Raw genomic sequence first — 57,671 nt, forward strand, 5'->3', positions numbered from 1 at the left:
ACCGGTTTTCCTTGCGGATTACGGATCGAAAACAACAACCGGCCGCGGAAGCGATCGTACACGCCGCGATCCGAACGCGCCAGCACGCCGATTGCTTCGAGCACCTTCGGGTTGGCCTTGACGGCCAGTGCTCTACGGTAGATCCATTCGGGATCGAGCGGTGAAAAGCCCAGCCGAAAACGCCGCACGAATTCGTCGGGGATCTGCCTTTCGGCGAGATAGCGTCGGGCCGGTTCGGCTTCGGGGGATTCGAGAAGGCATTGGTGGTATTGCGCCTCGGCCCATGCGGCGGCGCGGTACATCAGCTGCTTTCGACTGACGGGCGCCTTTTCGCCGGGGTCGCCCGACTTGCGAGGTTTCAAATCGATTCCCGCCCGCTCGGCCAGAAGGGCAAGCGCCTCGGGGAACTCGACGTTCTCCATCCGCATCACGAAAGTGAAAATGTCGCCGCCGATGTCGCACACCCAGCAGCGGAAGGTTTGACGTTCGGGGTTTACTTGAAGGCTGGGGCGGTGGTCGTCGTGCCACGGACACAACCCGACGAAGTTCCGGCCCTGGCGGCGCAGGGGGAAGTAGCTCTCCACCAGGTCGACGATATTGACGGCCTGCCGGATTTGTTCCTTGGCGTCGGAATAGGGACCGAGCGGCATCGCGCGAGGCGACTCCCCGAAGGTGAGAGCGACATCCTTGTCTACAACAGTGGCGAGCACGGGCAAATCCTTTTGCCTTGCCGTCACGGCGTTCGGAATCAAGAGACGAGTCGTTCCGTCGAAGCTTCGTCGACTTCTTCCCGCGTCGTCATCCAAATTCTCGACTCGGGCGCCGAACTCCAAACGTCGAAGGCCCTTTCCGTGGGCTTCCGCCGTCGATGTTCGGCCGTTCGCTTCGTGTGACGGTGAAGCGATTATAGCGCGAAGCCGAAAAACGGTCAACGCGAGCCGAAAGGCACGGTTCGCCCTCGTCGCGGCACCCGTGCGCCGCACTGGGAGGGGTGGACTTTCCCGGGGCCTCGTTATGATGAAAAGAGACGATGACTCCCGACGCGGACGCTCGCGTCTCTTCCTCGCGGTAGTCCTCTCTCATTAACAAATCTCCCTCGAACGGGGGTGTTGCATGTCCGAAAGATCGCCCAAGGCGCCCCGTGCCTTCTTGCCGATGACGGCCGAGGAGGTCGCTGCGCGCGGATGGGATGCGGTCGATGTCGTCTTTGTCACCGGCGACGCATACGTCGATCATCCCAGCTTCGCCATGGCGCTGTTGGGGAGACTCTTGGAGGCCGAGGGATACCGCGTTGCCATCCTGGCGCAGCCCGATTGGCATTCGTGCGAACCTTGGCGGCAATTCGGACGACCGCGACTGTGTTTCGCCGTCAGCGCCGGAAACATGGACTCGATGGTCAATCGGTACACGGCGAACCGCAAGGTTCGAAATGCCGACGCGTATTCGCCCGGTGGGCGAATCGGTTTGCGGCCCGATCGGGCGACATTGGCTTACTGTCAGCGGGCGCGGGAGGCCTACGACGGCGTGCCCGTCATCGCCGGCGGCGTCGAGGCCAGCCTTCGCCGCATCGCCCATTACGATTATTGGAGCGACAAGGTCCGCCGCTCGATCTTACTCGATGCCAAAGCCGATTTGCTCGTCTATGGGAACGGCGAAAGGGCTCTGCTGGAAATCTTGCGTCGATTGCGCGACGGCGAACCGGTTCGAGCGATCCGGGATGTGCGGGGAACGGCCTACCGACTGGGCGCGAAAGAGACGCCCCCGCGCGAAAACGTCGTCGAGTTGCCTTCGTACGAACAAGTTCGTGACGATAAGCGGGCGTTCGCCGAGATGACCCGCGCGGCGCACGTCGAAACGAACCCGTACAACGCCCGCACGTTGATTCAACGGCACGGCAATGAATACGTGGTCGTCAATCCGCCCGCGTGGCCGTTGTCGCAAGACGAAATGGATCGCATCTACGACCTGTCGTTTACACGCCGTCCGCATCCGGCCTACGGCAAGGAGCAGATTCCCGCGTTGCAGGTCGTGCGGCATTCGATTCAGATCATGCGGGGATGTTTCGGCGGATGCACATTCTGTTCGATCACGGCGCACGAGGGCCGAATCATCCAAAGCCGAAGTCCGCAGTCGATCGTCCGTGAGGTCGAACAGTTGCGACGCGATCCGACGTTCCGGGGGACGATCAGCGACGTAGGCGGACCGACGGCGAACATGTACCGGATGAATTGCTCGCGGCCCGAGGTGCGGGCAAAATGCCGACGACTCAGTTGCGTTCATCCGACGATTTGCAAATTGCTCGATACCAACCACGGGCCGTTGATCGAGCTGTTGAAGACCGTCCGCAAGCAACCGGGCGTGAAAAAGGTGTTGGTGGCGTCGGGGATTCGCATGGACCTGGCACAGAAGAGTCCGGCGTACATGAGCCACCTCGTGCGGCATCATGTGGGCGGACATCTCAAGGTCGCCCCGGAACATTGTGATGCCGACGTGCTGCGGTTGATGAAGAAACCGACGATCGAAGATTTCGAGGCTTTCGCCCGCAAGTTCCAACGGCTTTCGAAGAAGGCGGGTAAAGAACAGTACCTGGTTCCCTATTTCATTGCCGGGTTTCCGGGCTGCGATTTGCAGTCGATGGTGCGCCTGGCCGAGTTTCTCAAGCGGACGGGCTATCGACCCGAGCAGGTGCAGGACTTTCTGCCCGGGCCGTTCGATATCGCTACGTGCATGTACTACACGGGCATCGATCCGATGACCGGTCGAGAAGTCTATGTGCCGCGTGGGGCGCGCGAGCGACGGCTCCAGCGGGCACTACTCCAATTCTGGATGCCGGAAAACGACCGCTATGTTCGTGAGGCTTTGCGGCTGGCGGGGCGTACCGACTTGATCGGCGACGGCCCGAACTGCCTCGTTCCCTCGAAGCCGCCTCGAAGTGTCCGGTCCCGTGCCGATCGTGCAACGGCAAAACCGTCGGGCGGTGGGAACGCGCGTCGCTCTGCAACGGTCGGCTATCGCCCCCATCGCCGAAAACCGCGGCGAAAATAGCCGTGCGATCTTGCAGAGACATTCTTTCACGGTGCCGCCTCTTTCGGCACGGTGATCGCCAGCACGATCGGGTGATCGGTCAGCGTCAAGGTGATCCGTTCGACCGCCGGAATTTCCGCGAGGGCATAGTCGCCGACCGTCGGATCGTACAACGATACGTCGCAGGTGTGCGCAAATTGCACTTCCACCGGATCCGATCCGTCTACGCGCTCGTTCCATACGACCAAAAAGAACGTGCCGTCGGAATGTTGCAAAAGCAAGTCATGCGTTGTGTCGGGCGGGTCGACCAGTCGATAACCCAAACTACCGATCGAAGGCGGGCGTTCGTGATCGTCCAGGATCGTCGTCAGGTTGTGCAGATATTCGGCAGCGAGTCGCGGCGTGTAGTCGGGCCGAAAGAAACCGAACGATTGGTTTCCGGCTTCGTCCGTACGGTCGCGCAAGATGTAGATCGCCGTGCGGCTCCATCCGCGGGCGAACTGGTCGAGATAGATCGTCAAATAATCGACGGCCTGACGCCGCTCGGTAATGCCGCGTTTTTCGTCGATCGTGCAGCCGGTTTCGGTCGTGACACGAGGCAGCGAGACGAGTTCTTCGACCGAATAGCCTCGAAACTTCTTCGCCCACGTCACGCCGTAGTTGCCGTACAGACCGTCGACGCGACATTCCGGGCCGGGATCCGCAGCGTTCCAAACTTTGTTGTCGGCAGGAAACGGCGAGTTCGGATGGTAAATGTAGTTGTGCACGTTGGCGAAATCGGCGAACCGCGTGCCGGACGGAAGTAAGGTATCGGCACCGGGGGGAATCTCCAAGAACTGAAGCCCCGCGTTGTCGGTTTGTGCGCCGGGTTCCGAGATGGACCAGACGGGGTATCGTCGCAGGACGGGATCGCGTTTGACGGCCGCGTACAGGTCGCGTTGCAGTTCGGCGACCGGTAGCCACGAGTCGCGTCCGCCGCCTCGTTTTCCGCGGTATGTGACGGCCCAATTGTTGGGTTCGTTGTTCCCCTCGAAGGCGAGCAAGGCATCGTGTTCGGCCAAGATGCGCCCGGCTTCGAGTAAGGCGGAAAGATTGCTGCCGCCGCTCCCCAACCCCAAACTCAGCTTGACGTTCGCCTCGTGATGCAACCGCAGATAGTTTTCGATCGTCGTGCGGCCTTGTGCGTCGAGATCTTCGACATGGGCGCGGACCCAGCGAAAGCCGCAGTGGCGCAACATCGTGACGGTTTTGTCGATCGGTTGGCCGCGGTTGGGAAAGGTCGTGCACACGCCGATCGAGTCAAGAAAATCGCCGGCCGGAACGGCCTTCACAGGCAAAACGGTCGTTTCTTGAGCTGCACAGGGCACTAGCAATGCCGTGCACACGACGGCCGCAGCCCACAAAGCCGGCGCCGGGGTGAATCGGTGGACGAACATGACGAAGACTCCGCTTCCTGTAATAGTGGTGGGGATGACATTGGGGGGAGGGGAGGCCGAACCGGCGCGCGGCCGATCGGGGGCGACGACCTACTAAAATAGTCGCTCGTGTCCGCATGTCGAGTTTCTGCGGCCGGATGCATCGCGATCGCCGATTTGGGGTTGCCCTGTTCGGCGATTTGCCGTTCAATGGAAGCGACGCGGTCGCGAATGCCGCAAGAGCAAACCGCTTTCTTGTGGATGCCGACGACGGCGGGAGGCCGTGCCGCGAGAGGGATCTCGCTGCCCGCCGAATCGACTCGCTTTTCGATTTCAGGGAACAAGGAGGTTCCGGTCTTCAGCAGATGCCTGCGCCGTGACGACGCCTGTCGTTGTCGCGGGCCTCTTGGACGCTTCGATTCAAGATTTGCGAAAACGTCCGATCGACCGGGATGATCTTGTTCGTGAAGCGAACGTTGTGCCCCGCCGCCGACCACGACCCGTCGAACAGGGGTGTTGCCCGCGGATACCCGCGCGAAACCGTCGGATAGGGAGACGGACCGATGGCGAAACACGGAATCATCTCGGTCGTGTTGGCAAGCGGAATGCTTTTCGGCGCGCAGGCCGTCGGAGGTGAGACCGTACTGCTCGATTTTTACGCCAATTGGTGCGGTCCCTGTCGGTCGATGATGCCGATCGTCGAACAACTCGAAGAACAGGGCTGGCCGGTCCGGCGGATCGACGTCGATCGAAATCCCGAACTCGCCTCACGATTCGGGGTGGATGCCTTGCCCACGTTCGTCATGATCGTCGACGGTCGCGAGTCCGATCGCGTGGTGGGAAGCACATCGCGCGAACGTTTGTTGTCGATGTTGCAGACGGCGAAACAGCCTTCGGCGCCGGAGCCGAGCGGTCCCGGAACGGTCGTTCCCTTGACGGCGGTTGCCGTGTCGGCCGAAACCGCGCCGCGCGCAGGGGCATCGTCGCGCGAGCCGACGGGGGCTGCCGGTGCGGTTCGGATTGCTCGAGGTACTCCGGAGGACCTACTGGCCGCCACCGTTCGCATTCATGTGCAGGATCCGAACGGACGCTCGCACGGCTCGGGCACGATCATCGACGCCCGCAGCGGCGAAGCCTTGATTGCGACGTGCGGTCACCTCTTTCGCGACAACGGAGGGCGAGGGGACATCACCGTCGATCTGTTCGGCCCCCGACCGGCAACCGGTCTTCCGGGCACGCTCATCGGTTATACGTACGATCAAACACACGATACGGCCTTGATCGCGGTGAAGATCGATTCGCCCGTCGTCGTTGCGCGGGTGGCGCCGCCGGGATACCAACCCAAAGTCGGCGATCCGGTTTTCAACGTGGGGTGCGACGACGGCGCACCGCCTACGGTCAAGACCGGGCGGGTGACGGCGATCGACAAGTACGCCGGTTTCGGTAACATCGAGGCCTCGGGGGCGCCCGTCGAGGGCCGCAGCGGCGGCGGATTGTTCTCGGCCGAGGGCTACCTGATCGGCATTTGTAACGCCGCCGACCCGTCGGAGAACGAAGGCCTGTACGCGTCGTTGGTCGAAATCTACCGCGAGCTGGACCAGGCATCGCTGGGGTTCGTTTATGCCGGTCCCGGTCCTGAGGCGGCCCGGCTCGCCGATGGGGGGACCGCGCATGGGGCGGATACCCCCGAAATCGCGAGCGCGCCGCTGGTGCCTCTTGCCGCCGGTAACGGCCCAAGCGGTTTCGAGACGGCGAGCAGTGCCGTGCCGCAGTTGCCGCGCCGGATGCCCCAAGGCTCCATCGCCGAAACCCCGTCATCGACCGCTTCGCAAGCGCAACCGGCCGCGGAACGAACGCCCGAAGAGGTCACGTTGGCGGGCGGTTTACCCCTGCCTTTGCCCCAATACGATGCGGTCCCGGCGTCGACCGGAGAGACCGTGCCTTTCGGAGCTCTCTCGAAAAATGCGGTGCGGCCGGTCGGGTACGTGCGAAACCCGGAGGGGCAATCGAACGCTTCGGCAGGCAGCTCGACGTTGACTGCCCGCGAACAGGCGGCCCTGGAAGAGATTCGACGCCGCCAGGCCGCCGGCTATGAGGTCATCTGTATCGTGCGGCCGAAGAGCGATCCGCAGGCCGAAAGCGATGTGATCGTGCTCGAGAACGTGTCTCAGGCGTTCGTGAATCAGCTTGTCTCGGGGCGTCCCGTACCTGCGGGCGCGACGGAGGCGACGGGTTCGTCCGAAAACCGCGTGGCCGATCGGCGAGGTTCTGCGGAAGTACCGGCGAAACGAGCCGGCGGTGCGACGCCGTCGAACGGCTTGCCTCCGATTCCCGCGGCGATCTTGCCCGTCGCACCGTGACGTGAGAAATGCTCAGGCGTCCGCAGTCGCTTCTGCCGCAACGGGTTCTGGCTCAGCCTCTTCATCGGTCGCTTTCGGCAACGGCGGATCGGCGGTCTCGTGCCCTTTTGGAGCCGATGGAGGGGCTTCCGGTTGATTCGACGGAGGGGGATTGCCGAGCAAGAGCTCGAACGCCTCGGATAGATTCGGCGGACCGTATCCGAGCCAAACAGCCAGACAAAATCCGGCTGCCAAGTGCAGCGAGGCAACGGCGGCTATTCCAACGGCGACCAGCATTCGTCCTTCCCGGGAAGCGCTCCGGCATTCCCGCCTGTGACCCAAAACAGCGCTCTCGGCTCGCTGTCGCTTAGCCCTTTCCTTGATGCAACTCGCGGGGCACGGGGTGAATGTTTCCTCCTTTTATCGGAAACACAACAGCCGACCGGACACCGTACGGAGAACCGTGCGGCCCATCGCCGTGATGGCCGGTCATTCCTGGGGGTAAGCGCGCAATATGCTCTACCCGAAGTATAGGTCGCCTCCTGCCTGGGCGCATGTCGTATGGCAGGTTTTCGTGGGTGTTGCCACCTTAGAGGGGTAGTTACACGTCGCTGATGATCTGGTCGTAGAAGTCGACGAATCGCTCGCGACCTTCGGGGGTGCTACGGGCCTCGATCGCACTGCGTGGGTGCTGGTTCAGTTGGCCGGTGATGTTGTACTGAACGTGCGGCCCCCAATCAACCTGTTTGCGAAGCGGTTCGATGTATTTTTCCAGGAAGTGTAAGATCGGGCGTAGCTTGAACTTGGGATTGCGCAAGAACCCGATGAGCAGCTCCATCGGGCAGTTGCCGGCGCCTCGGCCCAGCCCCCCCATCGTGGCGTCTACGCGGTTCGCCCCGTGGATGATCGCCTCGATCGTGTTGGCAAAGGCCAACTGCTGATTGTTGTGCGCGTGAATGCCCACCTCGCGGCCCGATTCTTTCATGTATCCGAGGTACTGGCGAACCAGCCGCTCGATCTGCTCGGCGTAGAGGGAACCGAAACTGTCGACCACGACGATCACGTGGGCGGGGGATTCCGCGAGCAGTTCGAGAACCTGTTCGATTTCGACCTCGGTGGCGCGGGAAACGGCCATCAGGTTGGCGGAGACCTCGTATCCCTTGTCGACCGCATCCTTGATCATATCGACCGCCTCGGCGACCTGATGGGCGTAGAAGGCCACCCGGATCATGTCAAGAATGCTGTCCTTCTTGGGCAGAATGTCCGTCCTCCAGTCCGACTTTCCAGCGTCGGCCATCGCCGTCAGCTTCACCGGCCGATCCTGATCGTCGCCCAGCACGCGACGCAAGTCGTCTTCGTCGCAGAATTTCCAATCACCGAACTTGTCGCGGGCGAAGATCTTCTTCGACGCCTTGTACCCGACTTCCATGTAGTCGATTCCTGCCTCGACACAGGTGTCGTAACACGCCCGTACGAACTCGTCGGAAAAATGGTGATCGTTGACCAATCCGCCGTCGCGGATCGTGCAATCGAGAACTTTCAGTTCGGGGCGATAGGTAATCCAAGGGGCGGTCACGTGTTTTTCCCTCGCGGCAGGATCGGACGAATTGGAGGATTCAGGAACCATCACGAACGACTTCCGTCGACAAATCGATCGGTCGAAATCGAATACGTTACGGCCCGATAAACACACAATCGGACCGGGACATGGTGCCGGCTTGATTTACCGAACACCGGAATGAAAGACCCGGGCGCCGAACGGCACTCCGCCATTCGGCGCACACCGAAAATGCAATTGTGGATCGGGCGGCGCGGGATGTCAACGCTGCGAGCACCCGCACACGAATGCACGCAGCCGTGGGAAAACGCCGCGCGGATGGGACATCCCGGACCGCGACGTGCCGCTTTGAGGGAAATTACGAAAATGACGCAAACCGAAACGGGTTTGTTGTCTTGTTGCGGCAGGAGAAAGTTTGCGGTAAGTGATTGTTCTGTCTATACTTAAACCCGCCCCCGACGAACCTCGACACGATACCCGACGGCACGGCGTATCGGTGGAGTCGTACCGACGCCGTGTGAGACGGACAGTTCCTCCCCGACGAAAACGTATCGCCTTGGTCACGCCGGGCGACGACTTCTGTTCATCAGTCTTTATTGCCATGTTTTGATGCCAAGGGGGTTTGCCATGCGCAAGCAGTCGATGGGTTCCAATCGTCGCGAGTTCTTGAAGAAGACGTCGACGGCGGCCGCAGCAGCGACCGTAGCCGCCTCGTTGCCGCGGTTTTGTCACGCCGCCGAAGACAACTTGATCCGCATTGCCTTGGTGGGCTGCGGCGGCCGTGGAACGGGAGCGGCGGCCAACGCGTTGTCTACCGCCGGTCCCGTGAAACTGATCGCGATGGCCGACGTGTTCGATGATCGACTGCAATCGAGCCTGAAGGCGTTGAAGAATCGATTCGGCGACGAAAAGGTCGATGTGCCGCCGGAACGCCAATACTTGGGCTTCGATGCCTATCGCAAGGCGATCGATACCATTGAAGAAGGGGATCTCGTCCTGTTGACGACGCCCCCGGCCTTCCGGCCGTTGCACTTGGAATACGCCGTGGAACGCGGTCGCAACGTGTTCATGGAGAAATCGTTCGCCGTCGATGCACCCGGCGTGCGGCGCGTGCTGGCTGCCGGAAAGAAGGCCGCCGAGAAGAACCTGAAGATCGCCGGCGGGCTGATGAGCCGCCACTATCTGCCGCTGGAACAAATCATCCAGAAGATTCACGACGGTGCGATCGGCGACGTTGTGACCTTGTGGGCCTATCGCGAACACGGACCGGTCGGTTTCCGGTCGCGGCGTGAGGGCGAAAGCGAATTGGCCCATCAGATCCGCAACTACAGTTGTTTCACCTGGGTCAACGGCAGCTTCCTGCTCGACTGGCTCATCCATAACCTCGACGTATGCTGCTGGGTGAAAGGCCAGTGGCCGGTTTCGGCGCAGGGACAAGGCGGTCGTCAGGTCCGCGACGTGCCGGACCAACTGTTCGATCATTACGCCGTCGAGTACCGGTTCGCCGACGGAACCAAGCTTTTTGCCCAAGGCCGCCACATGGCCAATTGCTGGGGCTTTTTCGGGGACGTCATTCACGGCACCAAAGGCTCGGCCGTGTTGGGTGAGGGGATCACCGATCCGAAGCTCTACTCTGCTTGGGAGCAGACGAAGGAAACCGAGATTTGGCGGTACACCGGCGAACCGTGCAATCATTATCAGCGCGAGCACGATTTGCTGTTCGATGCCATCCGGCAAGACAAGCCGTACAACGAGACCGAACGATGCGCCTACGCCGCGATGGTCGGCATCCTCGGTCGCATGGCCGCCGAGTCGGGGAAGGAAGTGACCTGGGAAATGGCCATGAACAGCGATTTGGTCTTGGCTCCCGAGTTGGATAACTGGAAGAGCCTTGACGACCCGGCCCCCGTCCAGGCGGATGAAAACGGTCGGTATCCGATCGCCATGCCGGGATTCACCAAGGCCTTCTAGGTCGGCACGATCCGTCCAACCTTGAAGAGTCGTACCGCGAACTCAGACGACGTCGCAGGCGTTCTCGCTTGCGGCGTCGCTCGTTTTCGTGAGGAGAGGGGACCTCTGGCGAGGGAATCGCGCGGCCGCGGCATTGGCACACGCATTTTGCGCGTGCGTATAATGCATCGATGCCAATGTAAAACGAAGAACGCGCGGGGCTCGAAATACGCTGCGAGGAGCGGCAGGATGAGTTTCTTCAAAATCCTGGTTGCCGAAATCCTGTATCGGAAGGTCCAGTTTGCCATGAGCTTGGTCGCGGTAGTCGTCGCGGCCGGGCTATTCGTTGCCGGACCGTTGCTGGTCGATGCCTATCGGATGCAAACGCAGGCCGAAATCGGGAAATGGAAGGCTCAGTTGGGGGATTTGGAAAAAGGCGTCGGGCAGCTTCGCCAAAACATTGAGGCTTTCGAAGCCAAAACCAAGGCCGAGATGGCCGAGCTCGAAGAGAAAACCCGCAAGACGATGCGCGACTTGGGGTTCAACCTCATGATCACCCATCGCGATACGAACATGGCCGACTTTTGGGCCGAGGATTTCGCCTCGCACGATATGCCCGAAGAGTACGTCGAGAAGCTGGCCAACGCCGAGCAGTTGACGCTCGTGCGTCACTTGGTGGCGACGTTGCAGGCGAAGATCACATGGAATAACCGCAAGGTGTTGCTGGTCGGTTATCGGAGGGAGGTGCCGCAGGCCCATTTGTCGCCGGTCCAGCCGATGGGAAAACAAATCGAACCGGGAACCGTGTGGCTGGGGAGCGAAATCGGCCACGGTTTGAAAGAGGGCGACGAAACGGAAGTCCTCGGACGAAAATTCGTCATCGCCAAGATCATGCCGGAAACTGGCAGTAAAGAGGACATCACCATCGCCATGAACCTCAAAGACGCCCAAGAGGTTCTCGACAAACCGGGGCGGATCAATCAGATCTTGGCATTGGGATGTCACTGTGCTGGGGGGGCGCTGCCGTTGATTCGTGCACAGCTCGAGGCCGTCTTGCCCGACACCCGCATCGTCGAATACAAGACGCTCGCGCTTGCCCGCGAAGAACAGCGAACGGCCGTGGAGCAAAAGCAGCAGGCATTGCTGGCCGAAATGAAACGCAACCTGGCCGAGCGGGAGGAGGTTCTGCGCCAGCGGCGGAAAGTCGTCGAAGACATGGAACGTTCCAGGATGCAAATCTTGGCGGTCATGCAAACGTTGTCGGAAACGGTCACCCCCTTGGTCGTCTTGGGATGCGTCGTGTGGCTGGGACTGTTGGCGATGGCCAACGTCAAACAGCGGCAAACCGAGATCGGCATTCTCCGGGCGATCGGCAAGACCTCCCGCACGATTGCGGGCTTGTTCTTGGGGAAAGCAACGCTAGTCGGCGTTCTCGGCGCGATCGTCGGTGCGCCGTTGGGCTATCTGGCCGCCCAATGGTTGGGCTCGCAGGCGTTTTCTCTGAGTAGTGAGCTCTTTTCCAGTCCCTGGGACCTGTTCGCTGCGGCGATCGTGGGGGCGCCGGTCCTCTCGGCGTTGGCGGCCTACTGGCCGATGTTGGCCGCCATCCGGCAAGATCCGGCCGTCGTGTTGCGCGAGCCGTGATTCGAAAGCCGTTTCTCCAGGCTCAAGCCGTTTCGGCGGCTTCGGTGGACGCTTCCGTCGGGTTGGTGACGGGAATCGCCGACCAAACGCGGGCGAGGACCGACCCGGTGAACATGCAGCCGAAGGTGTACAGGGCACATGGAATCGCGACTTGCGGCTGATCGGGAAAGAGTCCCAAGGCCAGGGTCGTGCCTAGTCCGGCATTTTGCATACCGACCTCGAGCGTCAGCGCCCGACGCATGCCCTGATCGAGACGCATCACGCCGCCTGCCAAGAAACCCGCGAGGTATCCCGCGCCGTTCAGGGTGAGCAACGCGGCCGCCAAGGTTCCGGTGACGGCTTGCATGTTCTGCCGATTGACGCCGACGACGACGGCGATGATCCACAGGATCGTCACGTTCGCAACGATCGCCCCCAATCGATCAGCCCATTTCTCCCAGAGTGGCCATATTCGACTTAGTACGTAGCCGGTGACGACGGGCGCGACGACCATCCAAGCCAGGTCAAAGGCCGTCTTGCCGACCGGGAACGTGGTCACCCGGCCGACGGTCAAGTACATGACCGCGGGAACGACGGCCGGCGAAAGCAGTGTGGCGCTGGTCGTCAGACCGACGGAATAGCTCACGTTGCCGCGAGCCAAGAGCGTCAAGACGTTCGAGGCCATCGCGCCGGGGACGCATCCGGCCATCAAAATGCCGATCAACCAAGGGCCTTCGAGTCCGAACGCCCGGCCGCACACGTAGGCCAAAAGCGGCATCGAAAGATATTGGGTCGTCGTGCCCCCGAGTATCCGCGGCCAGCGGCGGAGAACCCCTCGGACTTCCTCCGGCGGCAAAAGGGAGCCGATCGCCAGCATCGTCACGGCGATCCAGTAGGGCAGGGAGGTCTTTCCCTGAACGAACGGGTCGAACGTCGTCGTGCCGATCAGGTTCGGCCACACGAAAGCCGTCAGGCAAAGCAACACGAGCCAGACCAGAAGGCCTTTTTCGAGCACGCTGCGTAACCCGGTGAAAAATCGATCGATAAAGGGCTGAGTTGTCATGGTTGCATCGTGAAGGGCGATCGTGCCGGGCGATTCGCCCGGGAAAAGCAGTTCGAGCATCTATCGGTTGGGGAACACGTGCCGATCCGGGCGGCGCGTCGGGCACCCATTGTAACCAGACGAGAGACGACGCCAAAACACGACCGCCGAGAACCGAGAAACGTCCGCGACGTTCGATTCAGTCTTTGACGCAATGCGAAACTCTGGCATACTGGGAAAAACGCGCAAAGATTGCGATCGTCGAGGCGGGACGCGTCGGACGGTTCCGTCTTCCGCACGGTCGATTCACGGAGGAGCGGCAGATCGATGCGACTTTTCTTCTCGGTCGGGGAACCCAGCGGTGATCAGCACGCCGCCGAACTGATTCGCGCATTGCAATCGCGCGATCCCGAGATCATCACCGAAGGCTACGGCGGTCCGCGGATGGCCGAGGCCGGATGTCGCCTGCACGAAGACTTGACCGAGCGGGCGATCATGTGGTTTCGCCGGGCGCTGGGCGGATTGAGCTATTACGTGGGGCTGTATCGTCGGGCCGTCGAGCATTTCCGCCGAAATCGGCCGGACGGTGTCGTCCTCGTCGACTATCCCGGCTTCAATTGGTGGATGGCCAAGGCTGCGCATCGTGAAGGAATCCCGGTCTTCTATTTCGTGCCGCCGCAGATTTGGGCCTGGGGATGCGGCCGGGTCAAGAAAATGCGGCGCTATGTCGACCATGTGCTGTGCTGTTTGCCGTTCGAGCAGCCGTGGTTCGCCGAGCGGGGGTGTCGGGCCGTTTATGTGGGCCATCCCTTCTTCGACGAAGCCGCTCGGACCGAGGAAACGACCGATCGAGAAGACGTTTCGCTCCGCCGCGACGGGCGGCCGTTGGTCGTGCTGTTGCCCGGCTCGCGGGATCAGGAGGTCGATGCAAACATCGGCGACATGCTGCAAACGGCGGTGAAAACGGCCGCGAAAGTCGAACGCGTACGATTCGCCGTCGCCGCGTTCAAGCCGAGTCAGGCCGCACGCATCGAGGCCCGCGTGCAAGATGTGCCCGTGCCTGTGGAGGTCTACAGCGGCCGGACTCCCGAGCTCATTCGGGCGGCCGACTGTTGCTTGGCGGTTTCGGGATCGGTCTCATTGGAACTGCTATACCATGAGAAGCCGACGATCATCCTCTATCGCATCAGCCGACCGGCATTTTGGGTTCAGGAGCAGTTCCGTAAGGTCAAGTACATCACACTGGTCAATCTGTTGGCGGCGAAGGAGCTGTATCCGAGAGATCTGCGGTTGTACGAACGAGGACGCCCCGATTGTGCCGACGCCGTTTTTCCGGAATACTTGACCTGGCGAGACCGAAGCGACGACATGGCCGAACAACTCGCCGAATGGCTCCTCGATCCCGAAGCCAGAATGGCCGTCGTCGAGCGGTTGCGGGCGTTGAAGGCCCGCCTCGATTGGTACGGGGCAGCAGGAAGAGCCGCAGAATACATCCTTGAACATGCGGCAGTCGGCAACGCTGTGACCGGGAACGGTAAACCCCACTTTGTTTCGGAATCGGAAACGAAAGCCGTTACCCGAAGGTGACAAGCGTTCGCTCCTTGGAAACGACTGCTACCTTACGGCGCGAGACCGACGATACCGTGATAGGAAACGAACCTCCGGACACCGGCTACGACTTGTACTTTTCGATCGCAGGTGTGCCCGTGCGGGTGCATCCTTTTTTCTGGCTGGTTGCCGTGTTGTTGGGGATGAATGCCAGCGATTTGTTCGGTTTGCTGGCGTGGATCGCGGCGATGTTTCTGGCCGTGTTGGTCCACGAATTGGGCCACGCCTGGGCCATGCGCTGGTACGGTCATGCCCCCAGCATCATGTTGTACGGCCTAGGGGGCTTGACGCGGTTTGGTCCGCGGGTCGACACACGCGCACCGCGGCCCACCGTTGCCGGACGGGTGTTCATCTCGTTTGCCGGTCCCGCGGCGGGATTCACCTTCGCCGCCGTGGTGACGGCTGCCGCACTAGCCGCCGGATATCGTCCCGATGTCTTCTTGGGATTGCCTTACGGTGTCATGATCGTCGTGCAAGGGATTTCCTCGCCGTTCGTGCTCATGTTCGTCAACTACCTGTTGTTCGTGAACGTGGCCTGGGGGCTATTGAACCTGATGCCGATCATTCCGTTGGACGGTGGTCAGATTTTGCGCGAGCTGCTCGTGGCGTGGGATCCATGGAACGGCTTACGTAAGGCGTTTGCCGTCTCGACCGCAACGGCCGTCTGTTTGGCTGTCTTGTTCGTGCTGTCGGGGCAGTGGTTCATCGCGATCTTGTTCGGTTACTTGGCCTTCAGCGGCTTTCAGCAGAGCCGTTTCTAGGGTGGTTCGATACGATCAGACGTGCGCAGGGCCAACCGGCCGAATTTCGCGCGCAGAAGGATTGAAATTTCTTCAAGATAACTTAATATTTCGGCAGACATTCTTATGTGCGACATGCGTACTCTTGAAGTGTCGTGAGACGGACATCACGTGGTGGCCATCCCGGCAGAGGTTCAATGTTCCAAAGCGTCTGTCGGGTTGATCATAGCCGGTTGCCTAGCTAGGCGAGAGTGCAAGACGACGAGATCAGGTGGCCGTTTCTAAGCCCCGGCGGTGACGGTACCGGAAATCGAATCGTTTGGGACGGATTTCCCCCCGCATCGATCGATGGGGCGTTGGCTTCGAAGGTCGAAGCCGTCTCGTCGTTGATCCATTGGACGGAGGACGTGTCGTGGCTAAGAAGAAGGCAGCAAAAACGGCGAAGAAGGTAGCGAAAAAGGTAGCGAAGAAGACTACCAAGAAAGCTACCAAGAAAGCTACCAAGAAATGCGGCACGAAGAAGGCAACCAAGAAGTGCGGCACGAAGAAAGCCGCAAAGAAAACCGCCAAGAAAAAGACTGCCAAGAAGACTGCTAAGAAGACTGCTAAGAAGGAAACTGCTGAGTAGACAGCTGGCTAGTCCGGCGGTTGCGCTCGGTGAGCGACGGGATCCGTTCGCTGCCGCATCCGACACGCTTACAAGCAGACACGACGAGAAAGGACCGGTCGTCGACCGGTCCTAACTTTTTTGGTATTCGTTCCTCGCTTCAGACGCGTCGATAACAGGGAGCGCCGTTCGGTAGTTGCCGTTTCTTTCACGATTCGTCGATAAGGGCCGGTTTGCGGTCACTGCCGTCGCCGTATCGCGGTTCGTGAAGCGTGAACGTAGCCGCTCCGGCTGCCAAGATCACCAGAATCGCCAGCGAGAATACCGGCACAAACCCCCACTGATCGACGGCCCAACCGACCAGCGGCGAAAGAAACAGCGGTGCCAAAAGCGCCAATTGGACGGCCGCCAAGTACCGTGGATGGTGTTCCGGCGGTGCCAGTTCCAGCGCGTAATTGAAACCGACGCGGAGGCCCAGCGGCGGAATCCCCAGCGGTATGAACACGAGCCAGAACGCGCGGGCGGCGATCGAGCCGGGCAGCCAGGTCAAGAGAACGGCAAACATCGGTGCCGCTGCGGCGCCGAAGATCAACAGTCGCAACGTCAATCGGTTGCCTCGCCGGTCGGCCGTCGGCCCCACCAACGTGCTGAGCAGGCCTACGCTGATACTCTGAACGACGATCCAGACGACGCGATCGCTGCCGCCGAGTCCCCACGCTTGACGTGCCAGGGCTTGATAGTGGGGGATCAACACGAACGTCACGCTGAACAGCACGGTGACCAGCATCAATCGCCGCAAGGCCGCATCGCTCCGAACGGTTTGCCACAAGACGTCGACGGCCAGGCTTCGCGTAGCGGGCTCATGTCGGGACGGTGATTTCGGCTCGGCCAGGGCGGGAACGACGAATCCCGAGATCGCGAAGATGCCTGCGGCCGCGGCGAACACGGCCGTGTAATTCGGGCCTGCGGCGTCCAGCCAGCGAGGCAGAAAGATCAACGCGGCCGCCACCGCGGGAATCGTTCCCCAAAACGTCGACAACGTGAGCAGTTTGCCCCGCCGTTCGGCGTGAATCAGTTTTCCTTGGATCGTACCGAACAGCACGAGGTACAAACCGTTCAAAGCAGCGAACAAAAAGTAGAGTCCCAAGAAGATGATCGCCGCATAGGGGGTGCCCTCCGAGGCCTTCGGATGAAGCCAACCGGCAATCAAGAAAGGAAGGCCTAGGCTCACCGTGATGATTCCGAGAAGAAATTTCTTTCGCGGCAGGCGTTCCACGGCACCGGTGAAAAACAGGGGCACGACCCCTTGTCCCACGCGGCTGAGAATCGGCAGGAAGCCGCGAAACACGCCGGCATTCGCGCCCGCGATGAAATCCAGAAACCCGGGAACGATGACGCTTTCGGTCTTGAACAGCCAGGCGATGCGAAAGAGGATCTGGTGGACCGCCAGTAGCCCCAAGTTTCGCGTGGAATGTTCGGGCGTTGCAGTACCAGGCGACGATGCTTCGGCAGAAGGTGACGGTGTGCGGGACATGACTCCCAATATAGTCGATGCGTCCGCGTTCGACGACAACCGCATCGTGGGAACCCATTCCCACTTTCGGCCGGCCTCGCACTGGAAGAAGCGGTTTCTTGCCGTAACCAGGCTGCTCTTTCTCTACATCTGACAATCGTCCGCAGATCGTAAAACAGGATGCGCAACGGCTGCTAGATGCGTTCTCCGTCGTCGATGCCCCGCGCGGCCAACAACATCGAAAGGTAGCTGCGGCGCTCTTGGCGAGACAAGCCCAGCCGGGCGGCCAGATCGGCCAGGACGCGCTTGGCCTCGTCGAAACGTGTATCGTCGGTCACGATCTCGATCTCGGCGAAGCGGCCGACCTCGGCGACCTCGTCGAGCGAGATTTCGACGGGAAAACCGGCTGTTTCAAAGCGAAACTTGGCACGCCGTTTCTTTACCGAGGCGACGGGCCGGAATCCCAACCGCTCCAGCAATTCCCGCCATTGCGAGGCCGACTCGGCACCGTCGGCGAGGGGCAATTCCAGCTCGTGCCGGGTTTTTGTTTCGGCGTCGATTTTCGGCCCCTTGTACGTGATGCGGTTACGCTCGCCGATGCGGCGCAAACGCAAAGTCTCGTCCGTCCGGCGGAAGTCGCGGGCCGGGTGGGCGAAGTATAAATCTTCTTCTTCGCGAACCTCGTCGGGGGCGATCGCCGCCGAAGCTCTGCCGGTCGTTTCTGAGACCACCGCTGTGACCGCGGCTTCCAGGGCCGGCCAATCGTCGACGTAAAACTTTTGCTCGACTTCCAGTTGCATGAGCTGCCTGCTTCGAATCGGCGTGTTGAACGTGGCTTGGCCTTCGATCATGCGCGAGGATAACGCCCGAACTCGTATGCCGCGTCAAGCATGGCGACGATGTGGGACGGTTCCACGTCGGCCAAGATGTTGTGGACTTGTTGGAAGACGAACCCGCCGCCGGGGGCCAAGACGTCGATCTGCCCTCGCACGTGTTCGCGGATTTCTTCCGGCGTGCTTTGCGTGAGAATCCGGTGGGTGTCGCACCCGCCGCCCCAGAAGGTGATGCGATCACCGAAGCGTTTCTTGAGCTCGGCCGGGGCCATCCCCTTGCACGAGATTTGGACCGGATTGACGGCATCGAGGCCCGCGTCGATCAGATCGTCGAGCAGTTCGGCGATGCCGCCGCAGGAATGAAGCATGACTTTGACGTCCGCCAGTTCCTTCGCCCGTTGCCACAGTTTCGCGTGCCGGGGTTTGAACAACTCGCGGTACATCTTGGGAGAAATCTGCGGGCCGGACTGCATTCCGAGGTCGTCGCCGAAGACGATGATGTCGATCACATCGCCCACGGCTTCAAGGTACTTTTCGAGATTGTGGAGATGCAATTCCACGAGGGCATCGAGGACGCGCTCTGCCCGTTCCGGCTCGCCGGCCAGCACCATGTACGCGTAGTCGTTGCGGAACAAAAACTGCATACACTCGAGCAGGTTACCGCCGAAGAGGCCGAGGATCGCCCGGTCGGTCTTTTGCCGGAGGGCGACCGCCCCTTCACGCAACACGCGGTCGCCGTCGGGGCCCGAGACCAGCGGTCCCGGGGGGCTGGGCGCGCCGACCCAGATTGTTTCTGCAAGATCTTCGGCGATTCGGCTCAGGTCTTCCTCGTGTTCGACGTAGGGCCAGTAGCATTGCTCGAAGTAAATGGCACCGTCCGGCATGCGACCGATGACGCGCCCGGAAGGGGATCGCAACACCCATTGGCCTTCCGCCCGTTCGGGAGCACACCAGCGCGGCATTTGGCACGGCGTACCGTCGGGCAGCACCCAGTCGACCCAGTCGTCGTCCGACAAGGCGAATCCGCGGCCCAGTTCGATCGTATCGACGTGGAAGCGGTCCAATACGTCGTCGTCGATGATCGCCAGTTGTTGGACCGGGTCGTACACGCGGATCGGGCGTTCGGGTAAACCGAGGTGTTTGCGCAATTTGGCGTAGGCCATTGCCGCGATTCCCGACGACCGGTGGCCTCCCAGGTCGATCGGTACGCGGTCCGGTTCGCGATGTTCCAAGGCGGCCAGTACGCGTTCACGTCCCGTCATGGTGATCGTCTCCCTCGGATGTTCCTCGAAATCGCTCGGTTCATCGTCCTTGTGGGATCGGAAGCCCCATCAGTTGCATGAGCAGCTTGATGTCTTCCCAGGTATCTTTCTTGGCTTTTGGATTTCGCAGCAGATAGGCCGGATGGTACGTGCACACGACTTGAGCATCCTCGTATCGGTGCACCTTGCCGCGTAGTTTTCCGATACTCAGCGTGGTATCGAGCAAATGTCGAGCGGCGACGGAGCCCAGGCAGCAGATGTATTTCGGCTGAACGATTGCGAGTTGTGCGTCGAGCCACTGGCGGCAGTTGCGGGCCTCGTCGTCGGTCGGATTGCGGTTGCCCGGCGGCCGACAGCGAAGAATGTTGCAAATGTAGATGTCTTCGCGTTTCAAGCCCATTCCTTTTTGGATGATGTCGGTAAGAAGTCGCCCGGCACGTCCGACGAACGGTTCGCCTTGTTTGTCTTCGTCGGCACCCGGCGCTTCACCCAGAAACAGCAGCGAGGAATAGGGATTTCCCGTTCCGAACACCGTTTGCGTTCGGTTCCGGACCAACTCGGGGCATCGCTCGCACTTGGCGACCTCGGCAGCTACTTGCTGCAACAACGCTTCGCGATTTTCTTCGGCAGCGGCAGGCGTGTCGGTTGGTTTCGAGGCACGTTGCGGCGACATGGCGGAGGTATCCTCGGGGCGAGCGGGCTCGGATGAAGACTTCGGCGCCGGGGCGGCCGTTGCCTGCACATCGCGCTTGCCGGCGTCGATGTCTGCTGTGGGCGCAGGGCGAGGCAAATGTGTGATGCCGGCGAAATGGAGCGATGCCGCGTACTGTTCCACGGCACGCAACAACCGGCGTTGTGAGCGGTCCGCAGGCTCGGTCATGACGCAATGCTTTCGCTGTCGAATAGGTGCTTCAAAAACGAAAACGACGCGGCGTCAACGTAGCGGATCCAAGCCCAGCAAGCGGCGCAGTAATCCGATTTGCCCGGCGTGTACCATTTCGTGTTGTGCACAGAAGAGCAAGGCCCCCAGCTTCGTGTCGTAGACGGCGAACGGCTCGGGTACCGACTGCTCGAAATGTTCCGCCGGATAGGCTTCCAACTCCTGCATCGCTTGTTGGTGCACGGCATGCAGCACGCGTCGGATTTCCTCCGCTGTGGGATTGGCCGCCGGATCCGGATCGGGTTTCGAGTCTTTGCCGAATCGCTTCAACCAGTCGCCGGGAAGGATGTCCCGGTCTTCCGGTTCGGGGCCCCGCTGACGAAACATGCACAGCGCGTATTCGGCCACAGCCAAATGGGCCGCTTGCCACGCCACGTGGGTTTCCGCTCCGGCGGGCATTTCGCACCATCGATCTTCGGGAATCGAATCGAGCAGGGCGAGACTATATTGGCGGGCGAAGGCGATTTGCCGAATCGCCAAACGGGCATTCGTGTCCGTCTGCTGCACATCGGCGCCTACATGATCGAAGATCTTCATCGTGACGGTTTCCATTCGGTTGAAGAAAGGCAACGGTTCGTTCGGCACATCGAACAGGGATCGGGGGCGAGAATAGACACGCGACGCCGGTCCGGATCGGATGTGCGCTGCTGATGATTGTAGCCGTTACAGCGAGCCGACGCAGCCCTTTGCCGTCCGCCGATGCGGGAAGGTCGCCGACCTGCGCGAAACAGAAAAGCAACCCGCGTCTCGGCCGCAGACGCCGCCCGTTTTCAAAACGGCCAAACCCAAGGGGTGATGACAAGCGTGATGGCCATCACCAAGAGGCTCATCGGAATTCCGACGATGAGAAAGTCGCGAAAACGATAGTTGCCCGCCCCGTACACCATCAGGTTTGTTTGATATCCCAACGGTGTGGCAAACGACGCCGAAGCCGCAATCATGACGGCAATCAAGAACGGCAGCGGGCTTGCATTCAACTCGGAGGCGGTCGCCATGGCGAACGGGAACATCAGTGCCGCGGCCGCATTGTTGGTGACCAGCTCGGTCATGATGGCCGTCAGCACGTACACCAAGGCCAGGGCAAGGTGCGGATTGTCGGAGGCCAGCGACGTGACGGCTGACGAAACCGCATGGGCCGCTCCGGTCGCTTCGAGCGCCTTGCCCAGCCCGAACGCAGCGGCGATTGCCAAAAGCAGGCGAAAATCGATGTTGCGTCGCGCTTCTTCGAGCGTGCAGCAGCGGGTCAACAGCATCAACACGGCGGCCAGCACAGCCCCTTTGAACATCGTGATTTGTCCGAAATCGAGATGCCACGAACCCAACACGATGCCGATGTTGCCCACCGTTTGGCTGAGGGTGACCAGCACGACCATCGCACCCAAGATGGCAAAGGCGGTCACGGCTCGCTCGAAACGCGGCGGGTTCGAATCTTGGATGCGGGAGACGACATAAAAATCGTCGTTGTAGCGATGCTTTTCATAGAACGAGGGATGCGCTTCCAACAGGAGCGTATCGCCCGCTTGAAGAACGACGTCGCCGATCTTGCCCTCGACCCGTTCGCCCCGACGGGCGACCGCCAGAATGACGGCATCGTATCGGCTGCGGAAGCGACCGTCCCGGACGGTCAATCGTTTTTCGACCAGGGGGCATTTGCCGCTGACGGTCACTTCGATCAGGCACCGTTCCGAACGGGGGGCATCGAGCCGGAATACCTGGTGTGTGGCGGGGACCAGTCCGCGGATCCGCTGCAAGTCGCGAATGTCGCGGATATTGCCGGTAAACAGCAAATGGTCGTTGCCTCGCAAGGTGAAGTTCGGATCGGAAGGCACCGCCTGACCGTCGCGATAGACATCCGCCAGGTACACGCCCGACAGGTGCCGCAACCCGGCCTCGGCGATCGTCTTGCCGACGAGCGGACCGCCGGCTTCGACGAGCATTTCGATCGTGTATTCCCGCGGGTCACCGGCGATCGACTTGTTCTCGGCCCGCTCGGGAAGTAAGTAGCGATGCGTCAACAGCAGGAAAGCGATTCCCGCAATGGTGATCGGGACGCCGACCCATGCGATCTCGAACAGCGAAAAGCCGCGCGGCAGCGCCGCACCGCCGACGTGGGCGTCGGCCGCTTCGATCAGCAGCCCGTTGACCACCAGGTTCGTGCTGGTGCCGATGATTGTACACGTGCCGCCGAGAATGGCCGCGTAGCTGAGCGGGATCATCAGTTTCGAGACGGGAACTTGTCGCTTGCGGGCCCAGTCACGCACGGCCGGAATCAACATGGCTACCAGGGGGGTGTTGTTCACCAAGGCGCTGAAGAAGGCGGTAGGGATCATGATGCGTGCAAGGACGATCGGCAACTTGGCCGAGGCGCCCATGATCCGGTCGGCAATCCACACGACGGCCCCGGTTTCTTTGATGCCCGCCCCCACGATGAACAACACGGCAATCGTCATCATGCCTTCGTTGGAGAACCCGACCAAGGCTTGTGAAGCGTCGATCGTGCCCGTCACGAACAAGACGGCCAGCGCAGCAAGCAAGATCCTTTCCGGCGAGATGCGTGTCGCCAGAAGGGTGACAAACACCCCCAAAATGACGAGCAGTGCAAACAGGGCGGCAGGTTCCATGATGCCGTTTCGATCCGTGCGAAGTCGGCGTTAATGCCGGAAATAAACTGCGCTTACGGTCAAGCATAGTTTGCGGCTGAGAGGCCCGGTAGGGCAAACCGAGGAACATTGCGTTCACCCTCACCCATTGTGGTGGGTGGAAGGAGAATCGTCCCGGTGTTCGCCTATCATACCAGGCTTGCGGTCATATGTAAACTGAAGTTATTAACTTGCTAAAGAATGCGCGGGTGACTGCGGCCGGGTGAAAAATCGCGAAAGACGTCTTCTCGTTCTTTGCCGAGCCCGTTTTCTCCGTCGATTCGGCTCGCGACGGCACAATCGCCGAGTACAATCGAGCCGCCGGTGTGGGGCTGCCGGAAATGGGATCATACGGCTTGCCCGCCGAGTTTCCCCGGAGCACGATCAACCGATACGAATTCGCTGTCACACGAAGCGAGGGGAGAAAGAAGATGTTTGCGACCGCCTGTATGTTGATTGCCTTGACCACCGCTGCCGTGCCGGAGAAGGGGATCGATTTGATTCCGAAGCAACTGCCGAACGGCGAGTTGCCCGGCTGGAAATGGTTCTGTGAAGAAGCCGATTGCCCGATCGGCGATGTCTGGAAGCTTGAAGACGGTGTTTTACATTGCAAGGGAACGCCGCGGGGCTACCTGTATACCGAAAAGGATTACACCGATTTCATCCTCGAGTTGGAATGGCGCTGGCCGAAGGATCGGCCCGGCAACGGAGGGGTGTTGCTGCGCACGACCGGTCCGCACCAGATCTGGCCGCGATGCCTGGAGGCACAAATCAACGCCGACAATGCAGGCGACTTTTGGACAATCGGCGGTTATCAAGTGAAGGGAGAACATCTACGCCGAAAGACGGTCGAACATGCCGTCTTTGGAACGCTTGTGAACCTGGTCAAGGCCGCGCACGCCGAGAAGCCGGTCGGTGAATGGAATCACTATCGCATCGTCGCCGAGGGCGACACGGTCACCCTGTGGGTCAACGGCAAAAAAGTGAATTGCGCGACCGGTTGTGAAGTGCTGCCCGGCAAGATCTGCTTGACTGCCGAAGGCGATGAGATCGCCTTCCGCAACGTGCGATTGATTTCGCTCGAAAAGAAGACCGACTAGGCCTCCATCGCGGGTGAGGGCGTTTCACCGGCCGGGGACGCTGACGGCTTTCGTGAACGTTTCTCGCGGAAACCCGGGTGTTTCGACGGCAACGGTCGTTTCGACGCGAGTGCTGGGCGACTGCTGCGGGCATTCAATCCGGACGATTGCTTTTTCAAACGGTTTCAATGGACGCAACGGGGCCGTTCCCATCGGGACGGCCTCGCCTTTGCGCGAGACCGACAATTCGACGGCTGCACGCGGCGAGTCGATCTGGCCGAAGTTTTGGACTTCCACGTACGCCACGAGACGATCGCCTTCCCGTTCGAAGTGCGGCGCGAGGGGAGAGAGCAACGGTACCCGCTCGGTCTTCGTGGGAATGGCGGCCCATGCGTAGACGAGGTCGCCTCGGCGATCTTTCCCCAAGAGCTTTGCGGCAAAGTGTTCGTCGTTCAGGCCGGTATCGTCGGCGTGAAAGGTTAGGAGAACGCCGTCGTCGATAGGCTTCCAGGAGACCACGCGCGCACCGCCGCCGTAATTGACACGCTCCGACGCGCCGAACCGCAACGAATCGAAATCGAGGTCGCCGGCCGGACGAAAGCCCGGTTCGGCAAGGAGCTTGACGTGAATCGTGCGCGATGAAGCGTCGCCGGCAGAGGTTACGATGACCGCACGACGGGGGAGACGCATCGGCAGAACGATCGTTTTCGAGTTGTGTTCGTCGTTCGGTTGGTCGTCGGCCTTGGCCGTGTCGATGACGGCGAAGAAGGCGTGCGTGGGGCGGCCGTACTCGTCGAATAGGAACCGAAGACGTTCGAACTTGAACCAGTCCGAGACCGTCCCGTCTTCGTAGCGGGCGATTCCCGGCGTGTAGGCTTCGCCCGGTTCGGTTTTCCAATGGAAACCGTCCTTGGACCGCAGATAGTACGCGATACGGCCTTTCCAATCGTTCACAATGATGTGGTACTGGACCTCGTCTCGCCACAGGACGGGATCTTCGAAGATGCCTTCGACCTTGGGGTAGACCGGTTCGGCGCTCACGTTGTACCAATCTTCTTCGCCGTCGGGGCTCACCCAAATGTAGCCGCGACGCGAAACCGCAATGTACGATCCGTCACTTCGGCGCGCGAACGAGAAATTGACGTAGTTGGGGAAGACGTATCGCTGTCGCTTGTGAAAATCGTAGGTTCGGCGTTTCCAGGGGCCGTTGAGGTCGTCGGCGACGAAGTAGCGACCGTGAGTCGAGTAGACGACGTATTTGCCCGCCGCGCTGCGGTAAATCTCGGGGTTGTGCCCTTCGCCGAGTCGTTGCAGGACGGTGTACGGTCCGAACGGATCGTCGGCCGCGGCGTGGACGATTTCGGAATCGAAGTATCCGAAATGACCGTCGGGATGCGATTCGGGCCAACGCGACACGAACAAGTGATAGCGACCGTCATTGTCGCGGATGGGGCATCCGCCCCAGTATGACCAGCTCGGATCTTCGATTCCGTTGCGTATGTCGCGAGGTTTGACGTTGTCACCACCCCAGGTGCGGTCGGTCAACGTGTTGCGAACGGGCATCGGTTGGTACAAGTCTTTGAACTGACCGCCGAAGACGAGCCGGTCCCATTCCGGGGGCCGCGAACGTTCGACGACTTGAGCATCGACCGTCGGCGGCATCGCGGCGAGCACGATCGCAAACAATACGGCGGTCCCTCGCGGATGACCGAACGCCGAGAACAAAGCCGGCCCGAGTAGGCGAAAAGCGGTGTTGCGCATGGTCTCATTGAGCAACGAGTGCGGGATTCAATTCCGACGAATCATCTCACGAGAGGGATCGTGAAGTCGAAGCCGTCGAGATCGTATTGCAGATCGATCGTTCTCCAGACGGGCGTTCGCGTGGGCGCCTCGGGGTGAATGACGCGAACCGTCCGCAGGCCGCCGGGGAGCCCCTCGAGCACGTAACGTCCTTGGGCGTTCGTGGTCGTGAATCGCGTTCGACCCGTTTCGACGACGGCTTTCGGCAACGGTGTGCCGGTGGTATCGACAACACGCCCCGACAAAGTGAATGTGCCGGGCTTGCTCTTGCGCACGCTGTCGAACCAGCGGAAAACCCGATTCGCATACTCGGAATCGTACAACAGCCACTTGTCGGTATGCGGATGCGGAACGTCGTCGTTGGGGATGCCGGGGATGATCGATTCGATGGGCACCGACAGTAACGTGAATTCGCCGTACCCGCGGCGGCCGTTTTCGTCCAGATATTCGGCAATCGCCGCGAGGGAACCGTGTTGCGTGACGAGTTCGGCCCGTCCTCGCAATCGCCGTAGACGCTCGTCCGATTGCCGTCGCAGCGTTTCCAGCGACATCGCATCTTTCCAGAAGTTGCGCACACCGTCCAAGCCGTCGTGGGCGAAGAAGCCCAGCCATACGTCGGCGACTTCGTCGTCGTACAGCCCGAGGTAGTTTGTTGCGATCCCGCCGCGAGAAAATCCGCAAAGGAAGATTTCGGCCGGATTGCCGCCGTAGCGCTCACACACGCGGCGAATGTTTGTCAGCGCGTAGTCGATCGTCTCGCGTTCCGAGCCCCACCAGCGGATGACGGATCGATCGCCCTCCACATACGGCATGACCAGCCAGATCGCGCCGATGTGCGCGGCGATCGCGTAGCCCAGGTTGGCGTCCTTCACTTCGCCGGTCGAGCCCGAAAGCGGAAAGTAGTTGCCCGTGTACTCGACGACGACCGGATACGCCTCGCCCGGGCGGTGACCGGCCGGCAAGTACAACGAGTAGTAGACGTCGGTTCCCTCGTATTCCGGCGGCACGACCTTGACTCGTTTTCCGGGAGCGGGCGGGCCTTCTTCCAGCGGGGGGACATGCCGAACCGGTTCCGCACCGAAAGAAACGGCCGCCCACGCAACACCGACCACGAAGGCCGAAAGGCATCGCAGATGCACAGGTCGCATCATGAACGCTCCAGTACGAAATCGAAACGGTCGTCCGCTTCTTGATAGTGGGCGCAACGATCGGTCGCGCAACAATATCGAAAGATTGCAGGAAAACGGCGGTTGCTTTTTCCGGTTGCAGCAATAGGGCTCGGCCGAGAGGCTCCTGCGACGTGACAATGAAAAGCTCCGGCGGGCGGCTGATCGGCCGGACCGATTTCTCCAGGTCACTTCGGCCTTCCGGCGTCACCGTATACCTGAAGACCTTGCCGCCCGTTTTGACTTGCGACCGTTTCGCAACCTTCCTCGCGAAGCGGTAACCTTGGATCGTGGTGCAGAAACAGGTTTCTGCGCAACAAACCGACACCCGCGGTGCGGCTTTCAGTGCAGCGGTGCGCCGGGAAGCTTTTCTTGGACCGATCGATAGTAATCCCGCAGCTTCAAGCGTGAGGCGGCCGCCTCGTCCAAGATCGCCACCGTGTCGCGATGGAGCTGCAAAGCGCTGGCGGTGATCATGCTGGTGACCGGGCCTTCGATGGTCGCCGCGACGGCTTCGGCCTTGGCTTCGCCGGAGGCCAAGAAAATGATCTTTCGTGCTTCGAGCACCGTACCTACGCCCATCGTGATCGCGTAGGTCGGTTTTTCTTCGTCGGTGTCGAAAAACTCGTCCAGGGCGTCGAGCGTTTTCTGGGAGAGCGTCTTGATGCGGGTACGGGAACCGAGCGAGCTTCCCGGTTCGTTGAACCCGATGTGTCCGTCGGGGCCGACGCCCAAAATTTGCAGATCGATGCCGCCGCACTCGGTGATCCGCCGTTCGTACCACTCGCAAAATGCGCGATAGTTTGCCGTCGTGCCCGAAGGGATGTGGATGTTCTGCGGCAGGATGTTCACGAACTTGAAAAAGTGTTCGTGCATGAAATAGTGGTGGCTTTTCAAGTGATCCCGATCGAGCCCCACGAATTCGGCGAGGTTGAACGTCGTTACCCGCGAAAAATCGAGGTGTTCTTCGCGGTGCAGTCGCGCCAGCTCGGCGTACAGGCCCTTGTGCGTTTCGCCGGTTGCCAGGCCGAGGACGGCATCGGGCTTTTCGTTGAGCGTTTCGGCTACCAGTCGGGACGCCACACGGCTCATTGCATCGTAGTCGGGCGTGATGATGACTTCCATCGAAACGACTCCTGCTTTTGTTGGTGTTTCCCGCCGGATGGATCCGGTTTGCGTATCGTCGGCATTCGAGATATGCCGATTGTGAGGGGCTGCCTCGCGTGAATCAAGCGGCGTACGCGGGTTCGCCGGAAGAACACGGCAGAGTCAATCTCGGATCAGGCGTGCGAGCAAGGCCAAAACCGCCGTTTCGACCCGGAGGATGCGTGGGCCGAGATCGACCGTTCGACAGCCCGCTTCCACGGCGGCAAGAACTTCGGCGTCGGTGAATCCGCCTTCAGGGCCGATACAGATACCGATCGTCGTCGGCGACGAGGCACTTTCGTCACCCGCGCCGTTTGCGGCGGCTTCCGGCGTCGTCCGTGCCTCAGCCGGAAGTTCGAGGCGATCACGCGGATGCGCGATTAAGCACACCGCAGGCCGCAAGGGCGAGCGCAGCCACTCGCTCCACGTGACGGGCGAGGCGATCTGCATCAACCGCGTGCGTCCGCACTGTTTACTCGCCTCGATGACAAAACGTTCCAGTCGCTCGGTTTTCGGTTGGACGACGCTTCGCGCCGTGATCAGCGGCACGAAACAGGCGGCGCCCAATTCGACGGCCTTTTCGATCAGAAAATGTTCGCGGTCGCCCTTGGGGACCGCCGAGGCGACCACCACTCGACGCGATGCTTCGCGATCCACCGCCCGACGCCGTTCGACGGCAAGCGTGACGCGGCGTTTGTCGATCGCGGTGACGCGACAATCGAATTCGTTTCCCGACCCGTCGAACACGATGACCGCGTCGCCGACTTTCGCCCGCATCACCCTCGCGAGATGGTGCGCGTCACCGCCGGTCAATTCGGCAGTCGAAGCGTCGTCGGTGATTGGTTGCGGAATGAAATAGCGATCGGCCATCGGTCGACAACCGGCTTCCGGAATCGAAAAGTTGAATATGCGCAGTGTAGGCAGAAGGGGTAAGTCAGTGTGGCGTTGTCGGGTTTTCGGAATCAAGATTTCGGATCGATTCTACCGAAGACACAAATGAAACGGTACCGCTGCGCCCCCTCTGCGCGAGGCCTGTGGGAGCGCCGAAACATTCGGGAAGGAGTCGAGATGGCCGGGGACGGATTACCGAACTACCTCCAATACTGGGGGTTGAAAACGAGACCCTTTTCCACGTCGGTCGGTCCGAGCGGCTACTTTCCTGCGGCGACCGCCGAGGAATCGCTTGCGAGGATGGACTTCGTCGTCGAGCAAGGGCGGACGGCGGGCGTGCTCTTGGGGGCCTCGGGCGTGGGAAAGACGTTCTTGTTGGACGTGTTTGCCTACCAGCAGCGGGCGAAAGGGCGGCAGGTCGTCCGCCTCAATCTTCGCGGCGTGTGGCCGGAAGACTTTACCCCCCTTTTGGCTGATGCCGTAGCGGTCGACGTGTCGGATACCTCGGGTTGGCGATTGTGGGGGGCGGCCGTCAATCGCATTCGCGAGTGGCTCTATTGCCGGATTCCGGTCGTCTTTCTGATCGATGATGTCGGGGCGGCACGGCCCGGCGTCGAGGACTATCTTGTGCGCTTGGCGCGCGTCCGCGGCGGCGATTTTGCGGGACTGCATTTCATCTTCGCCGGACACGGGCCCGAGTTGGTCCGCCAATGCCGCTCTTTGCTCGATTTGGTCGACCTGCGCATCGAGCTGGAACCGTGGGAACCCGATGAGGCGGCGGCCTTCGTAGAACAGCGGTTGAGTGCAGCCGGGGCTTCGCCCGATCGCGTGATTTTTACCGCCGATGCCGTTCTCCACATGTGGGAGGTCGTGTGCGGCGTTCCGCGCTCCTTCGTGCGATTGGCCGATTTGTGCTTGTTGGCCGGGGCGGGCGAAGAACTGGAGAAAATCGACGCCGAAACCGTCGCCGGGGTCTTCCATGAGCTGTTCGGCTCGGCGATGACCTGCGTCGGCGCCGATGCCGACGAACCGGAGTGGGACATCACCTGGGAAGAGACCGCCGACTTCGATTGAAAACGTGCCGAATCTCTTTCGGCTTCAGCGTCGGAGAACAGGGCGGATTCTCGAAATCTCCCGGATTGCGCCGTTTCTCGCTTTCGATTTTGCCTTTTGGGGTGAATTGGTCGAAAAGGCCTTCCGGCGGAACTATAATCGCCGGGTATGCCGACCGAACACGATTCCCAATCTCGCTTTCACGTGGTTCATTTCGACGACCTGCCGGGCGTGTCTTGTCCGTGCGGAACGGCGCGGCGTGCGTTCGCCGACGTGAAGGACATTCCTTTGACGATCCATCGGACCGAGATCGTCGGCGCTGCCGAACCTCACTATCACAAGCGGCTTACCGAAACGTATTACGTGCTGGAATGTGATCCCGATGCCGCACTCGAGTTGGACGGCCGACGAATCCCCGTGCGTCCGGGGAGTTGCGTCGTCATTCCGCCGGGTGTCGTCCATCGGGCTCTCGGGACGATGACGATCCTGAATATCGTCTATCCCAAGTTCGATCCGGCCGACGAGTTTCCGGTTGAGAACGCGGAATCCGGAAACTAGGCCAAATTCTCGGCACGAGTCGAACCCTAGGCCCAGGCGTCGTCGGCGAGAGACAACGAGAATTGCGATCCTGGAGTAGCCGACATGAGTATCGAGCGGATATTTTCGACGGCGTCTCGGGGGCCCAAGGCCCTTCGGCATAATCGGGGCTTCGTGACGTTCTGCTGGGGCATTGCGGTTTCGTTGGGACTGCCGATTCTCGCGGCTTACGCCGGCGACTGGACGCAATTGGGCGGATCGCCTGAGCGGAACGCCGTGTCGACGGCGAGCGGCCTGCCCGTCGAATTCGAACCCGGCGATTTCGATGCCGATGGGAATCCTGTGCCCGATGCGCCGGGGAAGAATATCTTGTGGACGGCACGACTGGGAACAGAAACGTACGGAACGCCCGTCGTGGCGGGCGACAAAGTCTTCTGCGCGACGAACAACGGAGCGGGGTATCTAGAACGTGTGCCCGCAGAGGAAGACTGCGGATGCCTGATCGCCTTTCATCGTGATGACGGCCGATTCCTGTGGCAGTACACCGCGCCCGTGTTGGGCGATGAAAGTATCAATTGGCCGGAACAGGGGATTTGCAGTACCCCCTTGGTCGAGGGCGAGCGTCTTTGGATCGTGACGAATCGCTGCGAGGTCGTCTGTCTCGATACGGAAGGTTTTCGCGACGGTGAGAACGATGGGCCCGTCACCGACGAGGAATCGACCGACGAGAAGGAAGCCGACGTCGTATGGCGATTCGATATGCGCGCGGCGTGGAACGTGCATCCGTTATACATGACGGCGTCGTCGGTCACGGCGGTGGGCGATCTGCTGTTCGTATGCACGTCGAACGGAACGGACGAGAAGGGCGTGGTCGTTTCGCCCGAGGCACCGAGTTTTGCGGCCTTCGACAAGAACAGCGGTGAACCGGTGTGGACCTCGAACCTACCGGGGAAAAACATCTTGCAAGGGCAGTGGTCTTCGCCCGCGGCGGGTGTGCTGGGTGGTGTGCCGCAAGTGTTGTTCGCCGGCGGCGACGGTTGGGTTTACGCCTTTCGGGCCGACGCCCGCTCGAATCCGCCCGAGCTTCTTTGGAAGTTCGATGCCAACCCCAAAACCGCCCTCTACAAGAAAGGCGGTCTGGGGGACCGGAACTATCCGATTGCCGCACCGGTGATCGCGGGAGAGCGCGTGTATATCAGCACCGGCTGTGATCCGCAGTTGGGCGATGGGCAAGGTGATTTCTGGTGCATCGAACCGGGAACGCGCCGAGGCGACATCAGCGCCGAATTGGTCGTCGATGCAGAAGGCAAGCCCGTTCCGCCCGCACGCGAACGGGCCGTCGATCCCGAAGCGGGACAAAAAGTGATTCCGAACCCGAACTCGGCCGTCGTGTGGCATTATCGTGGTGAAGATGTCGACGGCAACGGCAAGATCGACTACGAGGAAGTGTTCCACCGCACGCTGGGGTCGCCGGTCGTTGTCGACGGATTGGTGATCGTCGGCGATTTTTCGGGGATCGTGCACTGTTTCGACGCCGAGACGGGAAAACACCTGTGGTATTACGACATGTTCGCCTCGGTATGGGCGTCGCCGCTGGCAGCCGACGGTAAGATCTACTTGCCCGACGAAGACGGCGACGTGGCCGTCTTTCGGATGACTCGCGAACCGGCGGACCCGCTTGCCGAGAACATGATGCTCGAAAGCATTTACGGTTCGCCTACGGCCGTCGACGGCGTGTTGTATATCGCGGCGCGTAATCATCTGTTTGCCGTCGCGGCAAAGGATGCACGCCCGTGAGCGAGCGCTGCTTGTGTGAAATACGGCCGCATCGTTCTCGTAAGGAGAAAAAGCCGATGAAACGCACCGCGATGTGGTTGCTGTGTACGGCGGTGATCGTGGGGGCGGTCGCTTCGGTGCGCGCCGAAAAGCCCGAAGGGGTGCTTCGGCTTCATCCCGAGAATTCGCGGTACTTCCTGTGGCGGGGTGAGCCGACCGTGTTGATCACCTCGGGCGAACACTACGGGGCGGTCCTCAATCTCGACTTCGATTACAAGCGTTACCTGGCGACGTTGTCGGCCGACGGTTTGAACCTGACACGCACGTTTTCAGGGACGTATCGCGAGGTCGCTTCGTCGTTCGGTATTACCGACAATCCGTTGGCGCCCAAGCCGTTACGGTACATTTGTCCTTGGGCCCGAAGCGACACGCCCGGCTACTACGACGGCGGCAACAAGTTCGATTTGAAGAAGTGGGATCCGGCGTATTTCGCGCGGCTGCACGATTTCATGCGCGAGGCCGCCCGGTGCGGAGTCGTCGTCGAATACAACCTGTTCTGCCCGATGTATCGCGACGAGCTGTGGCAAGCCTGTCCGATGAACATTGCGAACAATATCAACGGCGTCGGCGATGTGCCGCGGACGGAGGTCTACACGCTCGACCATGCCGATCTGTGGGCTGTGCAGGCGGCGTTCGTCGAGAAGGTCGTCACCGAACTGAAAGATTACGACAACCTGTACTACGAGGTCTGCAACGAGCCGTATTTCGGCGGTGTGCGCATCGAGTGGCGACATGCGGTGGCCGACAAAATCCGTGCCGTCGAAGACGAGCTTGGCGTGCGTCATCTGATTTCGATGAACATCGCCAACGGACGGGCCAAGGTCGAAAATCCGCATCCGGCCGTTTCGATCTTCAACTTCCACTATTGCGTGCCGCCCGACGTGGTGGCGTTGAACGCCCATTTGAAAGGCGTGATCGGCGAAAACGAAACCGGGTTCCGCGGTAAAGACGACCTGTTGTATCGTACGGAAGGTTGGGATTTCATCTTGGCGGGCGGCGGATTGTACAACAACCTCGACTATTCGTTCACACCGAAGACGCCCGACGGTACGCTGCGCGACTACCGGTCGCCCGGCGGCGGAAGTCCGGAATTACGAAACCAATTGGGCATCCTGAAACGGTTTGTCGAATCGTTCGATTTCATTCGCATGAAGCCCGACACCAAGACGATTCGCGACGTATCGCCCGCGCTTACGACGAGTTGTCTCTCGAATCCCGGCGAAGCGTATGCCGTCTACCTACACGTTCCGTTGCCGAACAAGCCGAAAGGCAGCTTGGAGGAATACCGGAAGGCGAATCTCCGTGCGTCGCTGACGATGAACGTGCCCGCGGGCGCGTATCGCGTGGAATGGTGGGACACGAAGACGGGCCGGGTCGTCCGCGATGTTGTGGAAACCGGTGACGGCGGGTTGCGCCTGCAATCGCCGCGGTTCGACGACGATATCGCACTGCGGGTGGTGCGGAGCCGCAAATGAATCGCCGGTGGTGCAGGCGACGTTTCGATAGCTGCGAGTCCTTTTTTTGATCCGGGGAACGGCAATGGATCGGCGCGAATTTTCCAAGCGGAGTTTGTTGCTCGGGCTGGGAGCGGCCGCGGGGCTGACCGGCAACGGTGTTCTCTGCGGGCAAGAGGCAGAGACAGGCGAATTCTACACCGAACCGCCGAAGAAACTGCCCGTCCGCAAGTGCGACGTGGTCGTGGCCGGCGGCGGAACGGCCGGTGTGGTCGCCGCCTTGGCTGCCGCGAGAACCGGCGCAAAGACCATCCTCGTCGAGCGCAAAGGCTATACCGGCGGCACCGTAACCGAAGGCGGTACGGCGTTGCATAGTTTCTTCAACTTGTGGAAGGCCTTTCCCGGTGTGAAAAAGCGGCAGGTCGTCCGCGGGATCCCGTCCGAAATCGTCGACGAGCTGATCAAGATCGGCGGATGCAGCGGTCATGCCGAAATGGAGCGCCGCTACGATTACGACTCGGTTTGTACGGCGATCGACACCGAGTTGTACAAGCTGATCACGATGCGGATGCTTGCGAAGGCGGGCGTCACGATGTACTTGAACACGTTCCTTGCCGGGGCGATCGTCAAGGACGGCCGCGTGCAGGGGGTGATCGTCGAGAGCCACGGGGGCCGCGAAGCGGTCATGGCTTCGGCCTTCGTCGATTGCACGGCGTACGGCGACCTGGCAGCCGCCGCAGGAGCCGACTACGAAGAGCCCAACGACTACGCCGTGTGCAACAGCTTCGGCATGGCGAACGTCGACATCGAGCGCTACTACAAGTTCCTCAAAGAAAACGAGGCCCTCGGCGAACTGGCTTGGGGTATGCGCGACGGTAAAGAAAATCAGATCGTCCGACTGAGCGGGCACACGACCAAGATGCCCGAGGAATTCGCCGCCGGAGCGCGGGAAATCGGCATGTCGACGGTGACGACGACCGTCCACGACAACTATTTCATGTTCATCAAGATCAACATGAAATTGCCGGCCAGTCCGACCGACCGCGACACCGTGTCGGAGGGTGAGTTGGCCTTGCGGGAGCGGCAATACCGGGCGATCCAACTCTTCCGCAAGTACATTCCCGGATGCGAAAACGCCTTCATCGCCCGCACCAGCCCGGGATTGAACATCCGCCGCGCGCGACATGTCATCTGCGATTACGACATCACGCATGAGGACGTCATCGAGGGGCGGCACTTCGAGGACGACGTTTTCGTGTACGGTTTCCACGACAGTGCGCCGCGCTACCAGGTGGCCAACGGCGGCACGTACGGGATTCCCTATCGGGCGTTGTGTGTGAAAGGCCTCGATAATTTGTTGGTGGCCGGAATGATGATCACCGGCGACCATCGGGCGCATATGTCGACACGCAATACGGTCAGTTGCATGGGCCAAGGCCAGGCGACGGGAACGGCCGCAGCATTGTGCGCCGCCGGACGGTGCGGCACACGCGAGCTGCCCTACGGGGTGCTACGTGACGCCTTGACCCGAGGCGGCGTCTATTTCGAAACGTGAGCGTGCATTGCGCGAGGTTCGCCGTGCAAGGATCGTGAGCCCGCGGCCGGCGGACAGTTACAGAAAAGTGACGCGCCGCCTCTTCATGGTATCGGGGCGGCGCTTTTTGTGCACGAAGAGATGAATCAAGCCGTTCGAGCGAAAACGCGAGATTGCCGATTGCGGCTTTTGGGGGAAATGCTTGACCATTTTTCGCGCACCGGTCGATAATACCGATACCCTCGACGTGTGATCCCCTATGTTGGTGGGGTGTCTGATGTGGATTCGCCGAAGATCCGGTTCGACGTTATGCCGCGGGTGGGTGTATCGCGCGGCCGTGCTGGCGTTGTGCCTGCACGTGTCGGCCGGGTGCCATTGGCATCATGCTCAGGAAATGCCCTCCGGCGAGCTCACGTCACACGAATCGGCAACCGCGGGCGCGGAATGGTCGCATGCCTGCTGCCCCTGCGAAAAAGACGCGACGACAAACGGCAACCGTTGTTGTTTGGGCCGGTGTCCGATCGTTCCGGTAAGTACGACAGCCGGTAATCCTGTTCTTTCCGCGGAAAGAGCCGTGGGGCAGCGAGTGCCGACCGCCATGCCCACGGCCGATCTTCTCACGGCAACGGGCCGATCTTTCTCTGTCGATGCAGCGAGGCCTCTCTTTTTGACCTGCTGCGTTTTGCGCTTGTAATCCGCGCAATCTGTGAATGCTGCGCGCCCTGAGGGTGTTGGGTGGTTTTGGGCTGCGCCGTCGATTGGGGAAGGACCGTACGCTGCTTGCGGCGGTTCGGCGTGGTGTGTTCGCGGTAGGCGGATCTTGGGAAATGAGGAATTTGGTATGGCTGACAGTTCAGACAGACGCGCGGCGAGCGGGGTCGAAAAAGCGACGGAAACCGCCCCTGGAAAACAGCGGCCGTCTGCAAAAGCGTGGTGGGTTGTCGCGGCGTTCATCCTCGGGGCCGTCGTCGGCGCTGCTGCCTGTGTGTGGACGACTTCGTCGGAAACGACGCTGTTTGCCGCCATCGCGGCTTCCGACCACACGGACGGGCCGGTCACCGGCCACGATGTCGATTTACAAGAGCATTCCCGCCGGCATGCAGAGGAAGCGGATCACGATCACGCCCCCGGTGAAGCGTGTAACGAAACGCACGAACACGAGGGCGAATCCGAACCGCACGGTGAGGAGTCGGCAACGATTCTGGAGCTGTCGGAACAGGCGCGTCGCAACATCGGTCTTCAGGTCGTGACGGTGGCACGGGGATTGTTCGTGAAACGCAAGTCGGTGCCGGCGGTGGTCGTCGAAGTGCCCGGCCGAAGTCGCACCGTCGTGTCGGCTCCGATTACCGGGATCATCGAACGCGTCGAACCGGTGGCGGGGCAGGGCGTCGCCCCGGGCGATCCCCTGTTCACGTTGCGATTGACGCACGAGGACTTGGTCGAAAAACAGAGTCGATTTCTCGAGTCGCTCGAGGCGGCCGACGTCGTCCGGCGAGAAATTGCGCGTCTCGAACAGGTGACCCAAAGCGGGGTGGTCGCGGGCAAACAGTTGCTCGAGCGCAAGTACGAACTCGAAAAACTCGAAGCCTCGTTGCATGCCGCGCGCGAAGCCCTTTTGCTGCACGGTCTTTCGGCTTCACAAATCGACGAGATCGCCCGCTCCCGTCGATTGTTGCAGCGCATCATGATCGTCGCTCCACCTTTACAGCACGACGAAGCTTCCTCGCACGAGGCCGTGTGGCAAATCGCCGACTTGGCCGTGCAGCCGGGCGTGCAAGTCGAGGCCGGGGCCGTTCTCTGCGAGCTTGTCGATAGCTGCCGTTTGTGGATCGAGGGGCAAGCGTTCGAGACCGACACCGCTTTACTCCAAACGATCATGCAGGAACAGCGGCCGGTGGATGCGGCGCTTCCCGGCGATGTGCAAGGAACGCTTTCGGGGCTACACGTATTGGCGATCGACAACGAGATCGACGAACAAACGCGCGCCCTGCGGTTCTACGTCGAGGCAGAGAACGAGGTGATCTCTCAACGGCGGGACGACCAAGGACGCCGGTTCGTCGTGTGGCGGTTGCGGCCGGGACAACGAGGCGAGCTGTTGTTGCCCGCCGAATACTTGCCCGATGTGCTGATCCTGCCCGGCGATGCCGTGATCGAAGAAGGGCTCGAGCAATATGTGTACCGGGAACATGAAGGCCATTTCGAGCGGGTCTCGGTGCACTTGTTGCAGCGAGATCGAGAGTTTGCCGCGATCGACGACGACGGCAGCATCGCCGTGGGAGATCGTGTCGCCGCCGCGGGAGCATTCCAGATTCACCAAGCGATCAAGAATCGAAACGGCCCCGTGATCGATCCCCACGCAGGCCACAATCATTGAGGCGGGTTTTTCGAGTCGACGAGACGACAACCACGGAACGCGAACACATGCTGGCTGCGCTGTTCAATCGAATTATTCGCTTGTCGTTGGAGAATCGTGTCGGCACCGCCGTGGCCGCGATTCTGCTGGTGATTCTCGGCGTCCGCGAAACGTATCGATTGCCGATCGACGTCTTTCCCGATTTGAACCGGCCCCGCGTGGTGGTCATGGTGGAGGCCCCCGGCCTGGCGCCGGAAGAGGTCGAGACGCTCATCACGTTTCCCATCGAGACGGCGCTCAACGGGGCGACGGGTGTGCAGGCCGTCCGCACGTCTTCCGCTTCGGGGTTGGCGGTGATCTATGTCGAGTTCGATTGGGGAACCGACATTTTCAATGATCGCCAGATCGTCGCCGAGCGGTTGGCCCTCGTCTCGGATCGCTTGCCCGAGGGCGTTCGCCCGCAACTGGCGCCCATCGCGTCGATCATGGGACAGATCATGATCATCGCCATGTGGAGCGAGGACGGCAGCACCTCGCCGATGGAATTGCGGACACTGGCCGATTGGGTCGTGCGCCAGCGACTTCGGACGATCTCGGGCGTTTCCCAAATCTTCGTGATGGGCGGCGACCGCAAACAGTTCCAGGTGTTGGTCGATCCCGACGCCCTCGTGCGATTCGGCGTGACGTTGCACGAGGTCGAGACGGCACTCCGCGAAAGTAACGCAAACGTCGGTGGCGGATACCTCGACGAGCAAGGGCCGAACGAATTGATCGTCCGCGGTATCGGACGCCTGAAGACGATCGACGATGTGCGCGACATCGTCGTCACGTCGCGCGGAGGGCGTCCTGTCGTCGTCGGCGACGTCGCCCGCGTGATCGAGGGGCCGCAAACCAAACGCGGCGACAGCGCGGCATATGCCCGCGGCGAAAACGGCTTCAGCGGCGGGAGGGCCGTCCTGCTGACGATCAACAAGCAGCCGGGGGCCGATACACGTCGCGTGACGATGGAAATCATGCAGGAGCTCGAAAAGCTGCAAGCTTCCATGCCGGCCGACATTCGGTTTCACCCCGAAATGTACCAGCAGAAGCAGTTCATCGACCTGGCGATCCGCAACGTGATGGAGGCATTGCGCGACGGGGCGATCCTCGTGCTGGTGATCTTGTTCCTGTTTTTGCTGGACTTGCGGACGACCTTCATCACCTTGACGGCGATTCCCTTGTCGATCTTGGCGACGGCACTGGTGTTCGCCGCGTTCGGATTCTCGATCAACACGATGACGCTCGGCGGTTTGGCCGTGGCCGTCGGCGAACTGGTCGACGATGCGATCGTCGGCGTGGAAAACGTGTACCGGCGATTGAAAGAGAACCGCCGTGCCGGTTCCCCGAAATCGTCGCTGCGGATCGTGTTCGAAGCCAACGCCGAAATCCGCGGATCGATCGTCTTCGGCACGTTCATCGTCACGTTGGCATTTGTTCCCGTGTTTGTCTTGGGGGGCTTGGAAGGACGCTTGTTTTTGCCGTTGGGGACGGCGTACATCGTGTCGTTGGCGGCGTCGCTCGTCGTCTCCCTGACGATCACACCGGTCTTGTCGTATTGGTTGCTGGCGACGCGTTGGGGATGGCCGGTCGCCGCGGCCGGAATTGCGACGGCCGTCGGGATCGGCGGCGGCATGTGGTGGCTGCCTCGATGGTTCGAACGATTGGGATTCGATCGTGCCGCCGAACGGTGGTCGCAAGGCGGCGGGTGGACGGTGGGGATCGGTGCGTTTGCGACGGGGTGCGTTGCGTTCCTGTTGTTGCTTTCGGCGGAACGTTTGTTGCAAGGCGATCGCGACGGTTTTCTCCTCCGGTTGCTCAAGGGCGGAGCCGGTCTTGCAATCCGCTTCAGCACACGTCGACCGCGGACGGTACTGGCTGCGGCCGTGGTGATCCTCGTGCCTGCGACGGCCCTGTTGATGCGGATGGAAAGGGACTTTTTGCCGCCGTTCGACGAGGGGGCCGTGCAGATCAATGTGTTGTTGCCGCCCGGTACGTCGCTGGCCACTTCGCAACGCGTGGCTGCCGACGTCGAACGGCGACTCATGCAAATCGACGACATCCAAGCGTTCGTGCGAAAGACCGGCCGGGCGGAACTCGACGAGCACGCCGTGCCGGTGAGTCGCTCGGAATTCATCGCCACGTTGAATCCGCATTCCGGACGCAGTCGTGAGGAAGTCTTGGGCGAAATCCGCGAGGCGCTGCACGAAATCCCGGGCATCGTCGTGAGCGTGGAACAGCCGCTGGCACACCTCATCTCGCACATGCTTTCGGGCGTCCAGGCCCAGGTGGCGATCAAGATTTACGGCGACGATCTCGAGACCCTGCGGCAAATCGCCGAGGAAGTGCGTCGAGAAGTATCGACCGTGCCGGGAGTCGTCGACTTGCAAAAAGAGCAGCAAATCGACATTCCGCAATTACGGATCGAAATCGACGGTGCCCGGCTGAAACAGTACGGCTTGCGGCGGGCCGATGTGTACGAATTGGTCGAAACCGCCCTGCAAGGAAAAGTCGTCTCCGAGATTCTGTCGGGACGGCGGTCGTTCGATTTGATGGTGCGATTGGATGACCCCTACCGGGAAGACATCGAGCGTATCAAGCGTCTGCCGCTGACGCTCCCCGGCGGCGGGCAAATCGCCCTGGAAGCGGTGGCCGAGGTGTACGAGAGTTCCGGCCCGAATACGATCAACCGGGAAAAAGTGCGACGGCGGATCGCCGTCCAATGTAATACCGCCGGCCGCGGATTGGTCGATGTCGTGGAAGACATCCGCCGGCGTCTCGACCCGATCGAGCACGACTTGCCGGTCGGGTACATGATCGAATACGGCGGTCAATTCGAAAGCCAGGCATCGGCGGCGCAAAGCATGGCGATCGCATCGGGATTGGCCCTGCTCGGCATGTTCATGGTGTTGTATACGCTGTTCCGGTCGGCAAATCTTGCCTTCCAAGTGCTGGCGGCCCTGCCCGCGGCGTTCATCGGATCGCTCGTACTGCTTACCTTGACCCATCAAACGCTCAGCGTGGCCGCGATGGTCGGGTTCATTTCGCTTTGCGGGATCGCGTCGCGGAACGGGATCCTGCTGATCGATCACTATTTGCACCTGGTCGCTTACGAAGGCAAGGACTGGACCCCGCAAATGATCGAGCGGGCGGGAAAAGAGCGCGTAGCCCCGGTCTTCATGACGGCCCTGACTTCGGGCATGGGATTGTTTCCCCTGATGTTGGCGGCGGGCGAGCCCGGGAAAGAGATACTCTATCCGGTGGCCACGGTCATCATCGGCGGGCTGATCTCCAGTACCGTCTTGGAATTCTTCGTACGTCCGGCGTTGTTCCAGTGGTTGGGAATTCCCGCAGCAAAACGCGTTCTCGCGGGACGTAGAGACGACGTTTTCGGAGACGAGAAAGCCGCACCCGGAGAGAGCGTGAAGATGAAGGATATGGGAGAGGAAGGTTGAGTGCGAGAAATGCAGCAAGCGAGGTGTGTTTAGGGCTTGTGGCGGTTTTGTGGGCGCACCTGTGCCTCGGTGACGAAGGATGATACGAGGGTGGTTGCCCTCTCGGGTGGTGTTCAGGGAGAAATTGTGATGTGTCGTCGGCTGATGACCGGCCTCTTGCTGGCTGGGAGCGTGTGGCTAGCGTCGAGCGCGGCGTCGGCACAAGAGGTTCCGGCGACGGCGGCGCCGCAAGACGGTGTCGTGGTGGTTTACGATGCCCCGACGACGCAGGCTGCCGAACAACCGGAACAGGCGGATGCCGTTCTTCGCATTGCCGAGTTGCACCGCCGGGCGCTCCAGAACAATCCGACACTCGTTCAGGCCACGCGCAAGATTGCCGCATTGCGAGCGCGGGCGTATCAAGCCGGGCTGCCGCCGAATCCGCAAGTCGGTTACTCGGCGGAAGAGATCGGTGACGAAGGCGGGGCCGGCCTTCAAGGGGCGGTTTTCTCGCAACAGCTACTTACCGGCGGAAAGCTCTCCGCCCGCAAGCGGGTTTACTTGAAGGCGGTCGAACAGGCCGTGCAAGAGTACGAGCTGCAACGGCGTCGCGTCGAAAACGACGTCGATCTGGCAGCGGTCGATGTTCTCGTCGCCCGCGAAAATACCCGCATTGCCGAACACCTTGCTTCGCTGGCGCGGCAGGCCGCGGAAGCTGCCGAACAACTTTACGCAGCCCAGGAGGTTGGTCGGACCGACGTCATTCAGACGCAAATCGAGCTGGAACAGGCCGAGGCGGTCGTCGATCGTGCCCGCTTCGACGAAGCGGCGGCGTGGCGTCGTCTGGCGGCACTGATCGGCGAGCCCGATTTGTCGCCTCAACCGTTGGAAGACCGGCTCGACGACCTCGTTCCGGAACTGGACTGGGAGTCCGTCCGCGCGACCTTGTGGCAGCAAAGCCCCGAGATCGCACGTGCGGCGGCGCGTATCGAGCAGGCTCGGGCGCGATTGGCTGCTGAATGCGCCGAGCGTGCGCCGGATATCGACGTCGAGTTGGGCGTCCACTACAACGATGCAAGCGACGATACCGTTGCCTCGGTGGGCTTCGGGATGCCGCTGAAGGTTTTCGACCGAAACACCGGGAACATCCGTGCGGCGGAACACGAGTTGGCTGCCGCGCAACAAGAACTCCGCCGCGTCGAACTCGAGCTTCAGGCACGCCTGGCCGATGCCTTCCGTGAATACGAACAGGCCAAGGCCGACTACCGTCGCTACCGGGATCGGATTCTTCCCAACGCAGAACAGGCACTCGCCATGATTCGCGAAGGATACCGACAAGGCGAACTCGGATTGCTCGACTTGCTCAACGCCCAACGAACCTACTTCCAGGCCCAAAAGGCCGCTGAGAACGCCTTGGGCAAGCTCTGGAAGTCGGCAATCAGCATTCGGGGACTGCTTGTCGTCGGGGCGCTCGAACCGATCGAAGAGTGGGGTTCGCCGTAACGTTGATCGCATCGCGAGTCGCAAGCGTCCTCTTCGATGTACGTGAGATCGCAACGGCATTCGGCGAGTCGATGTTCCCGAAAGACGGCCGGGAACGATTCGATTCGCCGTTTTTTCGTCGATCGTGTGAAATCGTCGAAAACCGTGGAATCGGTGCTGATGACGACGGTTAGGCGATTGTGCCGAACGTTGACTTCGACCGGTGGTTCGGGCGGTGCGAACACGACTTGCACTTGGGCAACCCTGTTCGGGGGAAACGAAATCGTTGAAATCCGACGTCCGGGGGATTAGCATCGGGTCGGACCGCCGAGCAAAGCGTCTTGTCATTGCAAATCATGGAAGATCGGGGGGGCGTAGAAGACCGGTCGGTAGCGGTGAGCATGCAGAGTATGTTCGGCGCCGACGAAGCGGGGGCGTGCCTCGGGATCGCGTGTCGATTCGTTTCGGGCATGGAGAATTGCCATGAGATGCTTGTGCGCCTTCGTTGTGTCGTTGACGGTGGTTTGTTGCGCGGCGCGGGCCGACGATCTGAGTCGGGCGGTTCGTGACAGCGGTGTTCAAGGCGGCGTCGTCGTTCATTTGCATTGCGGCGACGGGGTAAACACCGCTTCGCTGCGAGTGGATGATCGCTTCTTGGTACACGGGCTCGACACCGACCGGACGAAAGTCGCTGCCGCCCGCGACTCGTTGCAGAAACAAGGTCTGTACGGGCCGGTGACCGTCGATTGGTTCGACGGGGTACATTTGCCCTATGCCGACGACATGGTCAACCTGATCGTGGCCGATTCGCTGGGTGACGTTTCCCGCGAGGAGGCGATGCGGGTATTGACGCCGTTGGGCGTGTTGATGGTCGGCGGGCGTAAGGTCGTCAAACCGTGGCCCGACGATATCGACGACTGGCCGCAATATTTGAACAACGCCGACAACAATGCCGTTGCCCGCGATCGAAAAGCGGGACCGCCGCGCCGGTTGCAATGGACCGACATGCCGGTTTGGTGTCGTTCGCATATGGGCGCACCGACGTTGGCAAGCGTGGTAACCGGCGGAGGACGTTTGTTTTCGATCGAAGATGCGGCACCTCCCGACAATCCCTTTCTGCCCGCACAGTTCCAAATCGTATGCCGCGATGCATTCAACGGAAAACGCCTGTGGACGCGGCCGATTCCCCGCTGGGAATCGATCACCATGTATATCAAGTGCCAGCCGGTGCAGCAGCAGCGTCGGATGGCCGTCGTCGGTGACGAGCTTTACGTCACGTTGGAATTGGAAGGACCGCTGTCGGTGCTGGATGCCGCAACCGGCCGGCTGTTGAAAACGTACGATGAGCCGAAGCCCGTCCAAGAAGTGGTCTACGCCGACGGCATCTTGTATCTCGACGTCGGTGAACGGTTTCCGAGTGCCGCGTACAACATCGTGAAGCTCAAGGGCAAGCCGTTCGTGCCCGGTGTGATTCCCGACGGACCGTTTTACGGCGCCGGTTTTCCCGATGGTTATGCACCGGAGATTCGCGACAAGGAAAAACCGGTCAGCCGGATCGTCGCTTTGGATCCCGCCGACGGCAAGCAGTTGTGGCAGACGGAACCGCTTGTCAAGTATACGGCTGCCTCGTTTTGTGTGCGGGACGGTCGGGCGGTTTACCAGACCTCCCAGGGGCTGTTTTGTGTCGATGCAAAGACCGGCGAGCCTCTCTGGAGCGTGCGCAAACCGATCGCGAACCCGGTCGGTCACGATTCGCTCACGCCGGGCACTTTACCCAATACGGTGTTGATCGCCGACGAAAAGGTGTTCTCCGTCGAAGGGAAGCCGGGAGCCGGTGTCGCTTCGTATGCCGACAACACGTTGCGGGTCTACTCGCTCGACGACGGAAAGCTCCTGTGGGAAGCCCCGGCTCGGAGCAACTACGAATCGTCTTCCGACGTCTTCTTCGTGGACGGCACGGTTTGGGTCGGTGGAGAGCATCCCACGCAATACGACGCCGACACCGGTAGGCTTCTCAAGCGAATCGTCCAAAAGATGACCGGGCCGATGGGCCACGATCGCTGTTATCGGAACTTCAGCACCGAACGCTATTTCGTCAACAGCAAAACCGGCGGTGCCGATTTCCTCGACCTCGAAACGGGCAACGAACTGCCCAACCATTGGACCCGCGGCGGATGCGGAACAGGTGTGTTGCCCGCCAACGGGCTCGTTTACTCCACACCGTTTTCCTGCCAGTGCAGCATGGGGGCGATGATTCAAGGCATGAACGCCTACGCCTCCTTGTCCGAGATTGAACGGTCGGATCAGCCGATTCCCGTCGTGCGCAAGCCGCGGCTGGAGAAGGGCCCGGCCTACGGGGATGTCGTCGAGGCAACCTCGGCGCGATCGGACGATTGGCCGACCTATCGGCACGACGGTTTCCGAAGCGGAATCACCGACGTCGAGCTCACAGCGGAGCTCGAGCCGCAATGGGCGACGAAACTGCCGTCCCGGCCGAGTGCGATCACCGTCGCCGCCGGTAAGGTGTTTGTCGCGAGCGTCGATACCGACACCCTGTTCGCTCTCGACGCCGCCGACGGTAGCATCCTGTGGCGTTTTACCGCCGGCGGACGTATCGATTCACCGCCCACGTACCATCGGGGTATGGTGTTGTTCGGCAGTCGCGACGGCTGGGTCTATAGCGTGCGGGCTGCCGACGGCAAATTGTGTTGGCGATTCAAAGATCTGCCCGACCGATTGATCGGCGCGTACAGCCGATTGGAATCGGCGTGGCCGGTGCCGGGAAGTGTGGTCGTCGTGAACGACACACTCTATTTTGCCGCAGGACGCAGCTCTTACCTCGATGGCGGAATTTTCCTGTATGCGTTGGATCCGGTCACCGGCGAACTACGCAACAGCCGGCAATACTACGGCCCCTTCGATTCCGAAACGGGTTTCCCCGTCGGCGGCGATGCCGGCTTCAAGAACGACGTGATGGTAACCGACGGTACGAAGCTCTATTTGCGACACAAGGCGTTCGATCTCGAATTGAACGAGACAGCCCCCGATCCGCACATCGTGCCCACCAGCAACTTCCTCGACGGGCAACCGCAGCATCGCACGGCGTGGTGCTTTGCCGGGGGAATCGTCAGGCGAAACGCCGGCGATATCCTGTTGGCCGACGGAAACGTGTGCTACGAAGTACTCGGGTTTCCGATTTACGCGAATCACTCGTACTTCGATCCTCGGGTGAACGGTTACTTGTTGCGGGCGTCGCAGACGGTAACGGCCTCGGGAAAAGGGACCGGCAGCCGTGCCGACGCGAACAAGGGAAACGCCGGTCGCGCAAAGGCGATCCGACAATTCCGATCGACCGTCTTGCCGCAAAGCAGCACCGTGTGGGAAGCGCACATCCCCATCACCGGCAAGGCGATGGCGGCGACACAGACGCTCATTTTCACGGCCGGTGAGCCGATGAAGTTCCGCGATCATTCGGCGGCGACGTATGCCGCCGCGTACGCGGGCGAGTTCGGCAGCCGGTTGATCGCCGTGTCGGCAGCCGACGGTAAGCCCGCCGGTGAGTATGCCTTCGATGCCGATGTTGTGTGGGACGGACTGGCGATCGCCGAAGGCCGTCTGTTCATCGCCCTGAAAGACGGCACGGTTCGCTGCCTCGGACCGCGGTAAACAGTCGGGCGGTCAGGGAAACGCCTCGGTTGTGCGAATGCTGGGGGGGGCGGTTTCAGCCTTGCGGCAGGTTCCGACCGCTTTTGTCTTTCGCGCGGTGTCGAAGAAACAGTTCGTGCAACTTGGCGACGATATCGGGATGCTCGGCCGCGACGTTTCGCGATTCCTTGGGATCGTCGGCCAGGTTGTACAGTTCCCACATTTCGACGGTCGGTTGTTTGCGTGTATAGCAAACGATCTTCCAATCGCCGGATCGTAACGCCCACTTGTCGGGCGGGGTACGATGCAGCAGGTAGATCGGCCGCTCCGGTAGCACGTCGGCCTTACCGAAAACGATCGGCGAGAGATCGACGCCGTCGAACCCGGGTTGGTCGCTCGGTGAGGGCAGTTCCGCGTCGGCGATCGAGGCGATCGTCGGAAGCCAATCGACGATGTGCACCGGGGTGTCGACCTCGCGAGGCGGAATTTTCCCCGGCCAATTGATGAAGCCGGGGACCCGGACGCCGCCTTCGTACACGTCACCCTTCACCCCGCGAAACGGGATCGGTTGGTTGAAATCGGTCAGCCTCAAATCGTCGGGATAGGCGTTGCCGTTCCATGAATGCTGGGGACCGTTGTCGGACGAGAAAAAGATGACCGTGTTCTCCCGTTGGCCGGTTTCGTCGAGAGCCCGGACGACCCGCCCGATCGCATCGTCGAGGTGATGGACGACCGCCAGCAGCAATCGGCGTTCGGGATCTTTTTCTTGCTGAATTTTTCCGGCCGGATCGTGGAACCAGGGAATGGCGTCTTCGTTCAGCCAGCGATCGGGATGTTCCGGATCACGTTGCGTGGGGGTATCGACGAACGGCCCTCGTTCGTCCAAAGGGGTATGCGGTGCGAAAAACGGCAGGTACAGGAAGAAGGGTTTGGCGTGTCGTTGTTTGATGATCCGCACGGCCTCGGCGGCAAGCAAATCGGTCACGTGCGTTCCGTTTTCGTAGCCGGGAATGATCTTCAGGTCGCGGTGCCAGGTGATTTCGAAGGGATTGCCCGGCCGGTAGCGATGATCGTAAGCGCCGACCGCCCCCGCCAAGGCTCCGTAGGAATGGTCGAAACCGTAGTGGTTCGGGCCGTACTCCAATGCCGAGCCCATGTGCCATTTACCGACCAGGTAGGTTTCGTATCCGCACGACTTCAACAGCGACGCGAGCGTGACCGTCCCGTAGGGAAAAACCGGGTCGTTCGTGGCTTGGAGGCCCGTGATGCCGAATCGGCCGGGAAAACGGCCGGTAAACAGCGCCACGCGCGTCGGTGTGCATTGCGGCATCACGTAATGCTGTCGAAATCGCACGCCTTCAGCCGCCAGACGATCGAGGTTTGGTGTATACACTTTTGGGTTGTGATAACCGATGTCGCCCCACCCCTGGTCGTCGCTCAGGATGACAAGGATGTTTGGGCGGTCTGCGGCGTTCGCGAGGCTCAGGGCGCCTGTGGTTGCCAAGAAGGCCGACACGAAACATATCCACTTCACGACACGACTCCTCGTCTGCGGCTTGGAAAAATCGCTGGGAATTCGACGGCACCGCGCGGGTGGTGTGCTCGATTGTGAATGCCCTTGTCGGCGATTGCAACGATTCGCTCGGTGTTCCGCGCAGACGGGAACGCGTCGAGGTGAAAAGGCGAGCGGTGCAGGAGAATCGGCCGAGATGCCGTGCTGACCCCCTAGGCAAGAAACACGAGCGGCCCGGCGCTTTGCCGGGCCGACGAAGTGCCCTGGAGAGGAGTCGAACCTCTATGGGGTTGCCCCCACATGGTCCTGAGCCATGCGCGTCTGCCAATTCCGCCACCAGGGCAATCAAGACATCGATCGGAAAGGCCCCCCGAAAGCCGGGATTACCTTCCCACGACACCTTCAATTATTTAACAAACCCGCGGCCGATTGCAACCCCGGGCACCGCGCCCGGCGTTCTCGTTTCCAGGGTGAGATAACCGCGGGAAAAGAGTTGCCCCCTCGACCGTCGGGCGGACGAAGGGGCTTTGCCGTACAGGATGCGGTTTTGCGAACCGAGGTTCGCTGGAATTAGGGCGACGCACCCATCGGCGTCCATCGGCTCCCCGATGCCGCCGACGTCGCCGGCCCATCGGTCGCGACGGCCTGATAACCGACCGGTTGCACTTGCCCGTCGGCGATCGACGGATTGCGGGCGGTCATCCGCCCCAACGTCGCCAAGGCCTCGGTATCTGCCGGAAGGTCCGGTGTATCTTCGACGTACACTTCGTTCAGGTCGACGTCGGTCACGTGTTTGGCCTGGGGATCGCCGTCGGGCATGGGGCTGGGCGAGGCTTCTTCACCGGTTGCATCGGATCGGGGAACCGGTTGCATGGGCACGTCTTCGGGCAGGAAGACGTCGTCGCCTGCTTCGGTCGGCTCGGCGCCCGTCGCCGCCCCGACATGCTGCGGATAGGTCCCCCGGCTGAAGACCGGCGGATTCGTGATGCCGTAGTCGAAGTAGTGGCCGGCGTCGCGAGCTTTCGCACGGCGGAGGGCGTCGAAGTAGGCCTTTTGCGGCCACGGCCCTTCGGTCAGGTAGACGCCGTTGTACTCAAGCAACGTGCCCTTGCGGTAATGCAACTGGCTGATCGCGAACATGTACTTCGTGATTGCCTGGAAGTACTCGATTTCGGCCTGGGCCCGGCGTTGTTGGGCATTCAACAGCAAGTCGAGCGTCGCCGTTCCCGCATCGTACATGGCGCTGACGGCCTTGACTTCGGCATACGCCGCCACGGCCCGGTTGTAGTTCGTTTCTGCGATCTTGTAGTACTCGTCGATCTCGCGCAGAACCCATGCGATTTGGTGCGAGATTTCGAGTTCTTGTTCTTGGAGGATGGCGCGTTCGCGGGCGAGCTTCAATTGGGCGTTGCGAACGGCGGCCATCTCTTTGCGGAAGCCAAGCGGGATCGTCAAATCCAAGCCCAACTGCCAGTTTTCGTACTTGCCCGAAGTGAGCGAGCCGTAGGCGTTGGAGGTCGCATTGCTCGAATCGAGCAGGTCGTCGCCGATACCTTCCCAACGGTACGAACCGAAGGCATCCAATCGCGGCAACAGGAAGTTTTTCGCCGCGACCAGTTCCAGTTCGGCTTTCTTGATGCGCCATTTTTCCTTCCGCAAAGCCGGATTGCGGACCATCGCCTCGGCGTGGACTTCGTGGAAGTCGAACTCGACGCGGGCACGGGAAGGTTCGTCGCTGGGGCGGATCAACCGACCGTCCGTCGCCGCCAGTCCCATCAGGTAGCGCAGGTTGTTTTCGGCTTTGTACAGGTTCGACAGGGCCTGCTCGACTGCGGCTCGAAAGGCCAAGTACTGTTCGCGGGCCTGGGCTTCCTCTTGGGCGCTGCCGCCGCGACCGCCGACCTCGTACTTCGCCCGTACTTGACGCCACGTCTGCAACGCGGCGTCCCGCGCGGTCAGGGCCGTATTCAGTTGTCGATAAGCCAAATACAGGGTCCAGTAGGCCTGTTCGACCTGGAGGAGTTGCGACGAGACCGACTGTTCGAACTCGGTCAATCGTTGGTCGCCTTCGATGCGGGCGAGCAGCACGCCGTTGTAGAAGCCGGGAATCGATTGCGGACCGGCGATGCGGTTGAAAGTCACGCCCGCCCCTTGCAGCAACGGTTGCCGGAACCCGGCTTGCAGATTTGTCGACCAGTCACTGGGCCATTGGCGACTGGCACCGGCGTTGTTCCATTCATAATCGACCGAGTGCGACAACGACCAGGTTCCACCGGTAGCGTATGTCTTCGACACGCTCGTCTGGAACGATCCCAGGTCTTGGCGAAATGCCGAGGGGCGGAAGAGGGTCACGAAGCCGGCCACGTTTTGGGGGATGTCGTTCTGTTGCCAGAACACCTGTGTGTTCCACGAGGCGTCGAATGCAGCGAGGACGCCTTCGACACCAAAACGAGGGTCACTCTCTTGAATCGCCGGATCGTACACCGAGCCCGCGCCGGCGGGGTTGAGCGTGATCGACGTCTCGGGGATGCGCGGGACACCCACATCGGGCTGGGCCAGGCTGCGGAAGACCTTGCTGTTTTCCAACGCGATGCGAACGGCCTCTTCCAACGAGAGGTCCCAGTACTCTTTGACCTCGTTGTTTTCGACCGTCAGCGGAGGCAATGCCTGATCGACCTCGGCGAGGGTTTCCGACTCGACATCGGGATAGTCGATCTCGGTTGCCTTGTCGACGTAATGGGAGAGGTCTCCGTCTTCATGGAGATAGAAGGGCATCTGCGGCCGGCATCCCAATAATGCCGTCGCCGCCAAGGCCACAATTCCCATCCAGTGCCGCCGATCGCGTTGCCACATCGTTCTCGACTCTCTCACGGGTACTTCGGTGGAGGGGTGTTTCTCGCGAATGTTCGGTTTCTCGGCGCAGGACACAATCCGAGAAATCCTTACCACCGGTATCGGCTGCGCAATCGTTAAACTTTGACAAAACGGCGCGCGCAGGTGTGCTTTTCGGGTGCCGGTTGTAAATTGGGAAGAATGAGAAGGCAGGGAGAGATGTTTACCGCTCGATCGTGTCGCGGTTGGGGCGCTCGGCCGCGTCGGGGATCACCCGAAGCCGAAATTCCACCGAAGGGGGCTCGGCCGAGGGCGTCGAATCGCGCGTTACATGCGCTTGCGGCAGGGTTTCGATGGGAAGCGGCAGATCGGTATCCGCTTCCGCCGTTTGAACGTTCGCGCGTTCCGGTGCGGCGGGAAGGGCGATCGCACTGAGATAATTGGAAAACGACTGTCGCGTTTCGTCACTGATGCCTTCCAGGCTGGTGGCCAAGCGGAGCATCGCCCCCGGTTTCTCACGGGCGGCTCGGTTCAGCCAGTTCAGGAAGCCGACCGTCTGGGTGTAGTTCGTTTCGGCCATTCCTGCCACCAGGGGGTATAGTGCTTTGGCGAGCAGGGCGACCCCCTTTCGTTCGACCTGCATGAAGACCTCGAGACGGCACATGACCAGCGATCGGCCTTCGGCATCGCGGATATAGCTGGAATTCAACAGCAGAAGCGTGCGGCCGCGGACAGGCTTCGGGAGCAAGGCGCCGTCATATGCCCCTTCGGTGTAAATAACGTGGAGACCGGGACTTCGGTACATGAAGCGGGCGACGGCCGTCGTCCCTTGGTGGTCGTTGATGTGAAAGACCGAGTCCTCGTCGACGGCTACTTCCAGTTGCGTGATGCCCAAAATTTGCCATACGGCCACGATGACGTCGGGGTGTTCCACCAAAAAGCGGTAGAATTCGGGGCTGCATTCGATCGTTCGGATCGGCATTTGGTGGTAGATCGTGACGTTCGACAAAACGGCCAACACATCGGCTCGATCGGTTTCATTCATCATCCGAAGCGGAAGACGATCGATCGCTTGCTGCGCGGCTTGTGCGGGCGAGATTCGGCCCGGGGTATCTTCCAACGCCACGACGGGGCCGGGAGGGGCATGCTGCGGTTGTTGTGCGAAACCGATCGTCGGCAAGAGCAGCCCATAGACAACCAGGAAGACCAGGGAGGTTGCGCAAAACGACGAGCCTGCGGTGCCTCGTGCAGTAGGTATCCGACCCGGAGGGATGAATAGATTGTGGGGGGGATGCCGAAACAAATGCACGTCTTGCGAACCCCCGATCGGTTGGGTTTCTATACCAATGGGGACGGACTGTCCACGCCGCACGTCGAACCGGTTCTTCCGGTAGTGTCAATTATTTCGGCGATCGAGCCCGTCGTGGGACAGAAAAAGGCGAGCGCGGCCGGCGATTGGGAAAACACCCTACCTACGCCTAGGGGGCAACCCGTGTTGCCCGCATGTCGAGAATTGCCCAGCTTGTCTTGAGGTTCTACCGACAAGTCGCCAGAATACCGCCCCGGTTTCCGTTCCGACCGGGTTTGTGAGGAACTTTTTGGCTTCACGCGGTAGTGCCGTCTCCGACATGGATCGCCGTCGACGACAAATCGAATCGAGACGCCCTCGCGGGGGGGAGGTTCGTCGGGTCGGCGCGGGAACATCCCGCCGACGAACGTGGCACGAATGGTTGGGGTGGCCGCACCTGCGCCGGGCGCTGGTCCGCACGGGCATTCTTTTGACGACGGCGGGGTGGATCCTCGTCGGGGCCTACGTGGGACGTTCTCTCCCGGATCGCTATTTCGCCGACCGATGGGAGTCGCAATTACCGACCGCTTCCGAGACCGAGGCCGTCTTGCTGTTGGAACGCCTCGATCGGTTGGGCGAGGAAGGCCTGCCGGCATTGGTCCGCGCAGCGGGGGATTCTCGCTGGCATGTTGCGTCGACCGCCCAACGACTGATCCGCAAGCGCCTTGAAGAAGCCAGGATACGCGGCGGCGAAGCGGCATCGGTTTTCGTCGTGCAGTTGGGCCGGGCGTTGCGGGAAGCCTATCCCCGATTTGCGCCCGAGCAACGACCGGCCGCCCGGCGGTTGGCCGAAGAATTGCTCGATTGGCCCGTCGATCGCCGATATGCCGATCCGGTCGGCTTGACGGCGGATTGTCGAGCCGTGCTGTTCGACATCGACGCGCAATTGGCGTTGCAGGCCGGCAGCGATCGTCTGGTGGCGGTGCCTCGCATCGTGGAACAGATGCGGCCCGTCGAGAAGTCGTTCACGGAGGAACGCCGCCTGACAACGGCCGAGATGCAATCGGCCGTGGCGAGCGAGCTCGGTGCCGAAACGCCGAACCCGCTGCCGGATCACGGTGAGAATCCTCTTCGTCCTCTGGAGCCGTCGGAACCGGCGGCCGCGCCGGTCCAGGTGCCTTCCGAAATCGCGCGAGTGCCGGGCGACTTGGCGCCGGACCGACTCGACAAACGTGAGCCGAGGATGTCGGTGTCGACACCGGTAGAACCGAAACGCCTGCCGACGACCGCCGCGAGCGAACCGCTCGACGGCGGCGAGCCGAAAACGGTCGGCGGTGCCGAATACGAGGGTGATCCCGATTCGCTGCGCTATTGGATGGAACGCCTGTCGTACGAAGATGCCGCGACGAGTCGGCTCGCTGAAGAGCAGTTGCGCGCGCGAGGCTTTCGGCCGGTCGAGATCGAAATCGCCCGACAGATGTATCATCCTTCGCCCCAAGTCCGAAAGGCATTGGTCCGCAAGCTGGTTGCGCCTCCGCCGGGAATCGACGCAACGACCGTGTTGCAGGAGTTGGCCCAGGATTCCGATCCGACCGTTCGGCGAGAGGCCTTGGTGTTGCTTGCGACCTCGCAAGATCCACGGCTCGTGCGGTTTGTCGTTCAAACGGCGCGGGGTGATTCCGATCCGGACGTCCGCCGGATCGCCGAACAGCTCGGCGAGACGAGAGGTAAACGGTATCGCTAACTGTTACTCCAAGAGTGCCGCCTTGAGCCGGCGCACGGCGGTCTCGGGATCGTCGGCTTGGGTCACCGCTCCCGAAACGGCGACCCGCCCCAAGCCGGCATTCAAGACTTCGCCGATGTTGTCGAACGTAATGCCGCCGATGGCGAACGCCGGGAGGCGGATTTCCCGGGCGACTTGGGCGACGAACGCGAGGCCGGGAAATTCGGCAAAACGCTTGGTGGTGGACGGAAAGGTCGGGCCCACACCGATGTAGTTGGCACCGTCGAGAACCGCTTGTCTCGCTTGCTCGATGTTGTGCGTGGAGACGCCGACCAACCGATCGGCGCCGACGATTTTTCTCGCTTCGCGAACCGGCAGTTCCTCTTGCCCCACGTGAACGCCGTCGGCTTCGACGGCGACGGCCAGATCGGGCCGATCGTTCATGATGAACAACGGGCCGCCGGGCGGTAGTTCTTCGCGCACGATGCGCCCGCGACGGAACAATTCGCGGTCGTCCAGCCGTTTTTCGCGGAGTTGAACGATGTCGGCACCTCCGTTACGGAGGGCGCGGACCAACCGGCGGAGATCCTCGTCGCTCGTGCCGGCATCGATCAGCACGTACAGGCGAGCCTGTACCAATCGCCGCACGGCACGCCGGGTATTGCAAACGGCCTGTTGAAGACTATAGCTGCGGTATCGCAAGGCCTCGAACGCCGCAGAGACTTCCGGCAGAAGCACTTTGCTCCATTCTTCCAGCGATCGCAATGCTTCGGCGGTTCGTGAAAAATTCGCCGCCAGGACGGCGTCGATCGATCCGCGTTCCCGCTCGGTGGCAAGGCTCAACGTGGTGCCCACGTCGCCGGAGGTATCGCGAAAAGCCAGTCGCTGCTCGGGGGCAAATCGGCTTGCCGCCGAGACGAAATCGTGCCGCCATGACTTGAGCCGTTCGGTCAAATGGCGATCGTCGAGGACGAAACGAACATAATCTTCGATCACCCGCACGCCCTCGATGCAACGATTGATCGAGGCATCGATCAGCCGGTAGATACCCGCCGTTTCGTGCGCGGATTCCGATATGAGGGTACGGTCCGGGGAAACGAAGGGAGCTTCCCGATCCGTCGTTCCGCCGGATAAAACGGGCGGCGAACGCGGCTCGACGCGATCGTTCGTATCGGAGGATTCCGGTGTTTTGGAATCTTTCGTCGGCGGCTTCGAGACGGGAGCAGTTTTTTGCAGGCGCGTTCCCGACGGTTCGGCGATATCACGGTCGCGGCCGGAATCGTCGTCGAAGTCGAGCGGCGCGCGGCTCACGCCGTAACGTTTCATGACGGTGTCGAGAATGACCGTCGGTTTCAAACCTCGGTCCCGCAGCCACTGGCCTACGTCGTGATCCGCGACGGCCAAGCCGAACAAGAGGTGTTCGGTCGAGAGGATCCGCGGCCAATCGCCCCAGTCGATTTCACTGTCGATCGCCAGGAAAGATTCCACCAGTTGCGGTGAACACGCGCACTGCGAGGCATCGGTTGCTGTGCGCGCAGGCGCGAGATCGGGCCACCGGCGGCGGACGCTCGCCTCGTCGATCCCCAACGAAGTCAGAATCATCGCGGCGCGGCATTCCGGTTCGGCCAGCAGCCCCAACAAGACGGCCTCGGGCGTAATGCCCGCCGGGTAGGTCGCCGAAACCCATTGCGACGCGATCATGACGGCACGCTTGGCGGCGGGCGTGAATTCGCGATCGATCGTCGTCATGGGAAAAGCCACCTCGATCCGGCCTTCGGCCACGCGTTCTCCAAGGTCGCCGAACCGGCCTCGGATACACGGATAACCGTTGCGATTTGCCTATTTCATCGCTTGGTTTCCTATTTTACAGTCGGGCGGCCGAGCGCTTCGAGTCCCCGTCCCGAAGTTTCCCCTCCGGGCGAACGGGATGCGCGCCGATTATGCCGCCGGTGCGGAATGGACGCCTCTCCGGCTGGGCGTCTCTCGACGTGATCAGCGCGAACCGAGGTCTTCGATCATTGCCGCCAAGGCCTTGCGGCGTGCCAAGATCGGCCGCGGATCGGTGGTGAAATGCGTCATGTCGGTGGTGATTTCCGGTGGAACTTCAAGCAGCGTTTCGTAGCGTCGGCGTTGTTCCTCGGGCAAGTCCTTGCCTTTCTGCCGTAGCAAGGCACGAGCCAGGTACAGCATTTCATAGTCTTCGATCCCCTCACGCAGCATCTCCCAGCGGATGCTCGACACGGGCTCGTCGAGGATCGGGCTTTCGGAGGTCCCGTCGGCGGCGGCAAGAGGCGGATACAAGAATCGGCCGTCGCCGTTTCCCCAGTGGCGTTTGACTCCCTTGGGTGTTGAGTAGCCGCTTACGTAGCCCATCGGATCGAGATACGGGTTCTGCGGATGCGCCGGGTCGGGAAACGCGGCGCTCGACGTCCAGTAGTTGCTCGACCACACGAGGATGCCTTCCACCTTGTATTTCCACGTTTGCCACAACCATACCCGCAGCTCGACGGCGGGATGGTCGATGAACAGCGTGCAGTACGGGGCCTTGGGGCCGGTGCAAACGTACCACCAGAACGATTCGCCTTCACGCCGTCGTGATTCTGCGACTTCGAAATCGTAGTTGGGGGTGACGGGGCACCAAATGTCGACGGCGCCGTACAACTCCGGCTCGGGTTGTTCGGTCAACATGCGGGCTAGTCCCGGACCGTATTTCGCGAGTCTTTCCATCCCATTGCGCACGAACGCGTAATCCTTGGGATCGGGCTCGTCGAACCAGTAGGCGTAGGCCATGTCGAGCCAGCCTTTTTCCCGCAAGTGCGAGGTCAATTGCCCCAAGTAACTTTGAAACATCGCCTGGTATTCGGGCGTGCCTTCGGCGTATCCGGCGATGGAAGGTTCCCAGCGTTGGTGGAAGGTGCCTCCGCCCATGCCGGTAAGCGGCAACCGAAAGTGGGTGAAGCGATACCGCGCGATCGCGCGTTCCATCGCGGGATCGAATCGCGAGAAATCGAGTTCGGCACGCGGCGGTTTCGATTTGGGGTCGAATGTGACGCCGTAATGATCCAACGGAACCGGATCGTACGGACTGATGCGGTGCTCGGCGAAGCTGCGGAAATAAGCATCGAGTACCTGCCGCTTCTCGGCCTCGGTCTTCAGGCCGTGATACCGGACGATGTTGCCCAGGTTCAACCCGAACGCGGTGGCCAAGTGGTTCCGCTCGGGAAGGGCGAACGCCCACACGCGCAACCGAATCGGCACGACCGCCGAAAAATCTTCCGCCCGCAGGGTAATCCGGCCTGCGTATTCTCCCGGGACGGTTTGCGGTGGGACGTGGACCAGGATCCACAACGGCTGATTGGATTGGGGGGCCAGATCGACCGGAGCGTCGAGCGGAGGTAAGGCGTCGGGCCACCATCCGCGAATGCCCGTTTCGTCGGTCGGCGTATGGACGAAGTGGTAATACACCCGCAGAACATCGATCGCCTCGGCACCGATGCGACGGCCGTCGGGACCGATCAGGTCCGAAACTTCCACCGTCAAGCCGCGAATCGTCCGTCGGGGCGTGACGACCAGTTGTGCAGCCTCGTGATCGCCGCGGGCGGCTTCGAGTTCGACGGCCGCGTGCACGCCGGTCGTAGAGTCCCGGCCGTCGAGTTCTTGCGGTGCGGGACGCGAGCGGGCGACCTTCCAGGGCGATTCGCACCACCACAGGTAAGCCGCTTCGCTTTCGGCGAGCGGGTATCCGTAGTCCGTCCGAAACAGTTCGTGATGCGTCC

40 protein-coding genes and 1 tRNA gene (2 of these 41 running past the window's edge) are annotated in these 57,671 nt (G+C 61.2%); 19 read left to right on the forward strand and 22 right to left on the reverse strand.

Annotated features, from left to right (window positions below):
* Positions 1-710 carry the 5' end (the start) of a DNA primase gene (gene dnaG / locus ACYQ2I_RS04755; protein WP_460165851.1) on the reverse strand. It extends 1,198 nt beyond the left edge of the window, so only the first 710 of its 1,908 coding nucleotides appear in the window; it begins with the start codon at positions 708-710; its stop codon lies beyond the left edge, outside the window.
* Positions 711-1,113: 403 nt separating this feature from the next.
* On the opposite strand from dnaG, the gene ACYQ2I_RS04760 reads away from it, so the two are divergent.
* Positions 1,114-3,045: a YgiQ family radical SAM protein gene (locus ACYQ2I_RS04760; RefSeq protein ID WP_460165852.1), complete on the forward strand. Its 1,932-nt coding sequence runs from the start codon at positions 1,114-1,116 to the stop codon at positions 3,043-3,045.
* A 26-nt stretch (positions 3,046-3,071) separates the two neighbouring features.
* Here ACYQ2I_RS04760 and ACYQ2I_RS04765 read toward each other — a convergent pair whose 3' ends face one another.
* Positions 3,072-4,460 carry a hypothetical protein gene (locus ACYQ2I_RS04765; RefSeq protein WP_460165853.1) on the reverse strand — a complete coding sequence of 463 codons (1,389 nt, stop codon included), beginning with the start codon at positions 4,458-4,460 and terminating at the stop codon, positions 3,072-3,074.
* A 337-nt stretch (positions 4,461-4,797) separates the two neighbouring features.
* A complete protein-coding gene (locus ACYQ2I_RS04770) occupies positions 4,798-5,022 on the reverse strand; it encodes a hypothetical protein (protein ID WP_460165854.1) in 225 nt (74 codons plus the stop codon).
* On the opposite strand from ACYQ2I_RS04770, the gene ACYQ2I_RS04775 reads away from it, so the two are divergent.
* The gene (locus ACYQ2I_RS04775) at positions 5,003-6,799 is read left to right on the forward strand and encodes a thioredoxin domain-containing protein (RefSeq protein WP_460165855.1); all 1,797 of its coding nucleotides are present in this window, start codon (positions 5,003-5,005) and stop codon (positions 6,797-6,799) included. The genes ACYQ2I_RS04770 and ACYQ2I_RS04775 overlap by 20 nt on opposite strands.
* A gap of 12 nt (positions 6,800-6,811) precedes the next feature.
* Here the strand turns inward: ACYQ2I_RS04775 and ACYQ2I_RS04780 are convergent, their stop codons facing one another.
* Entirely contained in the window at positions 6,812-7,075 is a 264-nt protein-coding gene (locus ACYQ2I_RS04780; RefSeq protein ID WP_460165856.1) for a hypothetical protein, read from the reverse strand.
* Between the two features lie 304 nt (positions 7,076-7,379).
* A complete protein-coding gene (locus tag ACYQ2I_RS04785; RefSeq protein ID WP_460165857.1) occupies positions 7,380-8,405 on the reverse strand; it encodes an aldolase catalytic domain-containing protein in 1,026 nt (341 codons plus the stop codon).
* Positions 8,406-8,963: 558 nt separating this feature from the next.
* Here ACYQ2I_RS04785 and ACYQ2I_RS04790 point away from each other — a divergent pair.
* The gene (locus tag ACYQ2I_RS04790) at positions 8,964-10,307 is read left to right on the forward strand and encodes a Gfo/Idh/MocA family protein (RefSeq protein ID WP_460165858.1); all 1,344 of its coding nucleotides are present in this window, start codon (positions 8,964-8,966) and stop codon (positions 10,305-10,307) included.
* Between the two features lie 228 nt (positions 10,308-10,535).
* Positions 10,536-11,930, forward strand: a complete 1,395-nt coding sequence (locus ACYQ2I_RS04795; RefSeq protein WP_460165859.1) for an ABC transporter permease — start codon at positions 10,536-10,538, stop codon at positions 11,928-11,930.
* A gap of 22 nt (positions 11,931-11,952) precedes the next feature.
* Here ACYQ2I_RS04795 and ACYQ2I_RS04800 read toward each other — a convergent pair whose 3' ends face one another.
* On the reverse strand, positions 11,953-12,972 hold the full coding sequence (locus ACYQ2I_RS04800) for a bile acid:sodium symporter family protein (RefSeq protein WP_460165860.1): 1,020 nt from the start codon (positions 12,970-12,972) through the stop codon (positions 11,953-11,955).
* A gap of 306 nt (positions 12,973-13,278) precedes the next feature.
* On the opposite strand from ACYQ2I_RS04800, the gene ACYQ2I_RS04805 reads away from it, so the two are divergent.
* From ACYQ2I_RS04805 to ACYQ2I_RS04815, 3 genes are all read left to right on the forward strand, one after another.
* Entirely contained in the window at positions 13,279-14,538 is a 1,260-nt protein-coding gene (locus tag ACYQ2I_RS04805) for a lipid-A-disaccharide synthase (protein ID WP_460165861.1), read from the forward strand.
* A 14-nt stretch (positions 14,539-14,552) separates the two neighbouring features.
* A complete protein-coding gene (locus ACYQ2I_RS04810; RefSeq protein WP_460165862.1) occupies positions 14,553-15,320 on the forward strand; it encodes a site-2 protease family protein in 768 nt (255 codons plus the stop codon).
* Between the two features lie 391 nt (positions 15,321-15,711).
* A complete protein-coding gene (locus ACYQ2I_RS04815) occupies positions 15,712-15,927 on the forward strand; it encodes a hypothetical protein (protein ID WP_460165863.1) in 216 nt (71 codons plus the stop codon).
* A gap of 187 nt (positions 15,928-16,114) precedes the next feature.
* On the opposite strand, the gene ACYQ2I_RS04820 is transcribed toward ACYQ2I_RS04815, so the two are convergent.
* Positions 16,115-17,440: an MFS transporter gene (locus tag ACYQ2I_RS04820; protein ID WP_460165864.1), complete on the reverse strand. Its 1,326-nt coding sequence runs from the start codon at positions 17,438-17,440 to the stop codon at positions 16,115-16,117.
* On the opposite strand from ACYQ2I_RS04820, the gene ACYQ2I_RS04825 reads away from it, so the two are divergent.
* Positions 17,439-17,573, forward strand: a complete 135-nt coding sequence (locus ACYQ2I_RS04825) for a hypothetical protein (protein ID WP_460165865.1) — start codon at positions 17,439-17,441, stop codon at positions 17,571-17,573. The genes ACYQ2I_RS04820 and ACYQ2I_RS04825 overlap by 2 nt on opposite strands.
* Before the next feature lie 40 nt (positions 17,574-17,613).
* On the opposite strand, the gene cyaB is transcribed toward ACYQ2I_RS04825, so the two are convergent.
* The 5 genes from cyaB to ACYQ2I_RS04850 form a co-directional block, all read right to left on the reverse strand.
* Entirely contained in the window at positions 17,614-18,270 is a 657-nt protein-coding gene (cyaB, locus tag ACYQ2I_RS04830) for a class IV adenylate cyclase (RefSeq protein ID WP_460165866.1), read from the reverse strand.
* Positions 18,267-19,514, reverse strand: a complete 1,248-nt coding sequence (locus tag ACYQ2I_RS04835) for a uroporphyrinogen decarboxylase family protein (protein ID WP_460165867.1) — start codon at positions 19,512-19,514, stop codon at positions 18,267-18,269. The genes cyaB and ACYQ2I_RS04835 overlap by 4 nt, the downstream gene beginning before the upstream one ends.
* Before the next feature lie 40 nt (positions 19,515-19,554).
* Positions 19,555-20,394, reverse strand: a complete 840-nt coding sequence (locus tag ACYQ2I_RS04840) for a uracil-DNA glycosylase (protein ID WP_460165868.1) — start codon at positions 20,392-20,394, stop codon at positions 19,555-19,557.
* A 54-nt stretch (positions 20,395-20,448) separates the two neighbouring features.
* On the reverse strand, positions 20,449-20,991 hold the full coding sequence (locus tag ACYQ2I_RS04845) for a DinB family protein (protein WP_460165869.1): 543 nt from the start codon (positions 20,989-20,991) through the stop codon (positions 20,449-20,451).
* A gap of 233 nt (positions 20,992-21,224) precedes the next feature.
* Complete coding sequence (locus tag ACYQ2I_RS04850; protein WP_460165870.1) at positions 21,225-23,075, reverse strand: SLC13 family permease; 1,851 nt, start codon at positions 23,073-23,075, stop codon at positions 21,225-21,227.
* Positions 23,076-23,524: 449 nt separating this feature from the next.
* Here ACYQ2I_RS04850 and ACYQ2I_RS04855 point away from each other — a divergent pair, with 449 nt between their 5' ends.
* Positions 23,525-24,193 (forward strand): 3-keto-disaccharide hydrolase, encoded by a 669-nt coding sequence (locus ACYQ2I_RS04855; protein ID WP_460165871.1) that lies wholly within the window; start codon positions 23,525-23,527, stop codon positions 24,191-24,193.
* A 24-nt stretch (positions 24,194-24,217) separates the two neighbouring features.
* Here ACYQ2I_RS04855 and ACYQ2I_RS04860 read toward each other — a convergent pair whose 3' ends face one another.
* The 4 genes from ACYQ2I_RS04860 to ACYQ2I_RS04875 form a co-directional block, all read right to left on the reverse strand.
* Positions 24,218-25,933, reverse strand: coding sequence for a glycoside hydrolase family protein (locus ACYQ2I_RS04860; RefSeq protein ID WP_460165872.1), 1,716 nt, complete (start codon positions 25,931-25,933; stop codon positions 24,218-24,220).
* A 41-nt stretch (positions 25,934-25,974) separates the two neighbouring features.
* Positions 25,975-27,123 carry a carboxypeptidase regulatory-like domain-containing protein gene (locus ACYQ2I_RS04865; protein WP_460165873.1) on the reverse strand — a complete coding sequence of 383 codons (1,149 nt, stop codon included), beginning with the start codon at positions 27,121-27,123 and terminating at the stop codon, positions 25,975-25,977.
* Between the two features lie 357 nt (positions 27,124-27,480).
* Complete coding sequence (nagB, locus tag ACYQ2I_RS04870) at positions 27,481-28,263, reverse strand: glucosamine-6-phosphate deaminase (RefSeq protein WP_460165874.1); 783 nt, start codon at positions 28,261-28,263, stop codon at positions 27,481-27,483.
* Positions 28,264-28,407: 144 nt separating this feature from the next.
* The gene (locus ACYQ2I_RS04875; RefSeq protein WP_460165875.1) at positions 28,408-29,154 is read right to left on the reverse strand and encodes a 16S rRNA (uracil(1498)-N(3))-methyltransferase; all 747 of its coding nucleotides are present in this window, start codon (positions 29,152-29,154) and stop codon (positions 28,408-28,410) included.
* Positions 29,155-29,280: 126 nt separating this feature from the next.
* Between ACYQ2I_RS04875 and ACYQ2I_RS04880 the strand changes: the two genes are divergently transcribed.
* From ACYQ2I_RS04880 to ACYQ2I_RS04920, 9 genes are all read left to right on the forward strand, one after another.
* On the forward strand, positions 29,281-30,249 hold the full coding sequence (locus ACYQ2I_RS04880; protein ID WP_460165876.1) for an ExeA family protein: 969 nt from the start codon (positions 29,281-29,283) through the stop codon (positions 30,247-30,249).
* Between the two features lie 147 nt (positions 30,250-30,396).
* A complete protein-coding gene (locus ACYQ2I_RS04885) occupies positions 30,397-30,786 on the forward strand; it encodes a cupin domain-containing protein (RefSeq protein ID WP_460165877.1) in 390 nt (129 codons plus the stop codon).
* A gap of 84 nt (positions 30,787-30,870) precedes the next feature.
* A complete protein-coding gene (locus ACYQ2I_RS04890) occupies positions 30,871-32,562 on the forward strand; it encodes an outer membrane protein assembly factor BamB family protein (protein WP_460165878.1) in 1,692 nt (563 codons plus the stop codon).
* Between the two features lie 56 nt (positions 32,563-32,618).
* Positions 32,619-34,076, forward strand: a complete 1,458-nt coding sequence (locus ACYQ2I_RS04895; RefSeq protein ID WP_460165879.1) for a glycoside hydrolase family protein — start codon at positions 32,619-32,621, stop codon at positions 34,074-34,076.
* A gap of 64 nt (positions 34,077-34,140) precedes the next feature.
* Complete coding sequence (locus ACYQ2I_RS04900) at positions 34,141-35,610, forward strand: FAD-dependent oxidoreductase (protein WP_460165880.1); 1,470 nt, start codon at positions 34,141-34,143, stop codon at positions 35,608-35,610.
* A gap of 820 nt (positions 35,611-36,430) precedes the next feature.
* Positions 36,431-37,963 carry an efflux RND transporter periplasmic adaptor subunit gene (locus tag ACYQ2I_RS04905; RefSeq protein ID WP_460165881.1) on the forward strand — a complete coding sequence of 511 codons (1,533 nt, stop codon included), beginning with the start codon at positions 36,431-36,433 and terminating at the stop codon, positions 37,961-37,963.
* Between the two features lie 59 nt (positions 37,964-38,022).
* A complete protein-coding gene (locus ACYQ2I_RS04910) occupies positions 38,023-41,433 on the forward strand; it encodes an efflux RND transporter permease subunit (protein WP_460168399.1) in 3,411 nt (1,136 codons plus the stop codon).
* A 129-nt stretch (positions 41,434-41,562) separates the two neighbouring features.
* A complete protein-coding gene (locus tag ACYQ2I_RS04915; protein ID WP_460165882.1) occupies positions 41,563-42,915 on the forward strand; it encodes a TolC family protein in 1,353 nt (450 codons plus the stop codon).
* 462 nt (positions 42,916-43,377) lie between these two features.
* Positions 43,378-46,560 (forward strand): outer membrane protein assembly factor BamB family protein, encoded by a 3,183-nt coding sequence (locus tag ACYQ2I_RS04920; RefSeq protein ID WP_460165883.1) that lies wholly within the window; start codon positions 43,378-43,380, stop codon positions 46,558-46,560.
* Positions 46,561-46,615: 55 nt separating this feature from the next.
* Here the strand turns inward: ACYQ2I_RS04920 and ACYQ2I_RS04925 are convergent, their stop codons facing one another.
* From ACYQ2I_RS04925 to ACYQ2I_RS04940, 4 genes are all read right to left on the reverse strand, one after another.
* On the reverse strand, positions 46,616-48,073 hold the full coding sequence (locus ACYQ2I_RS04925) for a sulfatase family protein (protein WP_460165884.1): 1,458 nt from the start codon (positions 48,071-48,073) through the stop codon (positions 46,616-46,618).
* A gap of 238 nt (positions 48,074-48,311) precedes the next feature.
* Positions 48,312-48,395, reverse strand: a tRNA-Leu gene (locus tag ACYQ2I_RS04930).
* A 227-nt stretch (positions 48,396-48,622) separates the two neighbouring features.
* Complete coding sequence (locus ACYQ2I_RS04935; protein ID WP_460165885.1) at positions 48,623-50,905, reverse strand: TolC family protein; 2,283 nt, start codon at positions 50,903-50,905, stop codon at positions 48,623-48,625.
* Between the two features lie 202 nt (positions 50,906-51,107).
* Positions 51,108-52,064 carry a hypothetical protein gene (locus tag ACYQ2I_RS04940; RefSeq protein WP_460165886.1) on the reverse strand — a complete coding sequence of 319 codons (957 nt, stop codon included), beginning with the start codon at positions 52,062-52,064 and terminating at the stop codon, positions 51,108-51,110.
* 550 nt (positions 52,065-52,614) lie between these two features.
* On the opposite strand from ACYQ2I_RS04940, the gene ACYQ2I_RS04945 reads away from it, so the two are divergent.
* On the forward strand, positions 52,615-53,916 hold the full coding sequence (locus ACYQ2I_RS04945; RefSeq protein WP_460165887.1) for a HEAT repeat domain-containing protein: 1,302 nt from the start codon (positions 52,615-52,617) through the stop codon (positions 53,914-53,916).
* Positions 53,917-53,919: 3 nt separating this feature from the next.
* Here the strand turns inward: ACYQ2I_RS04945 and ACYQ2I_RS04950 are convergent, their stop codons facing one another.
* Positions 53,920-55,644 carry a thiamine phosphate synthase gene (locus tag ACYQ2I_RS04950; protein WP_460165888.1) on the reverse strand — a complete coding sequence of 575 codons (1,725 nt, stop codon included), beginning with the start codon at positions 55,642-55,644 and terminating at the stop codon, positions 53,920-53,922.
* A 243-nt stretch (positions 55,645-55,887) separates the two neighbouring features.
* A protein-coding gene (locus tag ACYQ2I_RS04955; protein ID WP_460165889.1) for a DUF4091 domain-containing protein crosses the window boundary here: on the reverse strand, positions 55,888-57,671 show its 3' portion. The gene runs 3,451 nt beyond the window's last position; 1,784 of the gene's 5,235 nt are visible here — the last part of the coding sequence; its start codon lies off the right edge, out of view; it ends in the stop codon at positions 55,888-55,890.

It is taken from the genome of Thermostilla marina (assembly GCF_054657455.1).

Bases quoted from the DNA above. Each gene is read 5' to 3' on its own strand.
- ACYQ2I_RS04760 (WP_460165852.1), top strand. From the start codon at position 1,114: ATGTCCGAAAGATCGCCCAAGGCGCCCCGTGCCTTCTTGCCGATGACG.
- ACYQ2I_RS04765 (WP_460165853.1), bottom strand. From the start codon at position 4,460: ATGTTCGTCCACCGATTCACCCCGGCGCCGGCTTTGTGGGCTGCGGCC.
- ACYQ2I_RS04775 (WP_460165855.1), top strand. From the start codon at position 5,003: ATGGCGAAACACGGAATCATCTCGGTCGTGTTGGCAAGCGGAATGCTT.
- ACYQ2I_RS04770 (WP_460165854.1), bottom strand. From the start codon at position 5,022: ATGATTCCGTGTTTCGCCATCGGTCCGTCTCCCTATCCGACGGTTTCG.
- ACYQ2I_RS04780 (WP_460165856.1), bottom strand. From the start codon at position 7,075: ATGCTGGTCGCCGTTGGAATAGCCGCCGTTGCCTCGCTGCACTTGGCA.
- ACYQ2I_RS04785 (WP_460165857.1), bottom strand. From the start codon at position 8,405: ATGGTTCCTGAATCCTCCAATTCGTCCGATCCTGCCGCGAGGGAAAAA.
- ACYQ2I_RS04790 (WP_460165858.1), top strand. From the start codon at position 8,964: ATGCGCAAGCAGTCGATGGGTTCCAATCGTCGCGAGTTCTTGAAGAAG.
- ACYQ2I_RS04795 (WP_460165859.1), top strand. From the start codon at position 10,536: ATGAGTTTCTTCAAAATCCTGGTTGCCGAAATCCTGTATCGGAAGGTC.
- ACYQ2I_RS04800 (WP_460165860.1), bottom strand. From the start codon at position 12,972: ATGACAACTCAGCCCTTTATCGATCGATTTTTCACCGGGTTACGCAGC.
- ACYQ2I_RS04805 (WP_460165861.1), top strand. From the start codon at position 13,279: ATGCGACTTTTCTTCTCGGTCGGGGAACCCAGCGGTGATCAGCACGCC.
- ACYQ2I_RS04825 (WP_460165865.1), top strand. From the start codon at position 17,439: ATGACTCCCAATATAGTCGATGCGTCCGCGTTCGACGACAACCGCATC.
- ACYQ2I_RS04820 (WP_460165864.1), bottom strand. From the start codon at position 17,440: ATGTCCCGCACACCGTCACCTTCTGCCGAAGCATCGTCGCCTGGTACT.
- cyaB (WP_460165866.1), bottom strand. From the start codon at position 18,270: ATGATCGAAGGCCAAGCCACGTTCAACACGCCGATTCGAAGCAGGCAG.
- ACYQ2I_RS04835 (WP_460165867.1), bottom strand. From the start codon at position 19,514: ATGACGGGACGTGAACGCGTACTGGCCGCCTTGGAACATCGCGAACCG.
- ACYQ2I_RS04840 (WP_460165868.1), bottom strand. From the start codon at position 20,394: ATGACCGAGCCTGCGGACCGCTCACAACGCCGGTTGTTGCGTGCCGTG.
- ACYQ2I_RS04845 (WP_460165869.1), bottom strand. From the start codon at position 20,991: ATGAAGATCTTCGATCATGTAGGCGCCGATGTGCAGCAGACGGACACG.
- ACYQ2I_RS04850 (WP_460165870.1), bottom strand. From the start codon at position 23,075: ATGGAACCTGCCGCCCTGTTTGCACTGCTCGTCATTTTGGGGGTGTTT.
- ACYQ2I_RS04855 (WP_460165871.1), top strand. From the start codon at position 23,525: ATGTTTGCGACCGCCTGTATGTTGATTGCCTTGACCACCGCTGCCGTG.
- ACYQ2I_RS04860 (WP_460165872.1), bottom strand. From the start codon at position 25,933: ATGCGCAACACCGCTTTTCGCCTACTCGGGCCGGCTTTGTTCTCGGCG.
- ACYQ2I_RS04865 (WP_460165873.1), bottom strand. From the start codon at position 27,123: ATGATGCGACCTGTGCATCTGCGATGCCTTTCGGCCTTCGTGGTCGGT.
- nagB (WP_460165874.1), bottom strand. From the start codon at position 28,263: ATGGAAGTCATCATCACGCCCGACTACGATGCAATGAGCCGTGTGGCG.
- ACYQ2I_RS04875 (WP_460165875.1), bottom strand. From the start codon at position 29,154: ATGGCCGATCGCTATTTCATTCCGCAACCAATCACCGACGACGCTTCG.
- ACYQ2I_RS04880 (WP_460165876.1), top strand. From the start codon at position 29,281: ATGAAACGGTACCGCTGCGCCCCCTCTGCGCGAGGCCTGTGGGAGCGC.
- ACYQ2I_RS04885 (WP_460165877.1), top strand. From the start codon at position 30,397: ATGCCGACCGAACACGATTCCCAATCTCGCTTTCACGTGGTTCATTTC.
- ACYQ2I_RS04890 (WP_460165878.1), top strand. From the start codon at position 30,871: ATGAGTATCGAGCGGATATTTTCGACGGCGTCTCGGGGGCCCAAGGCC.
- ACYQ2I_RS04895 (WP_460165879.1), top strand. From the start codon at position 32,619: ATGAAACGCACCGCGATGTGGTTGCTGTGTACGGCGGTGATCGTGGGG.
- ACYQ2I_RS04900 (WP_460165880.1), top strand. From the start codon at position 34,141: ATGGATCGGCGCGAATTTTCCAAGCGGAGTTTGTTGCTCGGGCTGGGA.
- ACYQ2I_RS04905 (WP_460165881.1), top strand. From the start codon at position 36,431: ATGGCTGACAGTTCAGACAGACGCGCGGCGAGCGGGGTCGAAAAAGCG.
- ACYQ2I_RS04915 (WP_460165882.1), top strand. From the start codon at position 41,563: ATGTGTCGTCGGCTGATGACCGGCCTCTTGCTGGCTGGGAGCGTGTGG.
- ACYQ2I_RS04920 (WP_460165883.1), top strand. From the start codon at position 43,378: ATGAGATGCTTGTGCGCCTTCGTTGTGTCGTTGACGGTGGTTTGTTGC.
- ACYQ2I_RS04935 (WP_460165885.1), bottom strand. From the start codon at position 50,905: ATGTGGCAACGCGATCGGCGGCACTGGATGGGAATTGTGGCCTTGGCG.
- ACYQ2I_RS04950 (WP_460165888.1), bottom strand. From the start codon at position 55,644: ATGACGACGATCGATCGCGAATTCACGCCCGCCGCCAAGCGTGCCGTC.